This is a genomic window from Megasphaera sp. SC8-1 (genome assembly GCF_024436295.1).
GTDB classification, from domain to species: domain Bacteria; phylum Bacillota; class Negativicutes; order Veillonellales; family Megasphaeraceae; genus Megasphaera; species Megasphaera elsdenii.
Genome location: NZ_JANFQH010000023.1, coordinates 1 through 57,443, shown reverse-complemented (window position 1 = coordinate 57,443; position 57,443 = coordinate 1). Strand labels below are relative to the sequence as shown.

Here is a 57,443-nt window from a genome sequence, read left to right as displayed (position 1 = left end):
CTTTTTTGAAGAGACGGCTGCGGGTACCGCGGTAGCCTTTAGCCATTTTTAAGATTTTTTTATGACGAGCGTGTGCTGTAACGCCAACTTTGATTCTTGCCATTAGTCTATTCCTCCGAATCTATATCAAAAAAAGTATTTTCCCTATTAGATGAACGGGCACATCTTGCGGACGGCTTCGGTCATGGTCTTGGAAACGAGCGTAGCTTTTCTCAGGTTACGTTTACGTTTCGGGCTCTTGCTTTCCAGGATGTGGCTCTTATACGGTTTCATGCGTTTGATTTTACCTGTACCAGTTGTGTTAAAGCGTTTTGCCGCAGCACGGCGAGTTTTCAATTTCGGCATAATAATTGTCCTCCTGTTACTTCTTGTTGACAGCGATGACCATGGTCATGTTTCTGCCTTCGATTTTAGGTTCTTTTTCTACATGGGCGGTGTCTTTCAATTCATCAGCGAATCGAACCAGCAAATCACGGCCCAGTTCCGGATGGCTCATTTCGCGGCCGCGGAACATGATCGTAACTTTGACTTTGCTGCCTTCACCCAGGAAACGCTGCGCAGCTTTCATCTTAACGTAGAAGTCATGGTCTTCGATATTGGGACGAAGCTTTACTTCTTTCAATGTCAAGACTTTCTGTTTTTTCTTGGCTTCCTTTTCACGCTTCTGCTGTTCATAACGGTATTTCCCGTAGTTCATGATGCGGCAGACAGGCGGTTTGCCATTCGGTGCGACTTCTACCAGGTCCAAATGCCGTTCTTCCGCAATCTGGCGGGCCGAACGGAGAGACATGACACCGAGCTGTTCGTTAGAATCACTGACCACGCGCACTTCACGGGCTCTGATTTGATCGTTGATACGTAATTCCTTACTAATCGTCTTTCACCTCCGAAATAAAAAAAGAACGGATAGCATGACTATCCGCTCTACGTTTCCGTCATAGACCCTAGTGACACGACCGTCTTGTAAGGTGAGAAGCGGATAGCTTCTGCTTTATTTTCAACAGTACATATTATATCAGCCATGGCAGGCCTTGTCAAGGTTATTTAATCTTGACGAAACGATAATCCTGTTCAGCACGGGGATATTTTTCCTTATCGACTTCGCTCATGAAATCCTTCAACGGGCGGGCATAGGTCTTCATCGTATCGTGCAAGGCCTTGTAAATGACAAATTTTTCACCGGTTTCCGTATGTTCGGCAATGGTGATGATTTCATAAGTATTTTTTTTGAAATGGCGCCAAATTTCATGGGCTTTTGGTAATTCTCTCATCGATAACCCTCCTAATAATCTACATTACTAACCTGGTGTAATTATACCATAGTTTCCCTTTATTTCAATGGCTTCATGACAGGAGCCACCGGCCTTTCCTTCCGCAGATGGGCTAACGCCTCCTGGACAGCCGGTACATCGATGCAATCGCTTTCTTTATCAGCGACGTCGATGCCCAGGCGCTGCTTGGCTTCTTTTTTGATGGCTTTGTAGAGTCCTTTGGGGAAATCGGGCAGGTTCGTCGTCACTCCGCGGGGAAAGACAGCTTCCTTTTCCAGCGTATAGCCTTCCGGATAGCGGCGGGAACAGCGGGGATGGTACATGTCGACATACAGGCGGTCGACGAACTTGCCGCTGACGTTGGTCAGTTCAAAGACATCGATGCCGTCGACGCTGCCGGCTTTGTGGAAAAAGACCATCGATCCGGTCCGGCGCAGGCGCAGGCGCGATAAGTAGACAAATTCTCCACTCGGTCCATTGACGGGAATTGGATTGGTCCTATCGTGGCCAAAACGACCATATGAACCTGGAATGATGTCACAATCTTCGCCATGCGTCACCTTGTCGGCCAGTTTGCCTGACAGGGCCTGATTCTGTAATTCCGGCGAATTGAAAATCTGCAAGGCCTTGTCATAGATTTCCTCGCTCTTCGTTCTCTGGTGTTCTTTAAAAAAGGCATCAAAAAATCCCATGATACTCCTCCCACTATATAAAACATTTATATAATAATTTCACTTACTGATGACAGCCGTAACGACGTCACGGCATCAAAGGATATTGTATCCATTATAAGGCATTTCCCGCCCTGTCGCTAGTGCCTGTCAGTCACCATTTTTCTATTTTTAAGTTTATACTTTATTTTAACGTAAAATTTAATATTTTTCTGTTTTGAATAAATATCTATTTTATTCACTTTTACACTTCTTGTCCTTTGCTTTTGTTTATTCTATTTAAAAGGATTTTTCGGCCATTTTCCTGTTTTTATACTGTTCAAATACCTATATTTGCATTGTGGTAATACAGGTGTCAAGTCGTTGCATTTTCTGGCTATTGATTTTATTTACGCATATGATATTATATTTATAGATAAAGAGTTCCGATTTCCGGATTCAATATCTGATACATATTTAAAATTATTAAGTTTCGCAATATATTAAAGAAGAAAAGAGGTAAGAACTATGAATTTAAGTGCAGACGCAAAAATCATCATCTCCATGGGCGCTTTACTTTCGTACAGTTTCATCGCTCATCTTCTTTAAAAGGAATAGGAAAAGGGCTTGCCGCATCGCGGCAAGCCCTTTTTTAGTGGTTAGGGGCTAGTGGCTAGGGGTTCGTAGGGGCCGTCCCAAAGGGCGGCCCGCCTAGGAAATGTGCGATTTCCCACTCCGTTTGCCGAGAGAATCCCCCAAAGTCATAACGGGCGCCCCACGTGGCGTCCCTACAGCATCATCGCCGCCGCGGCCTGCAAACAGCGGACCTGCGTTTTTTATGGGATTCCTATAACGGGCCGCCTGGACCAGGACGGCTCTACGAGCGGCTAGCCGCCAACCATACGTATACCAAATTATTCGTTCTCTTTATTCTTTTCTCATCTGACCCTTTCTTTATCATGATTATCTAGCATAGGGAAAATTCATTTTCCTCTTGCATTTCCTTGTGAAAAAATGTACTATATAGGCATGGAGATTGTGAAATTTAGAACTCAAGTTCTTCATTTCAGCGTAACCCCCAAGGAGCTGCGTAAGCGGCGGCTCCGTCAACTAAGTCTTATATACTATATTATTCTATACTTTGTTTCACATCACGAAAGGATGGTTTTTCTAATGAGAGATGCTGTTATCGTAAGTGCTTGCCGTACGGCCATCGGCAGTTTCAATGGCCAGTTCGCAGACGTCACCGCGGTAGACCTCGGTGTAGCTGCTGTTACTGAAGCAATCAAACGCGCAGGTATTCCTGTCGACCAGATCGACGAAGTCATCATGGGCCACGTACTCCAGGCTGGCTGCGGTGAAAACACGGCCCGTCAGGTAGCCCTTCATTCGGGTATTCCTCAGGAAGTTCCTGCTTTCACATTAAATAAACTTTGCGGTTCCGGTATGCGTGCCATTTCCCTCGCTTCCCAGCAGATCAAACTCGGCGATGCTGACATCATCGTAGCCGGTGGTATGGAATCCATGTCCAACGCCCCCTACTCCATCGCTAAAGGCCGCCGCGGTTATCGTATGGGCAACGGCGTCCTCGAAGACTTGCTCATGCGCGATGGCCTGTTCTGCACGGAAAACAACTACCACATGGGCGTAACGGCTGAAAACGTTGCCGCTCGCTTCAATGTAACCCGTGAAGATCAGGATAAACTGGCTTGCCGTTCCGAACAGTTGGCTTACAAAGCTCAGCAGGAAGGCAAATTCGACAGCCAGATCGTCCCGGTAACGGTTCATAAGAGAAAAGGCGATGTCATCGTCGACAAAGACGAATTCATCCGTCCGAACTGCACCATGGAAACACTGGCTAAACTCCGTCCGGCCTTCATCAAAGACGGCACAGTTACCGCTGGTAACGCTTCCGGCATCAACGACGGCGCAGCTGCTGTTGTCGTAATGTCCGCTGAAAAAGCTAAAGAACTCGGCATCAAACCGCTGGCTCGCATCATCGACTGGGCTTCGGCTGGTGTTGAACCGGCAATCATGGGTACTGGCCCTGTTCCGGCAGTCCGCAAAGTCATGAAGAAGACCGGCATGAACGTCGACCAGATGGACCTCATCGAATTGAATGAAGCTTTCGCAGCTCAGTCCGTATACTGCGTCCGCGAACTCGGCCTCAACATGGACAAAGTCAACATCCACGGCGGCGCTATCGCCCTCGGCCATCCGATTGGCTGCTCCGGCGCTCGTATCGTCGTCACCTTGCTCTACGCATTGGCTGAACCGGAAATCAACGGTAAATATGGTCTGGCTTCCCTCTGCATCGGCGGCGGCCAGGGCACGGCTATCATCGTAGAACGTCTGTAATTCAAAAATTCCCTATTCCCTAGCCATAAGTAAGGGAGATGTATGGAGTACGTAATTTTTTGAACGTGCTCTGTACATTTCCTTAAAAAAGGTGTATGATAGCAATATCAAAGTATCATTTTTATTATGATACTTTCGCCCGGTGTATCCTCTCATACTGATTCGCCGGCACCTATTTCATACGTAAAAAATTATCCAAGGAGTGATTCCAATGAAAGAAGTAGTTATCGTAAGCGCTTGCCGTACAGCAATTGGTAAATTCGGTGGCGGTTTCAAAAACACACCGGCTGTAGAACTCGGCGCTGTTGTCATTAAAGAAGCTCTCAAACGTGCTGGCATCGAAGGTAAAGACGTCGATGAAGTCGTAATGGGCAACGTCCTTCAGGCTGCTCAGGGCCAGAACCCGGCTCGTCAGGCTATGATCAAAGCTGGCATGCCTATCGAAGTACCGGCTCTTACGGTCAACAAAGTCTGCGGTTCCGGTCTCCGCTGCGTATCCTTGGCAGCTCAGATGATTAAAGCCGGCGACGCTGACGTCATCGTAGCAGGCGGCATGGAAAACATGTCCATGGCTCCTTTCGCTGTTCCTAAAGCTCGTTATGGCTATCGTATGGGCAACGGTGTCCTCGTCGATACCATGATCAAAGATGGCCTCTGGGATGCATTCAACGATTATCATATGGGCATCACGGCTGAAAACGTTGCTGAACGCTTCGGCATCACTCGTGAAGACCAGGATGCACTCGGTGTCCGTTCTCAGGTCAAAGCTTGCGAAGCTATCAAGAGCGGCGCATTCAAATCTCAGATCGTTCCGGTAACGGTTCATCAGAAAAAACAGGACGTCGTCATCGATACAGACGAATTCCCGCGTGAAGGCACGACCATGGAAGGCCTTGCTAAATTGAAACCGGCCTTCAAAAAAGGCGGCACAGTTACTGCTGGTAACGCTTCCGGCATCAACGACGGCGCAGCTGCATTCGTAGTTATGTCCGCTGATAAAGCGAAAGAACTCGGCCTCAAACCGATGGCTAAAGTCGTAAGCTATGCTTCCGCTGGCGTCGATCCGTCCATCATGGGTACCGGCCCTGTTCCTTCTTCCCGTAAAGCATTGGCTAAAGCTGGCCTCGAAGTCAAAGACCTCGACCTCGTCGAAGCTAACGAAGCTTTCGCAGCTCAGGCTGTATACTGCTGCCGTGAACTCGGCTTCGATATGGATAAAGTCAACATCCATGGCGGTGCTATCGCCCTCGGCCATCCGATTGGTGCATCGGGCGCTCGTATCCTCGTAACCTTGCTCTATGGCTTGAAAGAAGTCGGCGGCAAATACGGCTTGGCTACACTGTGCATCGGTGGCGGCCAGGGTACGGCTTGCGTCGTAGAAAACATCGACTAATTTCATCTCTCATGTAAAAAAGGTCTTGTCGCAGTGCGACAAGACCTTTTTTTAGTTGTTAGTAGCTAGTTGTTAGTAGCTAGCGGATGGTTTTAAATTTAGCCACGAAACACGAGCTACGAACCACTAAACTCTATTCCCATTTGGAATATAGAGCGTGAAAAGTGGCCCAAATACATATAACGTTTTTTCAAAAAGTATTTAATTTTCCCGGCAAAAATGATAGAATTAATTTGCTAAAAAACTCAAGTCATGCTTATACGCATCAACACGAAAGAAGGACTGATAATGAAAACTACATGTCGTAAAATGTCTGTGGTACAGTTGACCTTTGTCACTGCTGCCAACATGCTTGGCGCCGGTATCATCATGCTGCCGACCAAGCTCGCCGAAGTCGGTACGATCTCGATTATTTCCTGGATTATTACCTCACTAGGCTCTTTAGCCCTGGCCATGGCTTTTGCCCGATGTGGCATGTTCACGACGAAGCCAGGCGGTATGGGCGGTTACTCCGAATACGCTTTCGGGCGTGTAGGACATTTTATGGCTAATTACGCCTACTCTGTTTCCATCGTAATTGCAAACGTCGCCATTGCCATTACGGCTGTGGGTTACGGCGCCGGTTTCCTTGAGACAACCTTTACGCCGTTGCAGACGTGTTTATATACGATCGCTTTATTGTGGATCGCGGCAGCCCTCAATTTCAGCGGCTCCCGTTATTCCGGCAAGCTCAGCGCCATTACCATCTGGGGTGCCATCATCCCGGTCCTGGGCATTTCCATCATCGGCTGGCATTGGTTCAGCCCGGCTACGTGGCTGGCTTCGTGGAACCCCAATGATTTGGGACTCAGCGATGCCGTCGGCAATTCCATCGCCCTGACGTTGTGGTCCTTCTTGGGACTCGAATCGGCAGCGGTCAACATGGATGCCGTTGAAAACCCGAAGAAATCCGTTCCGATTGCCACCTTCGTCAGCACCCTCGGCGTCGCCATCATCTACGTCGCCTCGACGAATGTCATCGCCGGCATCGTCCCCAATGCGGAAATCCTGGCATCGAGCGCTCCCTTCGGCCTGGCCTTCTCGTACATGCTCGGCGATACGGCTGGCAAAGCCGTCATGGGCCTCATGGTATTCTCCTGTGCCGGTTCCCTCTTGTCCTGGCAGTTCACCTTGGCCCGCGTCTTCAAGACCAGCGCCCAGCGCGGCCTGTTCCCCAAGATTTTTGCCAAAGTCACCAGTGCTGACGTACCGGTCAAAGGCATGCTGTGCATCCTCTGCATGCAGAGCCTCCTGGCCCTCATGACCATCAGCCCGACCCTGGCTGCCCAGTTCGAACTCCTGGCCAACCTGGCCGTCGTCACCAACGTCATCCCCTACATGCTCTGTGCCGGGGCCCTGACGACGATCCTCACCAAGGAACATATCCCCAATGAAGTCTGTAACAGAAATACGTCGATATTCCTGGCAGGCGTATCCATTATCTACTGCGTATATGCATTGACTACTACCGATGCCACGACCTTCCTCAGCGGCTGCTTCGCCGCCTTCCTGGGATGGCTGGTATACGTCATCCGCTTCACCATCATGAAGCAGACCATTGTAGAAATAAAATGAATAGAAAAAACCTGTCGCGAAAGCGGCAGGTTTTTTTGTGGTCCGTTGGGCGTGGTTTGTTTGACGAAAATTCACACAGCCACCAGATACCTCGATGAACGACGAACGGCCTACGATGAACGATCAAGCCTTAAACGCCGCGATGACGACGTTGCGCAGGGCTACGCAGCCTATGATGGTCAATGCCGCTACGACGAAGGGTGTGATGAAGACCAGGGGATTGTTCTGGAGAATCGGCATGGCCTTGAAGATATACGTAAAGACGTGGATCTGGCTATCGAAGAGGATATGCTGGACCAGGGCCCACATGAGGACCATGACGACGATGGCCACGATATGGACCAGGCGCTCCTTGCGGCTATAACCATAGCGTTTGTACGGGAAGAAATAAAGCGCGAAGGTGGCGATGACGAAGATACTCATGCCGATGAAGCAGAAGCCCATGATGGCCATGACGCCGACGACCAGGCTCTGCGTCACCGAAGAGTCGCTGACAGTCGGAAAGAGGAACATACCCAGGATAGCACACGGCAGAGGCAGGCTGTAGATGATAGGGTCCAGGAATTGGGAATACCAGTATTTCCGGCGGCGCTGCAGCCAGAAATCGACGGCCCTGGCAGCCAGGTACTGGGCACCGATGGTCAAAAGCATCCACAAGGCGAATAAGCCGACGCGGACAGGATAATCATGCCAGCAGTCCCAGCCGGTCAAACCGTTGAGCAAGCCGACGGCAATGAGCAGGACGACAGCCCCGCCATAGAGGGTCGCCCCAGCCGAAGCATAATCATCGTCTCTGCCCGCACGACGGCGGCGATGACCCAGCCACAAGGGAACAGCAAAGGACAAGATAAAAAAGGCCAGAATCGACGCTGAGGCGATATATGGCTTATCTGAAGCAAAGGCCCCGAAAGGCAATGGCAGGATACCGCAGGCCGCCCAGACGATGGCCAGCAGCCGGTCATGCCACTTCTGTTTTTGTAAATGATCCATTATTTTACTTCCTTTCGGCCTGGCAAGAGCTGGGAGACGACAAAGGCAAGGAGCATGGTCAGACTGATTTCCCCATACATGCCGGCGATGAAGACGACGTCGCGGCCAATGGTCGGCCATTCCCAGAAAGGAGCTGCCTTCCAATAGACGCCCATGAAAGCCGTAAAAGCCCCGATAGCCGCAAAGACGATGAACCACATGAGGGCCATGACCCAGCGGCGGATCCGCCCGCCCTGAGGGCCAAAAGACGCATCCTGGCAGCCCACGTAGGCGACGGGGATGACCAGGGACAAAAAGACATAACTGACCATGGCCACGACGGCACTGGACCCGCTGTGGATGGTATAGGCTCCGATCGGGATGGGAATGATAAAGAAACACATGAAGACACTTTGCCGCAAAATATCGCGCCACCAACTCATTTTCTGCAAGACCTCCTAAAACAACGCAAACGAAATCACTTTAGTATACCATATCCCAAAAGGAAAGAAAAGTTTGCGCAAGCCCTGGCTTTTGTGTAAAATAGAAATAATAAGAAGTAATTTTAGTTCGCATAGAAAGGGACATACATGACAAAGAATTTTGAATCACTCGGCATTACGCCGAAGATTTGTGAACTCCTGCACAAGCAGGGCATCAATGAACCCACGGCCGTCCAGGCACAGGCCATCCCCCCCTTGTTCAAAGGCCGGGACATCCTGGCCCAGGCCCAGACCGGTACGGGCAAGACCTTTGCCTTTCTCCTGCCGTCACTGCAGCAGGTCAAGACAGATATCCACGCCGAACAAGTCCTGGTCATGGCGCCGACGCGGGAACTGGCCCGCCAGATTGCCGACGTCGCCGATACCCTGGCACCGGAACTGGGCGTCGACGTCCTCAGCCTCATCGGCGGCAAGACCATTGAGAACCAGCTCCAGAAACTGCACCGCCATCCTCACGTCATCATCGGTACGCCGGGCCGCCTGCTCGACCACTGCCGCCGCAATTCCCTCGACCTGAGCGGCGTCCGCCGGGTCATCGTCGACGAAGCGGACCAGATGCTGCAGGCCGGTTTCTTAGAAGATGTCGATACCCTCATCGGCCTGACGCCGAAACGGCGGCAGCTCCTCTTCTTCTCGGCTACGGTCCCGGACAAGATCAAAGGCCTGGCCAAAAAGCACATGCAGAGCCCGCTGGTCCTCAATATCCTCGAAGGCCAGACGATTGCCCTGGAAAATATCGAACAGCGCATCTACATGATGACAGAAGAACAGAAACTGCCGAAACTCTGCCAGATGCTGACAGAAATGAATCCCTATCTGGCCATCGTCTTCTGCAACACTAAGGAACGGACCTCCCTCCTGGCAGGCAAACTCATCGCCAAGGGCTTCAACATCGGTGAACTCCACGGCGATATGTCTCAGGGCCGCCGCAATCAGGTCCTGCGTGACTTTGCCAAAGCCAAGACGCAGATCCTGGTCGCCACGGATATCGCAGCCCGCGGCATCGACATCGAAGGGATCACGCATGTCTTCAACTTCGATGTCCCCCATGACGTCGACTACTACATCCACCGCATCGGCCGCACCGGCCGTGCCGGCAATGAAGGCCTGTCCATCATGTTTGCCACGGCAGCCGATGAAAATTGGGTCCGCCGCATCGAACACAACATCCATGCGACGATCACGAAATATACCCTGACGGGACAAGTCAAAGTCAAGGCCAGCAGCAAACCGCCGAAGCGGAAAAAGACGTATCGGGACAAACTGCCGGCCAGCACTTACCAGACAACGAAAGAAAAACGCCATAAACAGCGCCATAAGGGCGGGGACAACCGCCGGCGCCGCTAAGGAGGTCTACTTATGAAACGTTATCTTACCCTTGTCCTTCTGCTCTTCACCCTGGTGGCTGCCGGATGTACGCCGGCATCGCCGACCAATTCGCAGCCGCAGAAACAGCAGACCCAGACCCAGCAGCAACAGCCGGGAGAAACCAAGCAGGGCCAAGACACGAAGAGCCAGACCGATACCAAAGAAACACCGGTCGCCAACCTGCCCACCATCGGCGATACCCAGGCCGATTGGGAAAACGAATGGGGCCACCCCTATTCTCAGGGCGACACGATCCGCGTCTTCCACAATGGCCGCTACCAAGTCGTCTTCCAGAACGGCCGGGCCGTGACGGTAACCATCAAAGTCAAAGATGGTGAAAACGTCAACATCAGTGACCTTCTGCCGGAAGATGCTCAGAAACAGTCGGCTTCGTCGAAAGAGGTCGGCGGTTCCCAGATGGGCGTCGAAAAATGGCACAGCAAGACTTTGGAAAAAGCCCTGTCTTCGACAAAGGGAAATTTCACAGTTATGAAACAACCGGGCAGCATCATCATCGATTGCACGCCGAATTTGAAGAAATAGTATAAAAAGAGGCTGTCGCATGAAGACAGCCTCTTTTTGAGTTTGAAGTTGAAAGTTTGATGTTTGATGTGGATGGTTTTAAATTTAAAGCAATCACCTCAAACATCATACATCAAACCTCAAACATTAAAGAGAAAGGGACTTCGCATGATGGCAGAAACCTTCGTGCGACAGTCCCTTTTAAGTGGCTAGAGGCTAGGGGGCTGGTAAAAATCAACCTCTCAGACCGCCTTCGGCGGCCAGCTCCCCTATAAAGGGAGCCTTTCATCACACATCAAACACAACAAAAAAGCTCACGCAAAATGCGTGAGCTTTTTTCTATGGTGACCCGGTAGGGATTCGAACCCTAGACCTACTGATTCGTAGTCAGTCACTCTATCCAGCTGAGCTACCGAGTCATGTCTTGTCGTTCCTGACGACTCATATATCATAACAAGAAATCGGAAATATGTCAAGGCTTTTTTTAATATAAAACCAAATTTATAGGAACCTCTCCGGCCCGTTGGGCCACCTCCCCTATAAAGGGAGGCTTGAGTACAGGTCGGAGCGGTTTCTATTTATCAGCGCTTATAGCCGACCGATATCTTTCAGGTATTGTTCACATTTGGCCTTGATTTCCGGCGTAGCGTCTACCAAGGGCAGGCGGAAGGGTCCAGCCGGGAAGCCGAGCAGGTTGAGCATGGTCTTGACCGGAACCGGGCTGACCGTGCAGAAACAGCCTTTCATGAAGGGCAGGTATTTCTGATGGAGGGCAGCGGCTTTCTTGACGTCGCCGTCTTTATGGGCCTGGATCATTTCGTTCATTTCCTTGCCGATGACGTGGGCAGCTACGGAAATGACGCCTTCGCCGCCGACAGCGACGATGGGCAGGGTCAGGTTGTCGTCACCGCTGTAGAGGTGGAAACCTTCCGGTGCATTGGCTGCGACGTAGCCGGCATAATCGAGGTCGCCGCTGGCGTCTTTGAGGCCGATGATGTTCGGGAAGTCATGAGCCAGCTGGCAGACCGTCTGCGGTTCGATTTTGCCGCCTGTACGGCCCGGTACGTTATAAATGAAGATAGGCAGGTCCGTCGACTTGGCGATGGCAGCAAAGTGAGCGTAACAGCCTTCCTGGTTCGGTTTATTATAATACGGGACGATGCACAGCAGGACGTCGACGCCCGTATCTTTGGCCTTCTTGGCCATTTCGATAGTCTGGAGCGTATTGTTGGTGCCGACATTGCCCATGACCAGGGTCTTGTCTTTCAAGGCATCTGCCGTGACTTGGAAGAGCTTGAGCTTTTCTTCTTCCGTCATGACAGCCCCTTCGCCCGTCGTAGCCCCGACGAGGATGGCCGAGCCTTCATCAGCATATTTCTTAGCCAGTTCAACAGCCGCTTCATAATTGACAGAACCGTCTTCGTGGAACGGCGTGACCATGGCAACAATCACATTTGGAAAAGTTAACATAAAAGGTTCATCTCCCATCCTTCGTACTTAGTGGATCATGTCGTGAGCCAGCATGTATTCGGCAATCTGCAGGGCATTGAGGGCAGCGCCTTTGCGGATCTGGTCGCCCGATACCCAGAGATTGATGGCCTTCGGATTATACAGGTCCTTGCGGATACGGCCGACGTAGCAGTCGTATTTTTCCGACGTGAACAAGGGCATAGGATATTCCATTTCAGCCGGGTTGTCCTGGACCTGGGCACCGGGGAACGCATCGATGGCTTTGCGGACGGCATCGACAGTCAGTTCATCGGCCGTTTCGACATAGACCGATTCAGCATGGCTGCGGAAGACCGGTACGCGGACGGTCGTAGCCGTAATGGCGATGGAGTCGTCGTGGAGCATCTTGTGCGTTTCGTTGACCATCTTCATTTCTTCTTTGGTGTAGTCTTTTTCTACGAATTTATCGATCTGCGGGATGAGGTTGAACGCGATGGGATAATGCTTGGGAAGGCTCTTGCTGGGCAGGATCTTCGGCTGCATTTCTTCCCCTTTGAGGTAGGCTTCCGTTTCATCGCGCAGTTCGTCGATACCTTCTTTGCCGGCACCGGAAACGGCCTGGTACGTGCTGACGATAATGCGTTTGATCGGCGACAAGTCATGAATCGGCTTGAGGGCCATGAGCATGATGATCGTCGAGCAGTTCGGGTTGGCAATGATGCCCTTGTGCCAGGCGATATCTTCGGGATTGACTTCCGGTACGACGAGCGGTACGTTGGGGTCCATGCGGAACGTGCTGGAGTTGTCGATGACGATGCAGCCCCGTTTAGCAGCTTCAGGTCCCAATTCTTTACTGATCGAGCCGCCGGCGAACAAGCCGATGTCGACACCGTCGAAAGATTCCGGTTTGGCTTCTTCAACGGTATATTCTTCCCCGTTGACAGTCATTTTCTTGCCAGCCGAACGGTACGATGCTAATAACTTCAACTTGCTGTACGGGAATTTTCGTTCTTCGATCAAGCGGATAAATTCCTGGCCTACGGCACCTGTGGCACCTAAAATCGCTACTACCGGTTCTTTTGTCATAACAAACTTCCTCCCCTAATGGTTCTTTTTATAAATAGTTTTCCAGTCCAAAGGTCAAGCCCGGACGAGAGCTTACTTTCTTGACGGCTAAGACGACGCCAGGCATGAAGGACTTGCGGTCCATCGAATCGTGGCGGATCGTCAGCAGTTCGCCATATCCCCCGAATAAGACTTGCTGATGAGCGATATAGCCCGGAAGGCGGACACTGTGGATGGGGATGCCATCTACGGAAGCACCGCGGGCGCCATCGAGGCTTTCATGGGTCTTATCCGGAGCCGGCTGTACACCAGCTTCTTTGCGGGCCGCATCGATCTTATCGGCCGTCATGATGGCCGTGCCGGACGGAGCGTCCAGTTTATTGTTGTGATGGAGTTCGATGATTTCGACATCCGGCAGATACGGAGCGACTTCTGTCGAGAGCTTCATCATCAGGACAGCGCCGATGGAAAAGTTCGGGGCAATGAAGATGCTCGTCTTCTTTTCCAGAGCCAGGGCATGGAGTTCATGACGCTGTTCAGCGGTCAGGCCCGTCGTGCCGACGACCATATTGACACCGTGTTCGATGCAGGTCTTAGCGTTGTTGAAGATGACTTTCGGCGTGGTGAAATCGACGACGACATCCGGTTTGATGTCATCGAGGGCAGCGCCCAGGTCATCGCGGATGGTCAGTCCTAAGTGGCCGACACCGGCGATGTCACCGACATCTTCGCCGACATGAGTAATGCTGATGCCACCGGCTACTTCCAGTTCCGGGTCTTCAAAGACGGCTTTGACGACCTGGCTGCCCATGCGGCCATCGGCACCGTTAACTAATACACGAAGCATATCTATCCCTCCTGTGAGTCCCTTTTGATGGGACTTCTGATTTTTGAAATTATATTTAACTATATACCTATCGCGGACATTCGTCAACCCGCAAAGCAATGTCGAATCGCAAGTCAAGGGCATTACCTGCCCTTGACTTGCTTTACAATCTGGCGGGCCGCTTCGATGCTGGCCTTGGTCGTATCGTTGCCGGCGAACATGCGGGCGATTTCCAGGACGTGTTCCCCCTCCGAGAGGCCCCGGACCTGGGTAACCGTGCGGCCGTCCATTTCTTTCTTATAAATGAAGTAATGGTGGTCGGCAATGGCCGCCGTCTGTGGCAGGTGGGTAATGCAGAAGACCTGGCCCTGCCCGGAGAGCTGGCGGATATGGTCGGCGACCTGCAGGCCTGTCTGGCCACTGATGCCGACGTCGATTTCATCGAAAATCATGGTCTTGCCCGTCGTCCGTTCGGGGCCGGCCGTCTTCAAGGCCAGGGCAATACGCGATACTTCGCCGCCCGAGGCGATTTTCGCCAAGGGCTGCATGGCTTCGCCCGTATTGGCCGAGAAATAAAGTTCGATGCCGGCGGAACCATCCGGTGTGATGTCCTTCATCGGTTCGATATGGAAGGCGATGCGGCTGTTCAGCATGCCCAACTTATTGAGCGTCGCCGTCATGGCCTTGCTGAACTGGCTGTCGGCCTCACGGCGGGCAGCGGCCAGGACTTGGGCCTGCTGGCGCACGGCTTCGGCTTCACGGGCCAGTTTCTCTTCCAGCTTGGCCAGATGGCTTTCGGACTGGTCGAGCCGTTCATAATCGGCCTTGGCCTTGGCCAGGAACTGCAGGATATCGGCGACAGTGAAACCGTACTTGCGCTTGAGCTTTTCAATCGACGCCAAGCGGGACTGCATGGCATCCAGAGCCCGTTCATCGAAATCAAAAGAATCGGCATAGCGCAAAAGGCCGTCGTGGACGTCTTCGATTTCATACGACAAGGTCTCGACTTTCCCAGCCAGGGCACTGAAAGCTTCATCGTAAGCCGAGGCCCTTTCCAGACTGCGGTGGATGGTCTCAATCTGCTCGATGACGCCGGGCTGGCGTTCACTCCCTTCCAGGGCGAACATGGCCTCCTTCAGATTATCCTTGATATGTTCGGCATGGGACGCCTTGTTGATTTTCTGCTCCAGTTCGTCGTCTTCCCCTTCTTTCAGAGCGGCTCCCTCGATTTCCTTGATCTGGAACGCCAGGATACTGAGCATCCGCGCCTTTTCACTTTCGTCATGGCGCAAAGCCTTGATTTCCCCTTCCGTCTCATGCCACTGGCGGTATAATCCATCGTAGTCCTGACGGGCCTGACGGACGTCTGCCGTAAGGCCGTCGAGGATAGCCACGTGATAAGACGGGTTGAAAATCAGGCTGTTGTCGAACTGGCCGTGGATATCCAGCAGGTACTCGCCCAGCCGCCGCAAAGTTGCCGTCGGTACCAGCGTCCCGTTGACCAGGATGGTCCCGCGGCCGCTGCGCGGGAACTGGCGGGAAATGATGAGCTGCCCTTCATCGACTTCGATGTGGTTGGCCTCCAGGAGCTGTTCCAGGCCTTCAGGCAACGCAGAAAAAAAGAACGCGCCTTCGACGAGGAACGAGTCCGTCCCGTGGCGGACGAACGATGCCGATGCGCGTTTGCCTGCCAGCATACCGATGGCGTCGAGGAGAATCGATTTGCCGGCGCCTGTTTCGCCGGTAAAAATCGTCACCCCGTCGCCAAAAGTAAGGTGCAGGTCTTCAATCAGAGCAAAATTGTGGATGTGCAGGGACTGCAGCATAAGGGCCTCATTCCTTCATCAGCGATACGATAAGCTTGACCAGTTTCGGAACCGTTTCCGTGTCCTTGACGATGAGGAGGACCGTATCATCGCCGGCCAGGGTGCCGATGACATTTTCCCAGCGGGCGTGGTCGATCGCGGCGGCAATGGGATTGGCCGAACCGGGCAGGGTGTGGACGATGATCTGGTTATACGCCGAATCGACGCGGACGATGGAGTCCTGGAACAGGCGGGCCATGCGGTTCTTGGACATGAGCATATTCTGTTCCGGCGACAAGGCATAGCGGTAATGGCCGTCACTGGTCGGAACCTTGATGAGCATGAGTTCTTTAATGTCGCGGGAAACCGTAGCCTGTGTGACTTCGATGCCTTCTTCCTGCAAGGCCTTGGCTAATTCTTCCTGCGTTTCGATGGGACGGGACTGGACAATTTCTTTAATCTTAGTGTAACGGAATCTCTTCATGATGACGTTTCCCTCTTTTCTGTACAATATATAATACGGGTGGACAATGCACCTCATTGACGGGCTGCCAGGACGAAATATGGAAGTCCTGCTGGGGTATGGTCTGTAAATACGACCGCAGCGCTTGTTCTTCGCGAGCCCCGGCTTCGGTACCGGGATAAGCTGCTATCATAATTATCCCATTTATCGCAATTTTATTCAAGCCTATTTTCATAGCTTTTAGTGTTATTTCACAATTTGTATGGATTTTATGGTCGCCTGACGGCAAATAGCCCAGATTGAATACCATTAAATCCACGTTTTCCTGTATCCGGGCCAGGAGTTCGTCGTGAGAACCGCAGGTGCAGACGACGTGCTTCCCGTCCAGCCCTTCCTGCTGCAGGCGCTGCTGCGTATGGTCAATGGCACAGGGCTGGATATCAAAGGCGTAGAGGACGGCATCGTCCGGCATGAGACGGGCCAGGAAAGCCGTATCATGGCCATTGCCGCAGGTCATGTCGACGAGGACATGAGCCTGGCGGGCATAGGGTTCCATCATCATATGAGAGACGGTAACGGCATTGCGGAATGGATACATATTAATCATTTCCCATCATTTTCGTGAATAAATTGCTGTAGAAATAGTTCTTGTTGAAGCGGATGATCTTGAGGACGTGGTCGGACTTGCGGACCTGAAGGGTCATATTGCGCATCAGTTCCTGGTCCATCATGCCGTCGACGGAGACGCGGACGCTGTTGCGGCTGTTGGCCACCGTCACCGATACCTGGTCGTCATCGCGCAGGACCAGGGGTACTTTGAGCAGCAAGTGCGGGCAAATGGGCGTGACCATGATGCAGGGCACGCTGGGCGCGACGATAGGGCCGCCGCTGGAGAAGGTATAGCCCGTGCTCCCCGTCGCCGTCGCTACGATGAGGCCGTCGCCGGGATACTGCTGGATGAAATGGCCGTTGATGCTGAGGTCGATGCGGATGAGCTTACCTACATTGCCGTGGCCGATGACGATGTCGTTGAGGGCATCGGGCAGGGATTGGACCAGTCCGTCTTCATAGCACAATTCCGAATGGAGCATCATCCGTTCTTCCAGGAAATAGCGGCCGGCCAGGATATCTTCCATGCGCTTTTCCAGGTTCTTGGTCTCGACTTCGTAAAGGAAGCCCAGCGAGCCGAGATTGATGCCGCAGACCGGGATGTCGGCTTCGGCAAACTGTTTGGCCATCTTGAGAATGGTCCCGTCGCCGCCGAGGACCATGGCTACGTCGATGGTGCTGTAAATCGTCATGCGTGGGCGCAGGTGTTCAGCGCCGATGCGCTGATAGGCCGGCTGGCGGCTCTCGCTGACATAAGCCGGCAGATAGTATTCAATGCCATATTTTTCGCAAATTTTGATCATCTGCTGGACGATGGCAGCACTTTCGCGTTTGACGAGGTTCGGGAAAATACCGATACGCATGGGGATCACCTACATTTCATGGGATTTACCGACGATGTCATCGACAACGGCGTCAGTGATATCGTTATGGCAGGGATTGTCTTTACGGCTGTACAAGAGATATTCTATATTGCCATCAGCCCCTTTGATGGGCGAGAAGGTCAGGCCCAGCGGCGACAAACCGCAGGCGGCGATGCCGTCCGTGACGTGGCGGATGACGTCGCGGTGGACCTGGATATCGCGGACGATGCCGCCTTTACCGACGTGTTCCCGGCCCGCTTCGAACTGAGGCTTGATGAGAGTGACCATGGTACCGCCTTCTTTGAGCAGCGGTTCCACAGCCGGCATGATTTTCAGCAGGGAAATGAAGGATACGTCAATGGAAATGAAATCGACAGGTTCGCCGATATCTGCGACGGTGACGTTGCGGATATTGGTCCGTTCCATATTGACGACGCGGTCATCGGTCCGCAGCTTCCAGGCCAGCTGGCCATAGCCGACATCGACGGCAAAGACCTTGGCCGCCCCGCGCTGGAGGGCGCAGTCCGTAAAACCGCCTGTCGAGGCGCCGATATCCATCATAGTCTTGCCCGTCAAATCGATGGGAAACGTTTCCATGGCTTTTTCTAATTTCAGGCCGCCCCGGCCGACATAAGGGATCGGATTCCCTTTGACCGTGATTTCTACATCGACGGGCAGCTTCGTACCCGCCTTATCGACGCGCTGGTTGTCAACGAAGACCAAGCCGGCCATGATGGTCGCCTTGGCCTTTTCCCGGCTCTCAGACAAGCCGCGGCTGACGAGAAGCACGTCTAATCGTTCTTTATGCTGCATAAATGTAATACCCCTCTCACACTAATGAACGCGAACCAGCAGATGCTCGACCAATTCCTTGAGGAACCAGGCTTTCGGCCCTAACGGTTCCAGGGCCTGGACGGCTTTATCTGCCGCTTCACAGGCCATGCGCCGGGCTTCGTCCAGGGAAAAGATAGTCACATACGTGGCCTTGTCGTTGCGGGCATCGCTGCCGACGGGTTTGCCCAGCAGGGCTTCGTCGCCGACGACATCGAGGATATCGTCGGTAATCTGGAAGGTCAGGCCCATGTACGATGCATAGGCATCCAAAGCCTGCCTTTGCTGCGGCGAAGCCTCGGCGACGATAGCGGCCATATCGATAGCGGCCTTGAAGATGACGCCTGTCTTGGAATGATGCAGGAGTTCCATACCCTCCCGACCGATGGCCATGTCTCCGTCAGATGCCAAATCGAAAGCCTGGCCGCCGACCATGCCGGCCGGGCCAGCTGCTCTGGCGATGACGGCGATACAGCGGTTCAATTTATCCGGTGCAATGCCTTTCTGGCTGGCCATGAGCTCGAAGGCAAAGGTCAGCAGGCCGTCACCGGCCAGGGTCGCCAGACCCGCCCCGTAGACGACATGATTCGTCGGCTTGCCCCGGCGCAGATCGTCATCATCCATGCAGGGCAGGTCGTCGTGGATCAGCGAATACGTATGGATACATTCCAGGGCACAGGCCAGCCCCGTATAAGGTGCGGCATCCTGCCCCAGGGCTTCTACTGTCGCCAGCAGGAGGACCGGACGGATGCGCTTGCCGCCGGCCAGGAGGCTGTAGTTCATGGCTTCGTAGAGCTTGGAAAAACGCGGCTGTTCTGTCGTCAATACCTGGGCCAGGTAATCATCGACGCGTTTCCGCTGCGCTGCCAGATAATCTTGGAAAGTCATAAGTCCAGCACCCCTTCGATCGGTTCTTCGCCGCTATCATCCTTATCGTCCCGGACGTCGGCCAGGGCCTGCGCTTTCTGGCGGGCATATTCCAGGGCTCCTTCGCAGGACTGGGATAATTTGATGGCCTTTTCATATAAATCGAGGGACTGCTTCAGCGTCAAGTCTGGAGCATCCAGTTCCTGTACGAGCTGTTCCAATTTTTCATAATTGCTTTCAAAACTCTTCAATTTATCAGTCGTTCTTGCCATATATGTCCACCTCTTTAACAGCCGTCGTAATCGTCCCGTCGACGACTTGTATCGTCAGCGGCGAATCTTGCGACACGCTGTGGATATCTGTAAGGATCTTGCCCTGCTGCATGAGCTGGCCGTATCCGCGGCGCACGAGGGCTGCCGGATTCAGGGCCTGCAAAGACGCCGTCAGGGTATTCAGCTTTCCCTGTTTCTGTTCTAACTGGAGCTGCAGCTGCCGGTCAGCCTGTTGCATCAGGCCCGACAGATGGGTTTCTTTCATCGCCAGGAAAGCATCATATCGCTTCAAGTTGAGCCGGCCTGCCGCCTGTTCGACCAGTCGCTGGCGGTCTTCGATGCAGGCCATGACCCGTTCATAAGCCCGGTCTGCCAGGGCAGCCAGGTCCAGTTCCGCTTCACGGACATCGAAGAAAGCCATTTCCGCCGCATGGGTCGGCGTCGCCGCCCGCACATCGGCTGCGTAGTCAGCCAGGGTCGTGTCCGTTTCATGACCGATAGCCGTAATGACCGGCACCTTAGCGCCATAAATGGCCTTGACCACGGCCGGGCTGTTGAAGCACCACAAATCCTCCATGGAGCCGCCACCGCGGCCGACGATGAGGACGTCCAGGTCCTTGCGCCGGCCCATCGCTTCGATAGCAGCGGCAATGGCCGTATCGACGCCGTCGCCCTGGACGGGGATGGGATGGAGGACGATGTCGGCATAGGGATTGCGTTCGCCGGCAATCTTATAGATGTCGTGGAGTACGGCCCCCGTCTTCGACGTCAGGACGCCGACGCGCCAGGGGAACCGCGGCAGCTCCTTCTTGTGGCTGCTGTCGAAATAGCCCTGGGCGGCCAGTTCATTCTTGATGCGTTCGTACTGGGCCTGCAAGGACCCGGTACCCTGAGAAAAGAGCTGTTCAATGATAAAGGAAAGGGCGCCGCCTTTTTCATAGACATTGACGGCGCCGATGACGACGACATGGTCCCCTTCGCGGACCGCCCGGACCGCTGCCGTCACGCGGCTGCGGAACACAATGGCCCGGATGGAACACTGATCGTCGCGGATATTCATATAATAATGGCCGTTCGACGCCCGCTTGAGGCCGATGATATTCCCTTCCATGGCAAGGCTCTGCAGGCGGTAATCACCGTGGATATCCTCTTTGATGCGGCGGACGACGTCCGTAACCGATGCATATTTCATGATTTCTTCCCTTCCTGTACGGCAGCCCAGAAGGCTGCGCCCGAGGCATTATCGGCGCTGAAGCCATCGGCAGCCAGATCCAGGCGTATGCCATGGCAGCGGCAATAATCGCTCATCTGATGGCGCAAATAGGCGTTGGACATGACGCCGCCGGCAGCGACGAGATGTTTCATGCCATCGGCTGCCGCGTAATCGAGGAGGCTCTCCAGGCCGCGCCAGACCGTCGACAGTGTCCAGCTGCAAAGGCGGGCCGGGTCTTCCCCGCCGGAAGCCACGAGCCGCTGTCCCTGCGATTCCGGCCCGGAAAAGCTGACCTGGCCATCGCGGCAGAAGACATGGGCTCCTTTGACAGGCGGATTTACCGTCTGAGCCAGCTTATCGACATGGATGCCCGCCGGAAACGGCAGGTCCAGGGCCACGCCCATGCGGTCGATGAACTGGCCGGCACTGATATCGCTGGTACCGCCGATGCGGGTGATGTCGAGGCCCCGTTCATCCGGGACGGCCCGCAGCAGGTCCGTCGTCCCGCCGGACAAGTGGATGCCGTAAAAAGGATCCGTACCGATATGGCCCAGGCTGCGCAGGACGGCGAGAAGATGATTTTCCTGATGGCTCAGGCGGTATAAAGGGACGCCTAAGACGGCTGCCAGGGCCCGGGCATAACCGAGACCGGCCAAAAAAGCCGGCATATAGGAATCGTCACGGCGCCGTGGCTGGTCAGTCACGGCAATGGCCCGGATATGAGCACGAGACAGGATGCCTGCCAGCCGTTCAAAGAGAACCGGCAGATTCCGCGTATGCTGATAGACCATGTTGGACTGGGACAGGCCACGGCCGCCCTTTGCGACGCTCAGGATGATGCGTTCGTCGGCGACGACTTCATAAGCGTCATCGACGAGGCACAGGGACGTCGTGTAACAACTCGTATCGATGCCGAGAAAGACGTCCATCAGGCCTTCGACCTTACATAGGCACCCAAGATGCCATTGACGAACCGTGCCGATTTATCGCCGCTAAATTCCTTGGCCAGGATGACGGCTTCGTTGAGGACGATGGACGGTGCCAGCGTTTCTTTCGGGTACACGAGTTCGCACAAGGCCAGGCGCAGGATGTTGCGGTCCGTGCGGTTCATCCGTTCGATGTCCCAGCCCTTGGCAAAGGAGCGGATGATGTCATCCAGTTCATCGCGGTGTTCCGTCGTCGTTTCGACGAGATACGTGCAATAGGCATCGCGTTCCTGGTCACTCAGTTCCGGACCGTCTTCGGTCAAGGTATCGGTCGTGACGTAATCGTTTTCCAGGATTTCCTGTTCGCTGTACTGGATATCGTTTTCTCCGTGAAATTCACGGGAATATAAAAGTTCGAGCGCCTGCTGGCGCGCTTTATGTCTGCTCACGAGTTTCCTCCTGTGTTCATAACTTATTCAGCTGGCGGAAAGGCCAGGTCTTCAATGGTGACGGAAATATCGAGTCCCTCCGGTTCAGCCATCTCTTCAATCACAGCGGCTGCCCGCTGCTGGACAGCTAAGGCCAGATGGTGCAAATCTCCGCCATAACGGGCACGGACAGCCAGATGGACACGGACGATACCGCCTGCGACCGATACGCTGCGGCTGCGGATGGCGACGACGCCCGGTACCTCGCGGCCGGCCGTCTCGGCGATATGGCGCAGGGCCTTTTCACTGACGGCATAGGCAAAATCCTGTTCTTCATCCATCGTGACGATCCTCCTCGAAAACCAACTGCTGTACAATGATGTGGACCGCCGTAACCGTGCAGGCCGTCGCCTTTTCGACGGCATCCTTGACGGACTTCTGCACTTCCAGGGCTACGTCGGGAATACGGCAGCCATAGCGGATGACCAGGCGGACCGTCAGCTCGATGCGCTGGCCCTCGATGGTGACATCGACGCCGCGCCCCGGCAAGGTACGTCCTAATTTCTCGGCCGCCGCTTCGGCAATATTCATTCCCAAGTCGGCGACATAAGCCGCTTTGGCCGCGGTCAGGGCCGCAATGGATGCAATGACGCGCTGGGAAATATGGATACTTCCCCATTCATTCACTTCAGTTGTTTCCATGGGAATCACCCCTTTAGTCCACAAAAGGGGCTGTCGCACGTGCGAAGCCCCTTGGATACCTTATGCTCTGCCGATATACTGGCCGGTTCTCGTGTCGATCTGGAGAACTTCGCCTTCATTGATAAAGAGCGGTACTTTGACGACATAGCCCGTTTCCAGTTTGGCCGGTTTGCTGCCGCCTGTCGCTGTATCACCGCGGACACCCGGATCGGTTTCAACGACTTTCAGTTCAACAGCAGCCGGGAGATCGATGCCGATGACTTTGCCTTTGAACATCATGACGGAAACGTTCATTTCTTCTTTCAGGAAATGGACAGCGTCGCCGAGGTTGTCTTTGTTCAATTCGATCTGTTCGTATGTTTCGTTATCCATGAAACAGTACATGCCTTCATTTTCATAGAGGTACTGCATCTGGCGGCGGTCAACGTGGCCGTCCTGTACTTTTTCGCCAGCATTCCAGGTACGTTCGACAACAGCGCCCGTTTCGAGGTTCTTAATCTTAGCGCGGACGAAAGCAGCGCCCTTGCCCGGTTTTACGTGCTGGAATTCAACGACCTGCCATACCTGGCCGTCGATTTCGATAGTTACGCCTGGTCTGAAATCATTACTTGTAATCATGTGTAAACTCCTCCTATAACAGCTCCATCAATTCTTTGGGTGTTTTGGTTAAAATTTCACAGCCGTTGGCTGTAACGGCAACGGAATCCTCAATGCGGACGCCGAACTTGCCTTCTATGTACAGTCCCGGTTCTACCGTGACTATCATATTCTCTTCGAGTACGCCTGTCGATTTCGGCGACAGGACCGGTTGTTCATGGATTTCCAGGCCCGTACCGTGGCCCAGGGAATGAGTGAAATACTGGCTGACGTGATAGCGGGCGAAGTAATTGCGCACGGCAAAATCGACTTCGCGGCGGGAAACGCCGGCCTTGACGAGGGATACGCCCAGCTTCTGCCCTTCCAGGATGAGATTATAGAAATCCTTCTGGGCCTGCGACGCCTTGCCGACGACGACAGTCCGGGTGATGTCCGAATGGTAGCCTTCCCAGACAGCACCGAAATCGAAGGTAACAAAATCACCGGCTTCGATGACTTTCGGGCTGGCCGTACCGTGAGGCATGGCCGAACGCCTGCCTGAGGCGACGATAGTCGTAAAGGACTTTTCTTCCGACCCGAGAAGCAGCATATTGCTTTCCAGGCGGGCAGCCAGTTCCTTTTCCGTGACGCCAGGCTTGATGTACGGCAATAAATCGGCAAAGGCCCGGTCGGCAATATTGCTGGCCTTGCGCGTCGCCTTCAGCTCATACGGTTCCTTCACAGCCCGCAGACTGGTCAAATCACAGGGCAGGAAGCCGCATAAAGCTCCATCGGAAATATTTTCGTACATGAAATGAGTCAGGAAATTTTCTTCATAACCTGCCACGCCGATTTCCATGTCGTTCAAGGACGAGCGGATGGATGACGATAAGGCATTGTGGTGGTTTTTGATATCGTACCAGGTTCCGGACTGGTTGGCAGCCTGTTCCGTATAACGGGAATCAGTCCACAATACAGCCTGATCCAGGCCAATGACCAGTGCGCCTTCACCGCCTGTAAAGGCACTGAAATAACGCAGATTTTCCGGCTGGACGATAATGACGCCGTCTGCATCGTGTTCTTGCAGGAAAGCGCGCAGGCGGGCAATTCGTTGTTCTATCATAGTATCACCCTATATTAATTCAATCATATTTTATAATACCATATTTTCCGCCTGCTGAAAAGGTGGAATTGCAAATCACCGCCCCCGTCCTTTCAAGGCTTCCCGCTCCTCATCGGTCAGCGGGCGGAACTGGCCCGGCTCCAAACCTTCATCGAGGACGACGCTGCCGACGGAGCGGCGGTGCAGCTGGACGACCTTCAGGCCGACGGCAGCACACATGCGCTTGACCTGATGGAACTTTCCTTCCTGGACAACGACCGTAAGGGACCGGGGGCCGGTCTGGACGGCCTTGGCCGGCAGGCAGTGCAGGCCATCGTCAAGGACGATGCCATCGGCAAAGCGCTGGCCCATATCAGGTGGGATATCGCCTTCGACGACGGCATCGTATATCTTGTCCATGTGCTTCTTGGGCGACGTAATGCCATGGGCCCAGGTCCCGTCGTTGGTGATGAGCAGGAGGCCTGTCGTATCCTTATCGAGGCGGCCGACCGGGAACAGGCCGGCGCCCTGATACTGGCGCGGCAAGAGGCCGATGACCGTCGGCGACACGTTGTCTTCCGTCGCCGATACGACGCCGGCCGGCTTATAGAGCATGAGATAGATATGTTCTTCGTAGCCCACGATTTGACCGTCGACGGCAATCACATCAGCTGCCGGGTCGACTTTCTGGCTGCTGTCGAGGCAGACGGTACCATTCATAGTCACATGGCCGCCTTTGCACAATTCCTTCAGTTCCCGCCGCGTCCCCCAGCCCGTATGGCCCAGAAGCTTATCGAGGCGCATAGTCTTTGCCATAATACCTCCTTAGAGCGACGGCATCTTGTCCCACTGGGGCTGATACCCCGTCAGGCCTTCCAGATGCTGCGTGCAGTTCATGAGGGTCATGACATTGCGGTCGCCATAATATTCGATGATGTTAAAAGCCGTGTTGAACTGCTGGAAGCACCAGATACGCTTCATATCGAGGCCCAGCAGGCCAAAGAGCAGGCAGCGGATCGCCGCCCCGTGGGATACCATGAAGACGCTGTCGCCATCTTTGTGATGCGACAAGATTTCCCGTGTCTTCTTCAGTGTCCGGTCGCGGACCTGGCAGAACGATTCACCGCCCCGGGCCGGCAAGGTCCCGTCCGAAGCATAGACCGCTTCCAGTTCACCCGGCCACTGGGTCGTGATTTCCTGGTATGTATGGCCTTCCCAGACGCCGAAATCAGCTTCCTTCAGTTCGTCATAAGCGATGACGTCCAAATGGTGCGGCGCGGCTACACATTCGGCCGTCGTCTTGGCGCGCTGGAGCGTGCTGCTGTAGACGGCGTCGAGATGGACATGGCGGAAAAATTCTCCCAGGCATTTCGCCTGTTCCAGTCCATGTTCATTGAGGGGTACATCAGTCGACCCCTGGTACCACTGCTGGACATTACCTGCTGTTTCGCCATGACGTGCTAAATATAATTTTATCATCGTGTTCCTCCGTGTATTTTCCTATAAGTGGTTCAACCTTCGTGCCCTTTCATTATAGCAAGAAATCGGCCAGCCTGCTACCGACAGCCGTCACCAGTAGCAGGGCCATTTCGCTGCCTTCGAGGACGGCACCATACGTATCGCCCGTCACGCCACCCAGTTTGCGGCTGATATGGAAATTAGCCCACAAGGACAACAGCATGGCCGCCCCTAACAGGCCCAGGTAAAAAGGCCCGCAAAGGAAAGCCGGCACCAGGGCCAGTACGAAAGCTTTCGCTACGGTATGGGCTGGCGCATAGGTGACGAAAGCCTTCCCCAGCCCTTGCTGTCGGGCATAGGGAAACTGGAAGATGCTGATCAGCGTCCCGAAGCGGGCTGCTGCCGGGATCCCGATGAGGGCCGGCAGGGCTGCGTCTGGCGTCAGCTGGCTGAGGAAAGCCACTTTCAGGAGGACCAGGAAGACGAAGGCCGTTACGCCGCCGGCACCGACGCGGCTGTCCTTGAGGATTTCCAGCATCCGTTCGCGGCTGCGGCCGGAAAAGAGGCCGTCCGCCGTATCCATATAGCCATCGGCGTGGAGTCCGCCGGTCAGGTAGAACCAGAAGGCGACGACCAGGGCCGACCGGCCAAAAGCGTCGAAAAGGAAAGACGACGCTCCGTAGAGCGCCGCCAGGAGTAAGCCGATGATCAAGCCGACGACGGGAAAGAACAAGACAGACCGGCCAAAGTCCTCATCGCGCCAGACGCTCTGCGAGGCCAGGTGGATACGCGATAAGAACTGCAAGGCAATGAGAAAAGCTTTCATCGTTTCACCTCCGGCAGACGGACAGCCCGCTGTTTCAGCTCCGTCGTAATCCCGCAGACAGACAAATAGACTTCATCGGCTTCGGCTGCCGCAGCCTGATTGATCTTGCCGATGAGGTCGCGGTACAAACGGCTCACATGCTCCATGGGAACGATGCCGCAGCCCAGCTCGTTGGTGACGAAGATAGCCGTCACGCCAGCCTGGCGAAAGGCGGCCATGACAGTTTTCAGTTCAGCCAGGGCCCCGTCGATGAGGACTTCATCGGCTTCACCGTCGTGAGCAAAGAGATAATTAGAAAAATAAAGAGTCAGGCAGTCGACGAGGACCACATCTGACGACCGGCACAACCGTTCCATCGTCCCCGGCAGGTCTTCCGGGATTTCCCAGGTCTGCCACGATGACGGCCGGCGCCGGCGGTGGGCGGCGATGCGCCGGGCCATTTCTTCATCGAAGATGCGGGCTGTCGCCACATAAGCATGCCGCCCGGGAAGGGCGGCAGCATAGCGTTCGGCAAAGGCGCTTTTACCACTCCGCGCCCCGCCGGTGACAAGGATGATGTTAGATGTTTCCATTTACTTCTTGATTTCCGAATACAAATGAAAGACTTCCGGCAAAATGACTTTTTCCATACCGATCTTGATGAGGCTCGGCAGTCCCGGCAGGCAGTAGACCTGGCACTGGTGGATGATGCCAGCCGTCGTCCGGTAGGCCATGGCCTGGACACCGCAGGCCCGGCGATAGGCAAAATACGTCATCATCGACTGGAAGGCCGGAATTTTCTTATCGAACAGGGGTTCCACCGTTTCGATGGTCACGTCGCGCTTGGCCAGGCCCGTACCGCCGCTGGTGATGACCAGGTCGACGCTGCAGACCCATTCATGGAGATGGCGTTCGATTTCGGCCTTGTCATCTTTGACAATCTGATAGTCGACGACCTGATGGCCGTAGTTGGCCAAAGCCGACTGAATGAGCAGGCCGTTCGTATCGTCGGAAAAGCTGCGGCTGTTGCTGATCGTGAGAATCGCCGCCCGCAAGGGATGTTCTTCCATTTTTTTACTATTCAAGATGAATAACCTCCTAACTTAAGACACATAAGATTCTATGATAGAAAAGGGATCGCGCCCTTCCAGTAATCCTTGTAAGAACGCAGGGATGAAACATTCACTGACGACCTGAGCCTCATAGGACCGTTCCCCGTCCTGACTGGCAACGGTGATGCCGTCCCCCAGGGCCAGGCGCACGGCACAGGCCGGGCCGCCTGATGGCAGGATTTCGCTGCGGGACCAGAGGACCGTCGCCTTATCCCGCCAGGGGTATGGGTCATCTTCATCGAAATCGCAGTCCACGACTTCGGCTGCGACGACGAGGCCGCTCTCTTTAGCCTGTTCTGCCGTATGGCAGACGAACTGCGTGTACTCATCGTCGGAAGTAGCCGCCGCTGCCGAAATGTACAGCAGGCGGAAGTCGTCCCACAAGACGTGCTCTGAAATAAATTCTTCTGACGGGGCCATATCGGCCTCTTCATCGACAAAAGACGTATGCCAATTATAGGCGGAACAGATTTCCTCCGCATCGTCGCCGGCATTGAGGGGATACACGTGGAAATCCAGTTTCTGAAAACCTTCCGTCACGTGAACATCGAGGCCGTGCTCCGACTCGTCTTCCTGCCAAAAGAAAAATGGCAAACCAATATATATCACATCCAATATGATCACCTCTTATAATTATACTATTCGACCTGAAAGGGCAAAAGTCCTACTTGAAAAATATATGTTCTTGTAATGTCTGGCAATTCTTATATAATATAAATATAAACTACGGCTGCCCCTCTTGTAAACAAGGCAGCCAGAAAGGAAGTAATCTTATGTTAAAAAAAATCGCAACCCTGGCCGTTACCTTCGCCTGCCTGTTCAGCTTTATGGCATCGGCTACCTTTCTCGACGATAATCCCCGCTTCGTCCAAGTCGGTCACAACGACACGACCGAATCGTATATCGACATGAACACCATTCAGTCCGTCCGCTACGATCCGCCGTACTATATCATCCGGGCTACTGTCGTGACCTATGATTATGCCAACAATACGGTCCAAGGTTATGATAACAATTTCTTCTACAATTTTAAAGCCCAGACCGTAAAGACCCAGACCCTCGGCGACGTCAGTTATGACTTGCAGGGCAATGTCCTGTCCACTTCAGCCCTGCCCAATCCGGAAGTCAAGACGACAGACCGCCTGTCAGTCAACGGCCATGCCGCTAACCGCGCCTTCCGTACCTGTTATGACATGAACTTTTTCCAAGAATAGGCTCTCAAAATTATTGAAAAGGATTTGATATTTCATGGATTCCCTGATCCACATCATCACGACGATCGTCACCCTCGTCTTCATCGCCGCCGTCCTCTACTCCCTCACGTCGGCCCTGCGCAAACGGCGGCGCAAAGCCAAAGTTCAAGAAGAACTGGCCAAGAAGGAACATGTCAAGGTCGAAAACCTGCACCAGTACGACATCAAGCCCGACGATGGCTATTATAAATACCCTATCGAAGAAAAGGGGAAACTGCGCCGCTTCCCGCAGCACTTCACAGCCGTCGCCCTGGAACTGGCCAATGAGCAGCCTTATTCCATCTGTCTCCTGGCCCTGGCTGAATTTGACCACGGCGAACTGAAGGATACCCGCTATTTCTACGTCCGTCCGCCAGAAAATAACTTGTCCGCCGTGAAAGACCGCTACCACTGGGATGAACTCTCGAAGGCCGATGAGTTCGGCGAATATTGGCAGGCCGGCCTGAAAAACCTCATCGAAGGACAGACCCTGGTCGCCCACAACGCGCCGTTCGTCATGGGCTGCCTGACCCACGCCCTGCACATCTACGGCATCGATGCCCCGGCGTTCCGCTATGCCGATACGCTGGAAGTCGCCAAGAAGCTCTATCACTTCCCGTCGAACCAGCTCGACGTCATCTGCGATGAAATGGACATCGAAACGGAAGAAGGCAACCTCTTGAGCCAGGCCATCGCCATCGGCCGCTTCTTCCTCACAGCCCATAAAGAATACCCCATGTTCCTGCCAGATTTGGCCTATATAAAAGAAGCGCCGACGACAGACGACAAAGAAGCCGCCCTCATCGCAGCTGTCGAACGCGAAGAAGGGACACCGGAAGAAATGTTTGCCCCAGAAAAGCCGGACCTGACCCTCATCGACGACTTAGTGCAAAAAGGCTACGTAGAAGCCGGTGAAAAACCAGGCACGTACTATGCCACCGACAAAGGCCTGGACTTCTCCGAAAGCCGGTAGTTTTGTGGCTCGTGGCTAGTGGTTCGTGACTCGTGGCATGAATATTTGACGAAAGGCTCCCATTATAGGGGAGCTGGCCGCCGAAGGCGGTCCGAGAGGTTGCCTTTAACATCAAAAAAGGACTATCGCATGAAGGTTTGTATCATCATGCGATAGTCCCTTTTACTTTATAGTTTGTAGTACGGAGTTTGTAGTTTGTAGAAGCTGGTTTTAATTTTTTTACCATTTGCTGCAAACTAAAAACTACAAACTTGATACTCAAAAAGAGGCTGTCTTAATGCGACAGCCTCTTTTGTTATCATCAAACATCTCTTATTTGGAGTACAATTCGACGATCAGTGTTTCGTTGATTTCTACCGGAATTTCGTCGCGTTCGGGCATACGGGTCAGTGTGCCTTCGAAGCCGTCGAAGTTCTTTTCAATGTACGGTACATCGAAAGTCTTCAATTCCTGGAAAGATTTTTTGTACATTTCGTTGGAGCGGGAAGCTTCTTTCAAAGCGATAACGGAACCAACTTTAACGTGTGCCGACGGGATGTCGCAGCGTTTGCCATTGACCAGGATGTGGCCGTGGTTGACCATCTGACGTGCCTGGCGGATGGAGTTTGCAAAACCGATACGATATACCAGGTTATCCAAACGGCATTCCAGCAATTTCAGCATGTTCTGGCCAGTAACGCCTTCCATCTTCTTGGCTTTATCATAATAACGGACAAACTGACGTTCGAGCAAATTGTAGTATGCGCGAAGTTTCTGTTTTTCCAATAACTGTGTGCCATATTCAGACATTTTTTTCTGACGCTGATCTTTACGTACGCGTTTTAATGCCTTAGGGTGTCCGTACACATTAACTCCGAACCGGCGACATTCCTTAAAACGCGGGTCTCTCCTCGTTGCCATTTTCTACATCACCTCATATTAGTAATTCAAGAAATTAAATTTTGCTTACGCAATGTATAAATGATATCATAAAAAAAGCCTCATTGTCAAGGGAAATATGATTCTTGACTTGTTTTCTTCACTATGCTATACTTTAAACAATAAATAATAATTAATATCAATTAATAATATGCAGATAAATTCAGGAGGTGCTCTCATGACCCATTTCACCACAGCCGTCACCAACCGGCGCACGAACTACACCCTCAGCAAAGACGTCACGATTCCTCAGGAAACTATCATCCAGACCATACAGGATGTCATCCGCGAAGTGCCATCGGCCTTCAACATGCAGTCCGGCAAAGCCGTCATCGCCTTTGGCGAAACGCACGATGCCATCTGGAAAATCACCATGGATACACTCCGCAAGATTGTCCCGCCAGCCAATTTCGCTACAACGGAAGCCAAAATCAACTCCTTCGCCGCAGCCTATGGCACGGTCCTCTACTTCGACGATACGCCCATCGTCGACAACATGGCCGCTCAGTTCCCGCTCTACGCCAAGAACTTCCCCATCTGGGCCCAGCAGGCCAACGGCATGATGCAGTTCGCCGTTTGGACCGCCCTGACCGATTTGGGACTCGGCGTCAACCTCCAGCACTACAACCCCCTCATCGACGACGAAGTCAAGAAACTGACTGGCGTCCCCAAAGAATGGCAGCTCATCGCTCAGATGCCCTTCGGCCATCCCACAGAACCACCAAAACCTATCGTAAAAATCCCCATCGAAGAACGGGTGAAAGTTCTTCAGTAAGAAAAAAAGCGCTGTCGCATGAAGACAGCGCCTTTTAGCGCCTTTTTGAGTATTAAGTTTGCAGTTTGTAGTTTTTAGTGAAAGTTTTTTAATTTAAAGCCCTCTTCTACAAACTACAACCCAGTATAACTATATCGTTAGTCATAAGCCGACATTTAAATCCGCTGTAAGATCATCCCCTTGAAGCCTGATAGTGAATCTGATACGCTGAAATTTATGAGAAGGAGTTTACTCCAAGGTAGTTGTTACTCGTTCATATCGAGGATGGGTGTCCCCAGAAATCCACATAGTCCCGAGAAGCTGGATATTCATAGCTCCAATACGGTCGTCGTTGGATTTGTATCCGCACTGACAACTATACAGGTGCTTATTGGTCGCGGTTCGCCTTGCGGATAATACCGCATTTCGGGCAACGCTGGGAGGTGTACTTCGCAGACACTTTCAGGACTTCCGAACGGTTCTCGTGAGCCTTGTATGTCAAGAACTGCTCCAACTGGTAAAAACTCCAGCTCCGCAAATCGTAGTTCTGTTTCGCGGTTCTGGAAAGATTGCTTTCCTCGAAGCTGACGCCAGCAAGTTCCTCAAGCACGAAAAGCGTATCCTTGCCGTATTTCTGTACGAGTGTCTTAGAAATCTGATGATTCACATCAGACATCCAACGGTTCTCTCGCCCAGAAATGGCTTTGAGTTTGCGCTTCGCTGATTTTGTCCCTTTGGCCTGAAGCTGTTTCCGTACTTCTTGGAATTTATGGCGTTTGGTGGCAATCTTTTTACCAGAGACGAACTTCGTCTTGCCTTGTTCGTCATAGCTGACTGCAAGGAAACGAAGTCCACGGTCGATGCCGACAACATGGCGGACGCACTCCTTCTGGAAAGCTTCGACCGCTTTGGTAACAGGGATATGCAGATACCATCTCCCTTTCAGTTCGACCAGTTTGGCAGTACCGAGTTGATAGGAAACATTAAGGTATCCAGCGAAATGTTCGCCTTCGAAGGTACATTTGGTTCTTTTTCCGAGTGTATTGATGGACAGGACTTGCCCGTCATCAACGAAGCTGTAGTCCCGGTTGCGGACTAAGTCAGCCTGCGGCCGGCGAAAGAATACGGGGTTCCAGAGCCATTCCAAAGTCTTAGGGATGCGTTGCCAGCGGCCATCCTCATCCTTATATCTATAAGGATTTTGGAAGAGCTGTTGTTTTACTGTCTTGTATCTGGCAATCGTCGTCTTGATAGAAGACTGGGCTAATTGAAACTTCAAGCCGAACAAGCCACGAAGGTCACTATACAGTTTCTTGTTGAGGCTTTGGTAAGTCAAGTCGAACTGATTGTCGAAGATGTATTGAGACACGAAGTTGCAAGCCTGACGGTATTGTTCCATCATTTGACGGAGCAATACTTCCTGTTCAGGAGTAACATGTATGCGAAGTTTTATCGTTTTGGTTAGGTCGGATATATTCTCACCTGCCTTTCTAAAGTGTATATTACTTCATCAAAAATATTGTAACATAGTTTTTGCTGAAATCCTAGTTAATAAGAAAGTGAGATGAGGCGGGCATTCCTCTTCGACCTAAGAGGTCGGAGTATCCTGCCCGCATTTAGATAAATCAAGTGGATTTTCGTCCTGATTAGCCAAGTAAATCCTGTTCGTCTTTATGGCGGCGGAACCAGGCGTCAGCATAGGAACAACTGGTAGCCGTTTTTTTATGGCGCCGCCGGATTTCATCGGCTGCAGCCTTGACGAGTTTGGCTGCAGCACCTTGGCCTCGCAGGCTGTCGTCGACGAAGGTATGGACGATGTCGTAATTGCCGTCGTTTCGTTCGACGAAATCCACTTCAGCCACGACCGTCCCTGCTTCATTTTCCATCCAGATTTTATTCGGTCCGTATTGTAATTCCATAATAAATCCCCTTCCTTTACATCGTAATTTCCACAATCTGCCCGTTATGGACCGGGCGGCTGCGGCGAAAAGCAGCCATGTATTCTTCTACCGGCCTGCCAGGATTTTCGTAGACCAAGAGCAGGTTGCGGATAAACTGGGCGTGCGTAAAGACCAGGATGAATTGCTCTGGCCGCCGCTGCAGCAACGACAAAGTCCGTTCGATGCGCCCGATGAGCTGGCGATAGCTTTCGGCACCTTCGCCGTCGATGTAATCCGGGTCGAGTTTGCGCCAATAATTGATGACCCGCGGCCGCCGCTGCTGCGACGTCGTCCCGACACACGTGGCCGGTGCTAAATATACAAATTCATGGACGCAATCCCAAATTCCCGTCACCGTATCGGGAAACCGCCCGATCGTACACATCGCCGTCTGCTGCGCCCGAAGATAAGGCGACGTGACAATCAGGTCCGGCCGCCGGGGAATCTGTAAGGCCAGCGACTGGGCCTGCTTGAGGCCTAGTTCCGACAAGGGAATATTGCGATGATCCTGCGTCGCTTCGCCGGCATTGGCAATACTTTCGCCATGACGGATGAGCCATATTCTCTTCACACTATCACCTGCTTTTTTCTTTTATTGTATCATAAAAAATGGAGGATTTGAAAGACAACCTCTCCGGCCTGGCGGCCACCTCCCCTATAAGGGGAGGCTTGCCCCATGGCTCTCCTCATAGGAGAGCTGTCAGCGCAGGCTGACTGCGAGGTTGCTTTTTATCATCGATAGATATTGGTAAACTGCAACCTCTCCGGCCTGGCGGCCACCTCCCCTATAAGGGGAGGCTTTTCCATGGCTCTCCTCATAGGAGAGCTGTCAGCGCAGGCTGACTGAAAGGTTGCTTTTTATCATCGATAGATATTAGTGAACTGCAACCTCTCCGGCCTGGCGGCCACCTCCCCTATAAGGGGAGACTTGTCCCATGGCTCTCCTCATAGGAGAGCTGTCAGTGCAGGCTGACTGCGAGGTTGCTTTTTATCATCGATAGATATTGGTAAACCGCAACCTCTCCGGCCTGACGGCCACCTCCCCTATGAGGGGAGGCTTTCCCCACGGCTCTCCTCATAGGAGAGCTGTCAGCGCCAGCTGACTGAGAGGTTGCTTTTTTATCACCAGGAACATCCTTTATGCTCATTGACGTATTGATGAATAGTTTGGCAAACTCCTCTAAAATTTTTATGGATATCTAAATTGGTAAAACGGATGACCGTCAATCCATAGGATTCTAATACGGCTGTCCGTTCTTGATCTGACTCCATACCGGCTTCATCGTAGTGTTGCCCACCATCTAATTCAATGATGAGCCCTGCTTCTTTGCAATAGAAATCGGCAATATAATTACCAATTCGTCGTTGTTTATAAAATTTCACTGGATACGTCCGTAAAAAATCATACCATAAGTGACGTTCTTCTTTGGTCATATTTTTCCTTAATGAACGGGCAAATGATATATTTTCTTTAGAATAGGGAAGCGTTTTCATAGAACCTCCTTGTAAAATATATTGAACTGCAACCTCTCCGGCCTGGCGGCCACCTCCCCTATAAGGGGAGGCTTTCCCCACGGCTCTCCTCATAGGAGAGCTGTCAGCGCCAGCTGACTGAGAGGTTGCTTTTTATCATCGATAGATATTAGTGAACTGCAGCCTCTCCGGCCTGACGGCCACCTCCCCTATGAGGGGAGGCTTTCCCCACGGCTCTCCTCATAGGAGAGCTGTCAGCGCCAGCTGACTGAGAGGTTGCTTTTTATTATCGATAGATATTGGTAAACCGCAACCTCTCCGGCCTGACGGCCACCTCCCCTATAAGGGGAGGCTTGCCCCATGGCTCTCCTCATAGGAGAGCTGTCAGCGCCAGCTGACTGAGAGGTTGCTTTTTAATCATCGATAGATATTAGTGAACTGCAACCTCTCCGGCCTGACGGCCACCTCCCCTATGAGGGGAGGCTTGGTTCACGAGACGATGTCCTTCTTTTGAGTCTGTCGCGGCTTTGCCGCATCTGAGTCCGAGTATACGAAAACAGGGCCGCCTTTTCGGCAGCCCTGTTTCCGGGTGTGTATATGGCATTAGCGTGTTTTACTTATTTATCAGCCAATTCCTTATAGGTTTCATATTTCTTCTTAGCAAATTCTTCAGCCTTAGCAAAGAGTTCTTCGGCGATGTCCGGGAAGGTTCTCGTCAAGGCGGCGTATCTTGTTTCGCCCATGAGGTATTCGCGGAACGACTGCTGCGGTTCTTTGGAGTCGAGGATGAAGGGGTTCTTGCCTTCTTCTTTGAGCAGCGGGTTATAGCGATAGAGGTGCCAGTAACCGCAGTCTACGGCGCGTTTCATTTCGTGCTGAGCATTGCCCATGCCGCCTTTGATACCGTGGTTGATGCACGGTGCATAGGCGATGATGATAGACGGGCCATTGTAGGCTTCTGCTTCTTTGATGGCTTTGATGAGCTGGTTCGGGTCCGCACCAAGGGCGACCTGGGCGATGTAGATATGGCCATAGGTCATGAGCAGACGGCCCAAGTCTTTCTTATTGAACTTGCGGCCCGATGCAGCGAACTGAGCGACAGCCCCGATTGGCGTAGCTTTCGACGACTGACCGCCTGTGTTGGAGTAAACTTCCGTGTCGACGAGCATGATGTTGACGTTGGCATTCATAGCCAGGACGTGGTCCAGGCCGCCGTAGCCGATATCGTAAGCCCAGCCGTCACCGCCATACATCCAGATGGTCTTCTTGATGATGTGTTCTTTATGAGCCAGGATTTCTTTCTGCAAATCCGCAGCTCGGCCTGTGAGGTGAGCGGCCATCAATTCTTTGATGTACGTCCGGCTGATGCCTTCTGTGACTTCGCCTTCGTTGGCGACGCCGATGGAATCGATCCAGGCTTTGATGGCGTCGTGGAGGGCACCGTCTGTCAAGTCCATGAGTTCTTCCGATTTGATGCGGATGGCATCGCGTTGCTGTTCCATGGACAGGGACATGCCGAGGGCGAATTCAGCGTTATCTTCGAAGACCGAGTTCGACCAAGCCGGCCCGAAGCCTTCGCAGTTCGTCGTATACGGGATACTGGGCATTGCCGAGCCCCAAGCCTGGGTACAGCCCGTAGCGTTGGCGACGATCATACGCGGCCCGAAGAGCTGAGTCAGGATCTTCATGTATGCCGTTTCCGTACAACCTGCACATGCGCCGTTGAATTCGAGGAGCGGCTGATGGAACTGGCTGCCTTTGACGGAGAATTTATCGAGGGTCGTATGTTTTTCAGGGAGTGTCTGGGCATAATCCCAGTCGGCGCTTTCATGACGCTGCGTTTCCAGCGGTTTCATCGTCAGGGCCTTAGCCGGGCAGGCATTGACGCAGGCACTGCAGCTGTAGCAATCGAGCGGCGAAACCTGGATGCGGAATTCATAATCTTCCAAGCCCTTGCCAATGGCTTTCTTGGTCTTGAAGTCAGCCGGAGCTTTTGCTTTTTCATCAGCCGTTACCAAGTACGGACGGATGGCAGCGTGCGGGCAGACCAAGGAGCAGCGGTTACACTGGACGCATTTTTCCAGGTCCCATTCAGGAACGGTCGATGCGATGCCGCGTTTTTCATATTTCGTCGTGCCCAAGGGGTAAGACCCGTCGGCATAGGGCACAAATTCACTGACTGGAATGGTATCACCGAGCTGCAGGTTAGCCGGTTCGACGACTTTCTTGATGAAGTCCGGAATATCGCGGGTATCTTCGACGACCGGGTCGGACGGTAAATCTTTCCATTCTTCCGGTACGGTGACTTCGACGATATCCGAAATGCCGCGGTCGACAGCAGCCTGGTTCATGGCGATGACTTGTTCACCTTTGGCCAGATAGGTCTTGGCAATGGCGTCTTTCATGTATTTCACAGCATCGTCGATGGGCAGGATGTTAGCCAATTTGAAGAAAGCTGCCTGCAATACTGTATTAGTGCGATTGCTTCCCAGACCGATTTCTTCAGCGATCTTAGTCGCATTGATGATATAGAAGCGGACGTGCTTGGAGGCGAGCTGGCGTTTCACTTTATTGCTGAGGTGGTTGGCGACGTCGTCTTTATCCCAGCTGCAGTTGAGCAGGAAGATGCCGCCATCCTTGATTTCACTGACAATATCGTAAGTGCCCATGTAGGCCTGTTTATGGCAGGCCAGGAAGTCCGCCGATTTGATATAATAGGTGGCCCGGATCGGCTTCTTGCCAAAGCGCAGGTGCGACTTGGTGACGCCGCCGGATTTCTTGGTATCGTATTCAAAGTAAGCCTGGACATACATATCCGTGTTGTCGCCGATAATCTTGATGGAGTTCTTGTTGGCGCCAACCGTACCGTCCGAACCAAAGCCCCAGAACTTGCAGCTGATGGTCCCTTCCGTGTCGACCGTGATAGGTACGTCGGCCAGGGAATGGTGAGTAACGTCGTCGATGATGCCCAGCGTGAAATGGTTCTTCGGCTGGAGCGAGTCCATATTGGTGAAGACGGCGTTAATCGATGCCGGCGGCACGTCTTTCGACGACAAGCCATAACGGCAGGCCAGGACAGTGACGTCCTGTTTGACGTGGGATATAGCCGCGCAGACATCTTCGTAAAGCGGTTCGCCTAAAGCGCCCGGTTCCTTCGTGCGGTCCATGACGGTAATCGTGCGGACCGTGTCAGGCATAGCCTTCATGAAGTGTTCCAGCGAGAACGGACGATAGAGATGAACTTGGATGAAGCCGACTTTCTTACCTTCTTTGCAGAGCTTGTCAATCGTTTCCTGAATGGCACCGGTGACAGAGCCCATGGCGATGACGACGTGTTCTGCGTCAGGAGCGCCGTAGTAATCGAAAAGGTGGTACGGACGACCCGTCAGTTCGCTGATCTGGTCCATGTAGTTCTGGACAATGTAGGGCAGGCGCTGATACCAGGGGTTATTGGCTTCACGGGACTGGAAGAACATGTCCGGGTTGGTAACGGTACTGCGCATGACCGGATGTTCCGGGTTCAGGCCGGTGTGTTTGAAATGATAAAGGGCATCGCGGTCGATGAGCTTGCCCAGTTCTTCAGCCGGCAGCATCTTGATTTTCTGGATTTCGTGAGACGTACGGAAACCATCAAAGAAGTGCATGAACGGCACGCGACCTTTGATGGTCGACAGATGGGCAACGGCTGCCAGGTCGGCACATTCCTGGACGCTGGCACTGCAGAGCATCGCCCAGCCCGTGTTACGACAGCCCATGACGTCGGAATGGTCACCGAAGATGGACATGGTGTGAGTCCCGACGGTACGGGCGGCGATGTGCAGGACGACCGGTTTCAATTCGCCCGACAGGCGGTGCATGACCGGAATCATCAGCATCAGGCCCTGTGAAGCCGTAAAGGATGAACAGAGGCTGCCTGTTTCCGATGCGCCATGGACGGCACCGATAGCACCGGCTTCGGACTGCATTTCAACTAATTTAACAGGCTGGCCGAAGAGGTTCTTGCGGCCGTTCGCCGACCAGACGTCGACGTGTTCTGCCATCGGAGACGACGGCGTAATCGGATAAATCGTAGCGACTTCTGTAAAGTTATAAGCAACATCAGCCGTAGCTTCGTTGCCGTCTAAGGTTTTCACGATTTGTTTAATCATAAGAGACACTCCCCTTTTCTGCGATTCAAGTAAATTCATCCGGACTCGTATAACGTTTAACGCTTTTTGTACTTTTAGTATAGCCGTTATAGCTATAAAAGTCAAGCATAGTGCTCATGCTATTTTATCATTGACATAGCTTTGGTTATACGTTTTACGCGTATATAGAAGAAAGAGTGGCTCGTGGCTCGTGGTTCGTAGGGGCCGTCCCAAGCCTTTTTGGCCCGTCAGGTGCCGACCAACGGGAGGCACAGGACGGCTGCCAAAACGGACAGCCGTGGCTGGGAGGCCCGCCTATGGGTACGTGGTCAGTTTACAAAAAAGAGGCTGTCGCATGTGCGACAGCCTCTTTTTGAGTATTAAGTTTGTAGTGGATGAGCAACCTCTCAGACCGCCTTCGGCGGCCAGCTCCCCTATCAGGGGAGCCGCGGGACGCCCCTGCGAACTGCGGGACGCGAACTGCGGGACGCCCTCTGGGCGTCCCCTACATGACTTCCCTACATTAGTACCAACGAGTCATGGGCAGGTCGTTCTTGGTGCCTTTGGTCATGAGGATCTGATGGATGTCGATGTTGCCGATGTAGAAGGATACGGCGCAGCCGCAGAGATAGAGGTCCCACATGCGGGCAAATTCTTCCCCGCGGGCAGCGATGACTTCATCGCGGACGTTCTGGAAGTTATTGAACCAGCACATGAGGGTCTTATAGTAGTGGCGGCGCAGGCTTTCGACGTCGATGACCTGGAATTCATCATCATAAGCGAGGCTGACGATTTCACGGAGCGACGGCAAAGTTCCGCCCGGGAAGATGTATTTACGCATCCACGGGTTGCCAATGCTTTCATCGTGGCCGCTGATGTAATGGAGGAGGAACATGCCGCCGTCTTTCAGGAGATGGCTGGCCGTTTCCATATACAGCGGATAATTGGAGCGGCCGACGTGTTCCAGCATGCCGACGCTGACGATGCGGTCGTACTGACGGCCTTCGGCGACGAGATCGCGATAGTCGACGAGGTCGATCTGGACCAGATCCTGGAGTCCCAGTTTTTCAATGCGTTCCTGGCCTTTTTTCCACTGTTCTTTACTGAGCGTGCAGCCATAACCTTTGACGCCATATTTCTTGGCGGCTTCGATGAGCAGATAGCCCCAGCCGCAGCCGATATCGAGGAGGGTCATGCCTTCTTTGAGATAGAGTTTTTCCAGGATATAGTGGACTTTATTATGCTGAGCCTGTTCGAGGCTGTCATCTTCGTTCTTGAAATAAGCGCAGGAATAGCTCATGGACGGATCGAGCCATTTAGCATAGAAATCATTGCCCAAGTCATAGTGGGACGAAACCTGTTTCTTCTGGGCCGATTTCGATTCCGACGGATAGAGAATCCGTTTGAACAAGGATTTATCCAGCGAGAACTGGCTCGTCTGGGATAAGAAGCAGCGAAGGGCTGTGAACAAATCACCTTGGATTTCCACATCTTTGCGCATGTAAGCTTCGCCCAGTGCCAGCGAAGTCGACGCCAGCAAATCTTTTTTCGGAATGTCTTTGTGGATGATAACGTTGAATAACGGCTGGCCTTCGCCAATGGTGTAGGTCTTGTCGTGAAGTTGTACGGTAAAGCAATGTTTATCGAAGCGACGTAAATAATGGATCATGAAATTATCTAAGATATGCATAGATTATACTCCCTCACTTTTATAAAATGGTTTCTGTCCGGGCGATGCCGCAGACGACGTTTTCCAGTACCATCATCGTCGTCACGGCGCCAACACCGCCCGGCACAGGCGTCACGGCCCCGGCCTGAGCAGCGACTTCGTCAAAGACGACATCGCCGACGGTCTTGCCGTCGACGCGGTTGATGCCGACATCGATGACTACAGCGCCTGGTTTTATCATATCGCCTGTCACTAAACCGGCTTTCCCGGCAGCGGCGATGACCAGATCAGCCCGGCGGCAGACGGCCTTCAAATCTTTCGTGCGCGTATGGCAATGGGTAACCGTAGCGTTGCGGTTCAGACAGAGCTGAGCCAACGGTTTGCCGACGACATTGCTGCGGCCGATGATGGCCACATCCTTCCCACTCAGGGAAATATGGTAATAGTCGAGGATGGCAATGACAGCCCGCGGCGTACAGGGCACGAACCCAGGCCGTCCCGTATACAGATGAGCGATGTTGACATCAGTCAGGCCGTCGACATCTTTCTTCGGATCGATGCAGTCGATGATGCGCTGGCTATTCAAATGACGCGGCAGCGGCATCATCGGCAGGATACCGAAGACGGACTCCTGCTCATTGAGCCTGTCTATGAGCGATAAAAGTTCCACCTCGCTGATAGAAGCCGGTTCCTGATAGATTTCTGCCTTTAAACCGACAGAACGGGCCGTCTTCTGCATGGACTTGGCATACATCGCCGACGGTGCATCCTCACCGACGAGGATGATAGCCAATTCCGGCTGTATATGGAGTTCTTCCTGGATATCGGCCAGGCGGCGTTCCACCCGTTCGCGATGGAAGGCCGCCACTTCTTTGCCGTTGAGTAATTGCATAACTAGTTCCCCCTGTTGTTCTATGGATTCCGTTTGAAAATAACGGTGACGTCGCTGCCCTGCGGCGCATAACTGCCCGCTTTCGGCGACTGCTGGATAGCCTTCCCCATCCCCTTGGGGATAAAGCCTAATCCCGCTTCATTGAGCCAGTCATTGACTTCCCTCGTACTCCAGCCGATAAAGGACGGCATGAGGACGCCGTCGCTGGAAATATGGACGGGCGGAATGGTGCGGGCCGGTGTCGTGACGACAGGGCCGACTGGCTTCTGGTTCATCTCTTCTGTCGGCCGTATCCCCTTCATGCGGACGATTTCCGTCATCATTTCCTTAAAGACCGGCGCTGCGACCTGAGCTCCATAATAGACGCCCTTAGGGTCGTCGACGACGATGAGGACCAGGAACCGAGGGTCTTCCAAAGGACCGAAACCGATAAAGGAGCCGACATACTGGCCGTCGGCGTACCCCGTACTGTCTTCGGTCTTCTTCTGAGCCGTCCCGGTCTTGCCGCCAAAGCGATAGCCTTCGATTTTGGCACTCTGGCCTCCGCCAATGGAAACTTCTTCGCCCATGAACTTACTGATGGCTTCAGCCGTCCCGGCGTTAATCGGCTGTCCGACTTCTTTCGGTTCTGTCTTTTTATAAATGGATCCGTCAGGATTGTCGATTTCTTTGACCAGGAACGGCTTCATCATGTGGCCTCCGTTGGCGATGGCACTGAAAGCCTGTACCATCTGGAGGGGCGTGACGGCGATGCTCTGGCCGATCCCCATAGTAGCCGTATCGACGATGGACATCTTATCCGGGTCGAACAAGATGCCTTCCTGTTCACCTGACAGTTCGATGCCCGTAATCGTACCAAAGCCAAAACGGCGGGCATAATTCGTCAGTGTCTTGCCGCCGGTCGTCACGGCGACATGGACCATGCCGGTATTGATGGAATACATGATGATTTCCCGCAAGGTCACGTCGCCCATCCCCTTGTGGTCCCAGTTGTAAATCGTCCGGTCGGCGACGTGGATAGACCCTTTATCATGATAAATATCCCCTAAGTGCCATTTCCCGGAATCCAGGGCCGCTGCGGCCATGAGCGGTTTAAAAGTCGACCCCGGTTCGTAGACATTGACGACGGCCCGGTTCTTATAAGCTTCCTTATTGCCCTTGCTGTAATCATTCGGATCATACGTAGGCCGGCTGGCCATGGCCAGGATTTCACCGGTCTTAGGATCCATAACGATGATCGAAGCGCCAAAAGGATGGCTCCGGGACATGATGCCATCCAGGCCCTTTTCAGCGACATACTGAATGGTACTGTCCAAGGTCAGGCAGACGGACCGTTCCTTATCAGGCAGGATCCGTTTCAAGGCCGACGAAAAGACAGGGATGTTGTGGTTATCGGTCTGCAGGCGGAAGGTCTGCTTGCTGCCGCGGATCTCATCATCCAGCATCATTTCGATGCCTTCCAGGCCATGGTCATTTTCGCCGACAAAGCCGATGACCTGGGCGGCCATCGAGCCGTTCGGATAAAAGCGTCGGTTTTCATCGCGGAAAGCCAGGCCGTGCAATTTTTCTTCTTTAATAATCGATTCAACGGCTTCATATTTTTCATGGTCCATCTGGCGGTCGAGCCAGACAAAGGCCGTATCCTCTTTCAACCGGTGTTCGATAACATCTTTGGGAATCCGCAGATACGGTGCCAATAAATCAGCCACCACTGCCGGATCCTCGTTGAGCATGGTCGGGTCGGCATAAAGGGACTTGGACATCTCGCTGATGGCCAGGACCTTGCCGTTGCGGTCGAGGATCATACCCCGCGGAGATTGCAGGTTCCGTTCGACCTGCGTCTGCTCCTGGGCTTCTGCTACACGTAGTTCATGATTGATGACTTGTTCCCTGAATAGATTTCTGACAATGCCCGCTCCGATGAGTGCAAAAATACCCATACAAATAATCATGCGGATACAAATGCGATGCTTCAAGGTCTTTTCATTCTTATCCATGATGCCCTGCCCCTTCATGACGCTTCAGCCAGCGCCGGGCTGCTTCGGCCAATACATCGGCATCATTTACCAGTTCCTGGTTCTGGACCCGTTTCAAGAGGACCCGCAGGCAGTCGCCGGTCTGACGGCCGCAAGCCTCGGGAATCCGTCGGTCGTAATGCAGGTCTTTGGTACTGACTGGCATGGCTTGGGCCAGTACGGCCATATAGGCCCCGAAAGATTCCGTCCCTTCTGTGCTGGCGTCGGCATGACCACAGCCTAAAATATCACCACAGGCAACGGCCGTAGCCTGCCCGACAGCTTCGACGAGCTCCTCAGTCCGGCGGAAAGGCCCGTCGAGGGCTTCATGGCGCAGCCACTTCTGTACATCGCCTTCGGCCGTATTGGCAAAGAAATGGAATTTCATATGCGTCTTGACCAGCCAGGCCACGCGCTGGGCAAAGGCTGGTTTCTTATGCCAGCGCAGTAAAATGGCTTCCGCCAGTTCCGCTCCTTTGGCATCGTGGCCATAATCGGTGTAACGGCCCTTATGGACCCCACGGATTCCCGGCAGACCCTTGGCGATATCGTGAAATAACGCCGCATATCGGATAGTCAGGTCCGGCGGCGTATGAGCGACGGTCGCCAAGGTATGCACCCAGGCATCGAAGAGATGGAAAGGCTTCGACTGCGGCGTTTCCGGCAGATGGCTCAATTCCGGCAGGATCGGGACGGCTTCATAGCAGCCTTTCACCTTCTGTCGGCACGAACAGCTACCGAGACCGGTGCGGACCAGGATATCCAGCCCCCGGTAAGCCGCCGGCGTAACCATGAGGCGGTCCATTTCATTGACGACTCGTTCTAAAGACAAGCCGGAAACGCGGCCAAAGGCCTTTGGCATGGCCTGGATCAATTCTTTTGAAGCCATGAAGTCGAGCTGGCCAGCAAAGCGGCAGGCCCGGAACAACCGCAGGGCATCTTCCTGGAAGCGGCGGACCGGATCGCCGACAGTGACCAGCCGCTTCTTGCGTAAATCTTTCTGGCCACCGACGTAGTCGTAAATATCGCCGCGGCAATCCATGGCCATGGCATTGACCGTGAAGTCGCGGCGCAGGACGTCTTCACGCAGGGTATCGGCATACCAGACCTTATCGGGACGGTGGCTGTCTTCTCCATAGGCTTCGCCGCGGAAGGTGGCGACTTCAAAAGTCTGTCCGGCGATGACGACGACGACGATGCCGAAGGCTTCGCCATGGATTTCAACCGTATGCCAGCCTTCTTTTTCGGCAACAGCCCGTATATCTTCTGGCCGGGCAGACGTGGTAATGTCGTAATCATGCGGCTCTTTCCCCATGAGCAGGTCGCGCACAGCACCGCCGACGACATAGGCTTCAAAGCCTGCATCTTCTAAAGCTGTCAATAGCTGACAGGCTCGTTCTTCCATTTTCCCGGCCTTCCTTTCACAAAAAATTAACTGATGTTATATTATATCACGAATGGATGCGCCTGGCCACTACCTGCCCCCTTTTGATTATGGTATAATAATGACATTATAATAGTGCGAGGTGATAGGATGGATACCGGTTTAATACATATATATTGTGGTGACGGCAAGGGCAAGACGACGGCTTCATTGGGGCTGGTCCTTCGTTGTGCCGGCCGGGGCGGCAAGGTCCTCTTCGCGCAATTTCTCAAGGGCCGGCCGACGGGCGAACTGGAAGCCCTCAAAGCCCTGACGCAGGTCACGGTCCTGAGGGGAAAAGCCATGACCAAGTTCACGTTCCAGATGACAGCAGACGAAAAAAAAGAGACCTGCCAAGCCCAGACAACACTGTTGCAAAAAATCCAGGACTTCTGCGAAAAGCATCACCCCGACCTGGCCGTCTGCGATGAGCTCGTCGGCGCCTGTGCCCTGGGACTCGTCCCGGAAGAACAGGTCATCCATTTCTTAAAAGGAAAACCGGCTCATACAGAAGTCGTCCTGACCGGCCGCAATCCCAGTCCGGCATTGCTGGACTTAGCCGATTACGTCTCTGAAATCAAGAAAATCAAACATCCCTTTGACCGGGGCATTGCCGCCCGCATCGGGATTGAAGAATAACCTGGAGGGGGAAGCAAAGATGATCGATATTCTCGAAACAGTACGCAAAGACCAGGGCGAACTCGTCGCCTTGCGCCGCCATTTTCATGAACATCCGGAACTGTCCAAACAGGAAGACCAGACCTTGGCCTACATTGCGGAAACATTGAAAGGCTATGGCATTTCCTATCGCATAATCGATAAAGGCGGACTCATCGCCTGGATCGATGGCAAAGGCCCAGGCAAGACCCTGCTCCTGCGGGCCGACGTCGATGCCCTGCCCATTGAGGAAGGCGAGAAGAACTTATCCCGTCCCCGCGTCTGCCGCTCCCAGAACCACGGCGTCATGCATGCCTGTGGGCACGACGGCCACATGGCCATGCAGCTCATGGCCGCGAAATGGCTCAACCGCTGGAAGGACCAGTGGGACGGCACAGTCGTCTTGATGTTTGAACGAGGCGAAGAGGAATCAGGGCCTTTGGAATATCTCCTGCGCTACTTGGAAACCGATAGTCCCTGGCATATCGACGCCTGCTACGCGACCCACGTCCGCTGGGATATTCCGGCAGGCAAAGTTGCTATCTGCCACGAAGCTCCCATGGCCGGCGGCTTCGGCTTTGAAATCCGCATCGACGGCCACGGCGGCCACGGCTCCCGGCCGGACCTGGCCGAAAGCCCCATCGACTGCTTCCACGACTTCTACGGCAATATGCAGGCCCTGCGGATGCGGGCTGTACCACCGAAAGAATGTCTGACCTTCTCCATCGGCAGCCTGCACAGCGGTGACGTCCTAAACGTCATCCCCAACAGCCTGACCTTTGCCGGCACCTGCCGCTTCTTCAGCTACGACCACGCTGGCAAGCGCTTCTATGAAGAATTTAAGCGCATCCTCGCCAACGCCTGCCAGACCTATGACTGCCGCTATGACATCCTGCACATGCCGGAACCGCTCTTTGAAGTCCAGAACAATCCGGTCTGCGTCGGAATCGCCGAAAAAGCCGTCGAAAAATATATCGGCACCGATGCCCTCACGGACTGCACGCCCTGGATGGCATCGGAAACCTTCGCCATCACCTCCCGCCTTTACCCGGGCGTCCTGACTTTTACAGGCATCGAAAACAAAGAAAAAGGCTGCGGTGCCAATCACCACACGCCCGAATTTGACCTCGACGAAGACGGCCTGACCTACGGCGCCGCCACCTGCCTGGGCTTCGCCTTAGAGTACCTGTCGCAAAAACCGGATATCTCCTTCCAGCGACCAGATGAACCACTCGATAAACTCGTCGCACGGAATATATGAAAAAATGGCTTGCCGCATATGCGGCAAGCCATTTTAAGTGGTTAGTGGCTAGCAGTTAGTGGTTAGCGGATAGTTTTAAATTTAAACCCTCTTCTACAACCCCCATGCTACAAACTATCCTTATGTCTCGGATAGATCAAGGCATAGAAGGTCAGGAGGGCACCGATTTCGCCGATGACCATGACGATGCCCATGGGAATGGCCGTATGGTCGCCAGCGATGCCGACGACAGGGGCCATGACGGCGCCGCTGATCATGGAAAAGAATCCGATGAGAGCCGATGCACTGCCGGCACTGCGTCCCTGGTCCTGCATAGCCATGGAAAAACTGCTGGTGCTCATCATGGACAGCGTCGATACGGTCAGGAACAGGAGGACCATGATGACCGGCAGCGGCATGCCGGTACTGAAGGCTGCCAGCAGGGCCACGCTGCCGACAGCGGCCAGGAACAAGGAAAACCGCAGGAGTTTCCAGTCAGCAATGCGGCCTGTCAACCGGCCCGTAACGGCACCGTTGATCATGAGGCCGACACCATTGATGCCAAAGATGAGGCTGAAAGCCTGAGCCGATACGCTGTAGACGTTCTGGAAAACAAAGGACGATCCGGAAATATAGGCAAAAAAGGCGGCAAAAGCAAAGCACTGCATGATACAATGACCCATGAAATAAGGCTGACGGAACAAGGCCGTAAAGCCGTTCAGACTGGCCGCCATGCCACCGGAAACGCGTCGCCGCTGAGGCAGGGTTTCACGCATCAAACCGGCCGATACGGTCAGGAGCAGCCCGACAATGGCAATGAAAAGGAAGACGCCTTCCCACGGGGCAAAGCGCAGGATCTGGCCGCCGATGACGGGAGCCAGGATAGGAGCAATCCCATTGACCAGCATGAGCATGGCAAAGAGACGCGTCAAGGCACTGCCCTTGCAGATATCGCGGGCAATGGCCCGGGACAGGACGATACCGGCACCGCCGGCGCATCCCTGAATGAGGCGGAAGATGAGGAAAATCTGAATAGACGGCGACCAAATACAGCCCACCGTCGACAAGGTGAAAATAGCCATGCCGACCATCAGGGGTAGGCGCCGACCCTTATCGTCGCTGATAGGACCGACGGCAATTTGCCCCAGGGCCATGCCGGCCATGGAAGCCGTCAAGGTCAGCTGGATAACCGACGGCGTAACGCCAAATGCCGTCATCATCGACGGCAGGGCCGGCAGGTACATATCCGTCGACAACGGGGCAATCGCCGCCAGCATCCCTAACAATACGGTCATGAGCAAAAGCCAGCGGCTCCGCTTATTCTGTGTCATCATGATAATCTCCTTTCGCCAACAGCTCTGGTACTTCATCCAGGCTGTGACAACATTTCCAGGCCAGGGCCTGTACGTCTTTGGGAATGGTAATTAAATCGGGAATCCAGATAGACGTGATTCCCGCCGCATGGGCGGCAAGGATACCATTTTCGGAGTCTTCCAACACCAAAGCCCGGGACGGTTCAACGAGGGCCTTGTCGCAAACCATGAGGAACACATCGGGAGCCGGCTTGCCATGGGCTGCCTCTTCCCCGCTCTGGACAACGGAAAATAAGGAGGCCACGCCTGTTTTATCTAATAAATATTCAATCAATGCCCGCGGTGACGACGAGGCGACGGCGCAGGCCATCCCTGCTTCCCTGGCATAGTGCAGGACCTGGAGCAGCCCCGGTTTGACAGGGATATCATGAGTACGGTAATAGTCCAGCTGCAAGGCCACTTTTTCCCGACAAATGACATCATAGGGATAGGACGGCCCAAAAGCATCGTCACAGATAGCCCGGATGCGCCGATTATCACGGCCAAGCATGTGGTCGAACACCTGTCGGTCCAGATTGAATCCATATCGGGCTGACACGTCCCGCCAACAACGATAAGAAATAGGCTCCGTGTCAAACATGGTCCCATCCATATCAAAAATAAGTAATTCTCGTATATTCATACATCCTCCTCAACATATAATTTACAAACTTATTATTTTCTAAGTTTCCTTTCTATTATATAGAAAAATCACGGAATTGCAATTCTTCAAGGCAAAATACTCAATAACTATTCCCATTTTCGATAGTATCATGACTTTTTAGCAATCCAGTTATTCTCATTTTCTTTCTCGTTATATCTTGTATCTCTTGATATCTCTGCTATAATGGAGGGAATCAGAAAGCTGGGTGACTTTATATGATTGAATTTATTATCCGCCGCTTCATCAAGAACTATGAAGACACAGACGATAAACACGTCCGTGAACAATACAGCATCCTCGGCGGTATCTTAGGTATTCTCTGCAACTTATTCCTCTTTGTCAGCAAATTTCTCGTCGGCATGATGAGCAACAGCATCGGTATCTTATCCGATGCCTTCAACAACCTGACCGATATGGGCTCGTCATTCATCTCCATCATCAGCGCCAAGCTGAGCAACCGGCCGCCAGACAAAGAACATCCCTTCGGCCATGGCCGCTTCGAATATCTGGCATCGCTTACCATTTCCATCATCATCCTCGTCGTCGGCTACAAGCTCTGTGAAACGTCGATTGAAAAATTCTTTGAACCGGAAGATATGGAATTTTCCTATTGGAGCATCGGTGTCCTCGTCATCTCTATCGCCGTCAAAGTCTGGATGTGCCTTTATAACCGCTATATCGGCAAGAAAATCAATTCCGGCGTCAATGACGCAACAGCTGCTGACAGCATTACCGATGCCATCGCCACGACGGGCGTCCTGGTTGCTACCATTGCCCAACAATTCACGACCCTGCCCATCGATGCCGCTGCCGGCACGGCTATCGGCTTGATGATCATGTACGCCGGCTACGGCATTGCCAAAGACGTCATCAACATCCTCCTGGGAAAGGCGCCGGATCCGGAACTCGTCCGGGGCATCGTAGCCATGGCTTTGAAATGTCCCCACGTCGTCGGCGTCCACGACATCCGCATCCACGACTACGGCCCGGGCCGCATGTTCGGCTCGATTCACGCCGAAGTCCCGGATAAAGCCGACCTGGTCGAAGTCCACGCCGCCTTGGACGTCCTGGAAGACGAATTGCAGGACAAGTACCACATGGAAGTCAACATCCATATGGACCCGCTCTGCACGGACATCCACCAAATCAACGCCGTCCGACGCGTTTTGGACCAGATCGTCCACGAAAAATATCCCCGCTATCATACGGACCACCTGCGCATCACGTCAGGCCACGCCCGGCTCAATGTCATCTGTGACATCCACATCCCGCCGGCAGAATATAACGTCGAAAGCATCGCCCGCATCCGCCGGGACATCAACGATTCTATGAGAAAATACAACGATAGATACCGCGTCGTCCTGGCTAAGATCATGGCTGACCCGGGGAAATGACAAAAAGAGGCTGTCGCGTTAAGACAGCCTCTTTTTGAGTATTAAGTTTGCAGTTTGTAGTTTGTAGTAAACTCCATACTACAAACTGTGAAGCAAAGGGACCTTGCATGATGACAGAAGCCTTCATACGTCTCACTGCACGACGAGGGACCGCGGTTCCAGCATGGCCTGCAGCGTTTGCCGCAAATCTTCTGTCGTTTCTACCCAATATTTTTCATTGGTCAAAATCGTCTTGCGGCTTCCCATGAGGTGAAAATAGACCTTGACCGGTCCCGGATGCTGTTCCAGGACCTGGCCGATGCGGCCGGCCAAGTCGGTCCGTTCCAGGTGAGCCGGAATCTTGATGAACAGTTTCGCACCCATGCCGGGATGCCAGTAGTCACCGGCCTGACGGGCTGCCGAAGAGGAAACGGCTGCCGGCTGCACGGGTTCTCCCTTTTCCTGGTCCAGCGGCTTCACTTCTTCTGCCAGGATCTGGATACTGTCGTCGTTGATGTCGGCCCGGCCGCGGATGGCGACGGCCATATCGACGGCAACAGCCTGCTGATAACGGGCATAGGTCTTGGGAAAGACGACGACCGACACGGTATGAGTGAAGTCTTCCACGGTAATGATGGCCATTTGTTCATTGCGCTTGGTCATGACCTGTTTCTTAGCCGTAATCAAGCCGCCGACATTCATCAGCTTGCCATCATATTGGCGTCCGTCGTCCCCATAGAGGACGGACAAAGGCGTCAATTTCTTCATGATATCCTTATATTTATTGAGGGGATGGCCGCTAAAATAGAAGCCATCGTATTCTTTTTCCATAGCCAGGCGCATTTCAATGGGATATTCGTCGATATCAGGATATTCCAGTTCCGTCATGACCGTTTCTTCATCATCGAAAAGCCCCATTTGTCCCGACGCATAATCTTTCTGGCTCAAAGAACCCATGGCGATAGCCTGGTCGATGACGGCCATGAGCTGGGACCGCTTTTTGCCAAAAGAATCCATAGCGCCGCATTTGATCAAGCTTTCCAGCGCCCGCTTGTTGACGATATGGTAATCGACGCGGCTGCAAAAATCGCCGAGCGACGTAAATGGGCCGCCTGCTTCGCGGGCCTTGACGATGGCGTCGATGGCATTGCCGCCGACGCTCTTGACGCCAGACAGGCCGAAGCGGATGGCCCCGTCCTGAACGGAGAACATAGATACGCTGGCATTGACATCCGGCGACAGGACCTGGACGCCGTGACGGCGACATTCGGCGACGTAGTAACTGATTTTACTGACATCGTTGATCATGCTGGTCATGGTCGCCGCCATGAATTCCGGCCGGTAATGGGCCTTGAGGTACGCCGTCTGCCAGGCTACGTAAGCATAGGCGGCAGAGTGGGATTTATTGAACCCATAGCCGGCAAAATAGACCATGAGGTCGAAGACCTTGTTGGCAATGTCGTCGGGAATCTCATTCTTCCGCGTCCCTGCCAGGAAATTCGCCCGCTGGGCGACCAGGATGGATTCTTTCTTCTTGCCCATGGCGCGGCGCAGCAAATCAGCCTGGCCCAGGGAAAAGCCCCCCATGACCGAGGCGATCTGCATGACCTGTTCCTGATAGAGGATGACACCATACGTATCTTTCAAGATTGGCTCCAGCAGCGGGTGCAGGTAGGTGACCTTCTTTTCCCCGTGACTGCCTTTGATGAAGTCATCGACCATGCCGCTGCCCAAAGGCCCCGGACGATACAAGGCGACGAGGGGGATCATGTCTTCGAAATGCTTCGGTGCCAGTTCCTTGACCAGGTTGGTAATGCCCGATGATTCCATCTGGAAGACGCCGGCCGTGTCGCCTTCGGTCAGGAGCTGGCACGTTGCCGGGTCATCCAGGGGGATGGCATTGATATCCAGGTCGATGCCGTGGTCTTTTTTAATCATCTTGACGGCATCACCGATAACGGTCAGCGTCCGCAGCCCCAGGAAGTCCATCTTGAGCAGGCCCAGTTCTTCGACGAGGTCCTTTTCATACTGTGTCGTCAAGTCGCCTTCCTTGGAATGTTGGACCGGCACGTAGTCATCGACAGGCGCCGCCGAGATGACGACACCTGCGGCGTGAGTCGACGAATGGCGGACCAGGCCTTCCAGGGATTTGCCAAAATCGACGAGGCGGTGGACCGTAGCGTTATGTTCATATTCCTCGCGAAATTCCTTGCTCATCTTCAAGGCCTTGTCGAGGGTCATGCCCAATTCATTGGGGACCAGCTTGACGATGCGGTTCACTTCACTCAAGGGGATATCGAGGACGCGGCCGACATCGCGCAAGACAGCCTTTGCCGCCAGTGTCCCGAAGGTGATGATCTGCGATACGTGGTCGACGCCATACTTCCGGGTAACGTAGTCGATGACGCGGCCCCGGTTTTCATAGCAGAAATCCATGTCGATATCCGGCATGGTGACGCGTTCCGGATTGAGGAAGCGTTCGAAGAGGAGGTCGTACTTGAGCGGGTCCAGTCCGGTAATGCCCAGCAAATAGGCGACGACGGACCCGGCAGCCGAACCACGGCCAGGGCCGACGGGGATTTCATGGTCGCGGGCATATTTGACGTAATCCCAGACGATGAGGAAGTATGACGGGAACCCCATGGTGTCGATGACGCCTAATTCATAGTCCAGGCGCTGGCGGACTTCCGCTGTAATGGGGTCGTATTTTTCCGGCAGGGCCTGCTCGCAGAGCTTGCGCAAATACGACGAATCCGTTTCCCCTTCCGGTACCGGGAACTGCGGCAGATGGCGTTCATCAAAGGAGATTTCGACGTTGCATTTATCGGCGATTTCCAGCGTCGTATCCAGGGCTTCGGGCATATCGGCAAAGAGGTCCGCCATTTCGTCGCCGCTCTTCATATAAAACTCATTATTATAGAAACGGAAATGCGACGGGTCATCGAGGGTACTGCCCGTAGAAATACAGAGCTTGACTTCCTGTGCCGCTGCGTCACTGGGGTCGATGTAATGGTAATCATTGGTCGCCACCAGCTTCAGACCGTACTCCTGGGACCAGCGCTTGAATACCGTGCGGACGACTTTTTCCTCGGGAATCCCGTGATTCTGGACTTCCAAATAAAAGTCATTCTTGCCGAAAATAGAGACCAGGCGATCCAGCGTCCGCTTGGCCCCTTCTTCATTATGATTGAGGATATCCTGCTGGATGTGGCCTTCGATGCAGGCACTCATAGCGATAATCCCTTCATGATACTGTTCGAGCAGATCATAGTCGACGCGGGGCTTGTGATAATTATTTTCCCCATCGACGAAGCCTTTGGACACGATTTTGATGAGATTATGATAGCCCTTATTGTCCTTGGCCAGCAAAATCAGATGGCAAAGCCGTTCCTTGGTCTTCTTTTCAAACCGGCTGCCCCGGGTCATATACACTTCACACCCCAGAATCGGCTTGATGCCTTGGGCTACGGCTTCTTTATACAGATAAATGACGCCGTACATATTGCCATGATCCGTAATCGCCACAGCCGGCATGTTCAACTCCTTAGCCCGCTTCACCATGTCGGGAATCTTGCACAAGCCGTCGAATAAACTGTACTGAGTATGAACATGCAAATGAACAAAAGGCCGCATCCAAAAAATCCTCCTTCAAAAAAATCGCTAATGAGATACTATTATCCGTAATGGTTAATTATATCACATTAGCGATAAGATTGTTAGGGGGCGTTTAGGAAGTTCGCAGGCTGCCTCGGATTCAAATTAACGACATCGCCTCGAGTGACCCGCGGCTCGTGGAAAATAATCCTACTGGTGCATCAGCTTAAATCGAAAATAGCTTTTCTAAAGTACCATTTTCCATATCCGCAATATTGTATAGCGTATCCATAACCTGAAAAGTTTCTTCTAAATTACGAGCTGCGCTTTTCCATCCTCCACCATCAGTAATCCAAACAAATTTTACATCCGTTATATCTTTAGATTCTTCTGCAATCATCTTATAACTCCGGCTCGTTTCATTTAATTTAGAGCCTCCTGATGTATAGAAATTAGTTTCAATAACATATATCATATTTTGCGTTTTCACAACAAAATCCCAACGTTTTGTCGTCGTTCCCTGCGCTGAAATTGCCGATAAATCAACACTCCATTTTTCTTCCACATCTGACAAATACATTTCTTTATAATACTCTACGCCTGTATGCTGAATATAGCGTTCAACAAGATCTTCCATTTGATCGCCACCGCGATTTTTTCTTCCATTCGTATCCAATCCCGTTTCAACACCAAGACAATAATCATACAAATTATTAATAATATGATTGGCAATCAAATCAAACAGCCCTGTCTTTTCCATAAAATAGACATATTGCTCAATAGACTGATTCATTTTATGAAAATTATAGGTAAAAGCACCGTTCTCATCTTGCGCATAAATTTCATTAGCTCGTACTGCTAAAATGATAGGAATACATTCCAGTACTTCAGGATAACGATGCAAGATATCAACAAATTCTTCTTTTATATTCTTGCTGCCTACTAGGGCATTGAGAATATGAAGCTCAACTTTCTTTTCCTCAACGTTTTTATATATTTTAGGAAAATCTATATAGTAATTATACTGATTTATTGATTTTCTCATGGTCTTCAGCCAATCTTTAAAGTTTCGTTTGCACATTTTTTTAATCTCCTTATAGATAAGTCAATATATCCGTCATTACTATCAATGCCAATATATTTTCTTCCTAATTTTTGTGCTGCCACGCCCGTCGTCGAAGATCCGCAAAATGGGTCCAACACAATATCGCCAGCATTAGAAGAAGCTTTAATAATTCTTTCCAAGATAAATAATGGTTTTTGCGTCGGATGCCTGCCTTCCGTTTTTTCGGATGGTGGAGTGAGCGAAGTAGTCCAAACATCCTTCATTTGCTTTCCACCATTTTCCGCTTTCATCAAGTCATAATGAAAGGTTTGTTTTGCCTTCTTATCATTTAATTTAGCCCAAATAATCGTTTCTGTCGAATGAGTAAAACAACGACAAGCCAGGTTCGGCGGCGGGTTAGTCTTTTGCCAAGTAATATTATTGATAATTTTAAACCCTTCTTGCTCCAAAGCCATGCCAATAGAAAAAATATTATGCAGCGTACCACTAATCCAAATACTGCCATTTGGTTTTAAAATACGATGACAGCGATGAAGCCACCGCCGATTGAATCGGTGCTTTGCAGACCAGCCGTCAGCAGCATCCCAATCTCCTTTATTGACAGAAACTTGTTTTCCTCCGGAACAAGTAAACCCACCATTTGATAAAAAGTAGGGCGGATCGGCAAAAATTAAATCAATAGATTGAGATTTCATTTTATCTAAAACTTGAAAAGTATCCCCAAAAACCAGCATAGCATCTTCCGTTTCATAAGACGGTATAATATGTTGTCCTTTAAATAGCTTATCCATTTTTCCTCCGTCAGTAATTTGTAATAATGACCTCTTTTCCCGTCCGCTTCTTTGCATTACGGTTAATCAGTCTTTTGACATCAACAGACTGTATTCTATACCCTTTATGCCCATATAATTCATAAACTAATGGGGTATCATTATTGGATAACATAATAAAAGCACCTCGGTCATTCAATACATCAAATAAATTCGCCAATCGCTGATGGTCGGCCAAGGTAAATCCATCAGCTGTATAATCAGTAAAATTAGCCGTCTCTGTAACGGGTACATAAGGACTGTCAAAATAGACAAAATCACCCGTCTGAACTTGGGTGCAGAAAGCTTCAAAATCTTCATTACAAATGAGTACATCATTTTCCCGGAGATACTGTCCTATAGCCTGCAAATTGTTTTCATCAAATGAATTTCCTTTTTCCCTTCGATTCCAAGGTACATTAAACAGCCCTTTTTTGTTAACCCGATACAATCCATTAAAACAATGCTTATTCAGCCAAATCATGAGTGCAGCTACTTCTGTATCCAAAGTACAGCCTTGCGCAATTTTTTCATTATATTTCGCTCGTAATTGGTAATACCGCTCTTTATCACAAAGGACAGAATCTAAATCTTTCAGCAGTTCAATCACTTCATTTTCGTTTTTTTTCAACTGCCGGTAAATATTGATTAAAACACTATTGGTATCGTTAATAGCCGCCTGTTTAGGAGATAAACCTAATAAAAAAGCACCTCCCCCTACAAAAGGCTCATAATATCGCCCATAATGTGCCGGAAGTTTTGCAATCAAAGTATCCAACAGCTGTCCTTTACCACCTGCCCATTTTACAAAAGGGCTCATTTTAAATTCTGTCATTATTTTACCTCAATCTTAAAATTATTACTCATATTATTGTACCAACAGCCCTCCTATCTTTCAACTAATTTTGTGAAATACGAATAAATGTTCATGTGCTAATAGCAAAAAATTATACTTTACACTATTCGTCTTCCAAAAACCAGTTGCTTTACAATTATGCTGTTCTTTTATAATCATTTCTTTTAAAGAAAATCCTTGCTGTAAAAATAAATCCATAACAAAAAAACTCAATGGAATAACGTGTCCCTTTTTCCGAATATCCCCCATTAAGATCGCACAAAATTTCCCTTTTTTCAGAACACGATAACATTCGCAAACTACTTTCTTCATTTCCTCTAAAAATAGGTCCACATCCAATCGAGACAAATCTTGTTCTATAGCCTGACTATACTGAATAATATTTGCATACGGAGG

General features: G+C 52.4%; 58 protein-coding genes, 1 tRNA gene and 1 other annotated feature (1 of these 60 running past the window's edge). Of the genes, 11 read left to right on the top strand and 48 right to left on the bottom strand.

Going from position 1 to position 57,443, the window contains the following annotated elements:
- The 5 genes from rplT to NOS26_RS06760 all read right to left on the bottom strand — a co-directional run.
- A protein-coding gene (gene rplT, locus NOS26_RS06780; protein WP_014015987.1) for a 50S ribosomal protein L20 crosses the window boundary here: on the bottom strand, window positions 1-103 show its beginning. 248 nt of this gene lie to the left of the window's left edge; 103 of the gene's 351 nt are visible here — the first part of the coding sequence; the start codon lies at window positions 101-103; its stop codon lies beyond the left edge, outside the window.
- Window positions 104-147: 44 nt separating this feature from the next.
- Window positions 148-345 (bottom strand): 50S ribosomal protein L35, encoded by a 198-nt coding sequence (rpmI, locus tag NOS26_RS06775; protein ID WP_014015986.1) that lies wholly within the window; start codon window positions 343-345, stop codon window positions 148-150.
- A 16-nt stretch (window positions 346-361) separates the two neighbouring features.
- Window positions 362-874 carry a translation initiation factor IF-3 gene (infC, locus tag NOS26_RS06770; RefSeq protein WP_071601828.1) on the bottom strand — a complete coding sequence of 171 codons (513 nt, stop codon included), beginning with the start codon at window positions 872-874 and terminating at the stop codon, window positions 362-364.
- A gap of 14 nt (window positions 875-888) precedes the next feature.
- Window positions 889-998, bottom strand: a sequence feature (ribosomal protein L20 leader region).
- Window positions 999-1,040: 42 nt separating this feature from the next.
- Entirely contained in the window at window positions 1,041-1,271 is a 231-nt protein-coding gene (locus NOS26_RS06765; protein WP_014015984.1) for a DUF1653 domain-containing protein, read from the bottom strand.
- 59 nt (window positions 1,272-1,330) lie between these two features.
- The gene (locus tag NOS26_RS06760) at window positions 1,331-1,963 is read right to left on the bottom strand and encodes a hypothetical protein (RefSeq protein ID WP_014015983.1); all 633 of its coding nucleotides are present in this window, start codon (window positions 1,961-1,963) and stop codon (window positions 1,331-1,333) included.
- A 1,131-nt stretch (window positions 1,964-3,094) separates the two neighbouring features.
- Here NOS26_RS06760 and NOS26_RS06755 point away from each other — a divergent pair.
- From NOS26_RS06755 to potE, 3 genes are all read left to right on the top strand, one after another.
- Window positions 3,095-4,279, top strand: coding sequence for an acetyl-CoA C-acetyltransferase (locus NOS26_RS06755; RefSeq protein ID WP_255917401.1), 1,185 nt, complete (start codon window positions 3,095-3,097; stop codon window positions 4,277-4,279).
- Between the two features lie 211 nt (window positions 4,280-4,490).
- A complete protein-coding gene (locus NOS26_RS06750; protein WP_014015981.1) occupies window positions 4,491-5,672 on the top strand; it encodes an acetyl-CoA C-acetyltransferase in 1,182 nt (393 codons plus the stop codon).
- Between the two features lie 288 nt (window positions 5,673-5,960).
- Window positions 5,961-7,286 carry a putrescine-ornithine antiporter gene (potE, locus tag NOS26_RS06745; protein ID WP_022498336.1) on the top strand — a complete coding sequence of 442 codons (1,326 nt, stop codon included), beginning with the start codon at window positions 5,961-5,963 and terminating at the stop codon, window positions 7,284-7,286.
- A 123-nt stretch (window positions 7,287-7,409) separates the two neighbouring features.
- Here potE and NOS26_RS06740 read toward each other — a convergent pair whose 3' ends face one another.
- Both NOS26_RS06740 and NOS26_RS06735 read right to left on the bottom strand, forming a co-directional pair.
- A complete protein-coding gene (locus tag NOS26_RS06740) occupies window positions 7,410-8,276 on the bottom strand; it encodes a hypothetical protein (protein WP_255917400.1) in 867 nt (288 codons plus the stop codon).
- Entirely contained in the window at window positions 8,276-8,698 is a 423-nt protein-coding gene (locus NOS26_RS06735) for a hypothetical protein (protein WP_014015978.1), read from the bottom strand. The genes NOS26_RS06740 and NOS26_RS06735 overlap by 1 nt, the downstream gene beginning before the upstream one ends.
- A gap of 147 nt (window positions 8,699-8,845) precedes the next feature.
- Here NOS26_RS06735 and NOS26_RS06730 point away from each other — a divergent pair, with 147 nt between their 5' ends.
- Both NOS26_RS06730 and NOS26_RS06725 read left to right on the top strand, forming a co-directional pair.
- Window positions 8,846-10,105, top strand: coding sequence for a DEAD/DEAH box helicase (locus NOS26_RS06730; protein ID WP_014015977.1), 1,260 nt, complete (start codon window positions 8,846-8,848; stop codon window positions 10,103-10,105).
- Between the two features lie 12 nt (window positions 10,106-10,117).
- Entirely contained in the window at window positions 10,118-10,669 is a 552-nt protein-coding gene (locus NOS26_RS06725) for a hypothetical protein (RefSeq protein WP_014015976.1), read from the top strand.
- 321 nt (window positions 10,670-10,990) lie between these two features.
- Here NOS26_RS06725 and NOS26_RS06720 read toward each other — a convergent pair.
- The 24 genes from NOS26_RS06720 to NOS26_RS06605 all read right to left on the bottom strand — a co-directional run bounded on the left by NOS26_RS06720 (window position 10,991) and on the right by NOS26_RS06605 (window position 28,614).
- Window positions 10,991-11,067, bottom strand: a tRNA-Arg gene (locus NOS26_RS06720).
- 169 nt (window positions 11,068-11,236) lie between these two features.
- Window positions 11,237-12,118: a 4-hydroxy-tetrahydrodipicolinate synthase gene (gene dapA, locus NOS26_RS06715; RefSeq protein WP_022498334.1), complete on the bottom strand. Its 882-nt coding sequence runs from the start codon at window positions 12,116-12,118 to the stop codon at window positions 11,237-11,239.
- A gap of 27 nt (window positions 12,119-12,145) precedes the next feature.
- Window positions 12,146-13,183, bottom strand: a complete 1,038-nt coding sequence (locus tag NOS26_RS06710) for an aspartate-semialdehyde dehydrogenase (RefSeq protein WP_014015974.1) — start codon at window positions 13,181-13,183, stop codon at window positions 12,146-12,148.
- 28 nt (window positions 13,184-13,211) lie between these two features.
- A complete protein-coding gene (dapB, locus tag NOS26_RS06705; protein WP_014015973.1) occupies window positions 13,212-14,009 on the bottom strand; it encodes a 4-hydroxy-tetrahydrodipicolinate reductase in 798 nt (265 codons plus the stop codon).
- A gap of 122 nt (window positions 14,010-14,131) precedes the next feature.
- Entirely contained in the window at window positions 14,132-15,814 is a 1,683-nt protein-coding gene (gene recN, locus NOS26_RS06700) for a DNA repair protein RecN (RefSeq protein WP_036203608.1), read from the bottom strand.
- A 7-nt stretch (window positions 15,815-15,821) separates the two neighbouring features.
- A complete protein-coding gene (gene argR / locus NOS26_RS06695; protein WP_014015971.1) occupies window positions 15,822-16,277 on the bottom strand; it encodes an arginine repressor in 456 nt (151 codons plus the stop codon).
- Window positions 16,255-16,863, bottom strand: coding sequence for a class I SAM-dependent methyltransferase (locus tag NOS26_RS06690; protein WP_027894892.1), 609 nt, complete (start codon window positions 16,861-16,863; stop codon window positions 16,255-16,257). Before NOS26_RS06690 ends, argR begins: the two co-directional genes overlap by 23 nt.
- Window positions 16,856-17,728, bottom strand: a complete 873-nt coding sequence (locus NOS26_RS06685) for an NAD(+)/NADH kinase (protein ID WP_014015969.1) — start codon at window positions 17,726-17,728, stop codon at window positions 16,856-16,858. The genes NOS26_RS06690 and NOS26_RS06685 overlap by 8 nt, the downstream gene beginning before the upstream one ends.
- 9 nt (window positions 17,729-17,737) lie before the next feature.
- The gene (locus NOS26_RS06680) at window positions 17,738-18,541 is read right to left on the bottom strand and encodes a TlyA family RNA methyltransferase (RefSeq protein ID WP_014015968.1); all 804 of its coding nucleotides are present in this window, start codon (window positions 18,539-18,541) and stop codon (window positions 17,738-17,740) included.
- 21 nt (window positions 18,542-18,562) lie between these two features.
- The gene (locus NOS26_RS06675) at window positions 18,563-19,447 is read right to left on the bottom strand and encodes a polyprenyl synthetase family protein (protein WP_255917453.1); all 885 of its coding nucleotides are present in this window, start codon (window positions 19,445-19,447) and stop codon (window positions 18,563-18,565) included.
- A complete protein-coding gene (gene xseB, locus NOS26_RS06670; RefSeq protein ID WP_014015966.1) occupies window positions 19,444-19,698 on the bottom strand; it encodes an exodeoxyribonuclease VII small subunit in 255 nt (84 codons plus the stop codon). The genes NOS26_RS06675 and xseB overlap by 4 nt, the downstream gene beginning before the upstream one ends.
- Entirely contained in the window at window positions 19,682-20,890 is a 1,209-nt protein-coding gene (xseA, locus tag NOS26_RS06665; protein WP_036203597.1) for an exodeoxyribonuclease VII large subunit, read from the bottom strand. The genes xseB and xseA overlap by 17 nt, the downstream gene beginning before the upstream one ends.
- Window positions 20,887-21,840 carry a peptidase gene (locus NOS26_RS06660; RefSeq protein WP_014015964.1) on the bottom strand — a complete coding sequence of 318 codons (954 nt, stop codon included), beginning with the start codon at window positions 21,838-21,840 and terminating at the stop codon, window positions 20,887-20,889. The genes xseA and NOS26_RS06660 overlap by 4 nt, the downstream gene beginning before the upstream one ends.
- Window positions 21,840-22,286, bottom strand: a complete 447-nt coding sequence (nusB, locus tag NOS26_RS06655) for a transcription antitermination factor NusB (RefSeq protein WP_014015963.1) — start codon at window positions 22,284-22,286, stop codon at window positions 21,840-21,842. Before nusB ends, NOS26_RS06660 begins: the two co-directional genes overlap by 1 nt.
- A gap of 23 nt (window positions 22,287-22,309) precedes the next feature.
- Window positions 22,310-22,606, bottom strand: coding sequence for a hypothetical protein (locus tag NOS26_RS06650; protein WP_014015962.1), 297 nt, complete (start codon window positions 22,604-22,606; stop codon window positions 22,310-22,312).
- On the bottom strand, window positions 22,599-22,967 hold the full coding sequence (locus tag NOS26_RS06645) for an Asp23/Gls24 family envelope stress response protein (RefSeq protein WP_014015961.1): 369 nt from the start codon (window positions 22,965-22,967) through the stop codon (window positions 22,599-22,601). The genes NOS26_RS06650 and NOS26_RS06645 overlap by 8 nt, the downstream gene beginning before the upstream one ends.
- Before the next feature lie 60 nt (window positions 22,968-23,027).
- Window positions 23,028-23,585, bottom strand: a complete 558-nt coding sequence (gene efp / locus NOS26_RS06640) for an elongation factor P (protein WP_014015960.1) — start codon at window positions 23,583-23,585, stop codon at window positions 23,028-23,030.
- A 13-nt stretch (window positions 23,586-23,598) separates the two neighbouring features.
- Window positions 23,599-24,666 (bottom strand): Xaa-Pro peptidase family protein, encoded by a 1,068-nt coding sequence (locus NOS26_RS06635; RefSeq protein WP_022498322.1) that lies wholly within the window; start codon window positions 24,664-24,666, stop codon window positions 23,599-23,601.
- A gap of 75 nt (window positions 24,667-24,741) precedes the next feature.
- A complete protein-coding gene (locus tag NOS26_RS06630; protein WP_255917452.1) occupies window positions 24,742-25,461 on the bottom strand; it encodes a pseudouridine synthase in 720 nt (239 codons plus the stop codon).
- Window positions 25,462-25,470: 9 nt separating this feature from the next.
- On the bottom strand, window positions 25,471-26,124 hold the full coding sequence (locus NOS26_RS06625) for a histidine phosphatase family protein (RefSeq protein WP_074786848.1): 654 nt from the start codon (window positions 26,122-26,124) through the stop codon (window positions 25,471-25,473).
- 52 nt (window positions 26,125-26,176) lie between these two features.
- Window positions 26,177-26,929: an adenosylcobinamide-GDP ribazoletransferase gene (gene cobS, locus NOS26_RS06620; RefSeq protein ID WP_014015956.1), complete on the bottom strand. Its 753-nt coding sequence runs from the start codon at window positions 26,927-26,929 to the stop codon at window positions 26,177-26,179.
- Window positions 26,926-27,501 carry a bifunctional adenosylcobinamide kinase/adenosylcobinamide-phosphate guanylyltransferase gene (gene cobU, locus NOS26_RS06615; protein WP_014015955.1) on the bottom strand — a complete coding sequence of 192 codons (576 nt, stop codon included), beginning with the start codon at window positions 27,499-27,501 and terminating at the stop codon, window positions 26,926-26,928. Before cobU ends, cobS begins: the two co-directional genes overlap by 4 nt.
- On the bottom strand, window positions 27,502-27,993 hold the full coding sequence (locus NOS26_RS06610) for a molybdenum cofactor biosynthesis protein B (protein WP_014015954.1): 492 nt from the start codon (window positions 27,991-27,993) through the stop codon (window positions 27,502-27,504).
- Between the two features lie 18 nt (window positions 27,994-28,011).
- Complete coding sequence (locus NOS26_RS06605) at window positions 28,012-28,614, bottom strand: hypothetical protein (protein ID WP_255917451.1); 603 nt, start codon at window positions 28,612-28,614, stop codon at window positions 28,012-28,014.
- Between the two features lie 179 nt (window positions 28,615-28,793).
- On the opposite strand from NOS26_RS06605, the gene NOS26_RS06600 reads away from it, so the two are divergent.
- Together NOS26_RS06600 and NOS26_RS06595 are read left to right on the top strand one after the other, a co-directional pair.
- On the top strand, window positions 28,794-29,234 hold the full coding sequence (locus NOS26_RS06600; protein WP_022498319.1) for a hypothetical protein: 441 nt from the start codon (window positions 28,794-28,796) through the stop codon (window positions 29,232-29,234).
- A 34-nt stretch (window positions 29,235-29,268) separates the two neighbouring features.
- Window positions 29,269-30,225 carry an exonuclease domain-containing protein gene (locus NOS26_RS06595; RefSeq protein ID WP_255917450.1) on the top strand — a complete coding sequence of 319 codons (957 nt, stop codon included), beginning with the start codon at window positions 29,269-29,271 and terminating at the stop codon, window positions 30,223-30,225.
- A 312-nt stretch (window positions 30,226-30,537) separates the two neighbouring features.
- Here NOS26_RS06595 and rpsD read toward each other — a convergent pair whose 3' ends face one another.
- Window positions 30,538-31,125 carry a 30S ribosomal protein S4 gene (rpsD, locus tag NOS26_RS06590; RefSeq protein WP_014015950.1) on the bottom strand — a complete coding sequence of 196 codons (588 nt, stop codon included), beginning with the start codon at window positions 31,123-31,125 and terminating at the stop codon, window positions 30,538-30,540.
- A gap of 196 nt (window positions 31,126-31,321) precedes the next feature.
- Here rpsD and NOS26_RS06585 point away from each other — a divergent pair, with 196 nt between their 5' ends.
- Window positions 31,322-31,918, top strand: a complete 597-nt coding sequence (locus tag NOS26_RS06585) for a nitroreductase family protein (protein WP_255917449.1) — start codon at window positions 31,322-31,324, stop codon at window positions 31,916-31,918.
- 367 nt (window positions 31,919-32,285) lie between these two features.
- Here the strand turns inward: NOS26_RS06585 and NOS26_RS06580 are convergent, their stop codons facing one another.
- The 9 genes from NOS26_RS06580 to NOS26_RS06540 form a co-directional block, all read right to left on the bottom strand.
- Window positions 32,286-33,311 carry a transposase gene (locus tag NOS26_RS06580; RefSeq protein WP_255917448.1) on the bottom strand — a complete coding sequence of 342 codons (1,026 nt, stop codon included), beginning with the start codon at window positions 33,309-33,311 and terminating at the stop codon, window positions 32,286-32,288.
- 232 nt (window positions 33,312-33,543) lie between these two features.
- The gene (locus tag NOS26_RS06575) at window positions 33,544-33,816 is read right to left on the bottom strand and encodes a GNAT family N-acetyltransferase (protein WP_014015946.1); all 273 of its coding nucleotides are present in this window, start codon (window positions 33,814-33,816) and stop codon (window positions 33,544-33,546) included.
- A 16-nt stretch (window positions 33,817-33,832) separates the two neighbouring features.
- Window positions 33,833-34,408: a histidine phosphatase family protein gene (locus NOS26_RS06570; protein WP_014015945.1), complete on the bottom strand. Its 576-nt coding sequence runs from the start codon at window positions 34,406-34,408 to the stop codon at window positions 33,833-33,835.
- 551 nt (window positions 34,409-34,959) lie between these two features.
- Window positions 34,960-35,331, bottom strand: coding sequence for an endonuclease domain-containing protein (locus NOS26_RS06565; protein WP_022498314.1), 372 nt, complete (start codon window positions 35,329-35,331; stop codon window positions 34,960-34,962).
- A gap of 596 nt (window positions 35,332-35,927) precedes the next feature.
- The gene (nifJ, locus tag NOS26_RS06560; protein WP_255917446.1) at window positions 35,928-39,458 is read right to left on the bottom strand and encodes a pyruvate:ferredoxin (flavodoxin) oxidoreductase; all 3,531 of its coding nucleotides are present in this window, start codon (window positions 39,456-39,458) and stop codon (window positions 35,928-35,930) included.
- Window positions 39,459-39,960: 502 nt separating this feature from the next.
- Window positions 39,961-41,127: a class I SAM-dependent methyltransferase gene (locus tag NOS26_RS06555; protein ID WP_014015942.1), complete on the bottom strand. Its 1,167-nt coding sequence runs from the start codon at window positions 41,125-41,127 to the stop codon at window positions 39,961-39,963.
- A gap of 19 nt (window positions 41,128-41,146) precedes the next feature.
- On the bottom strand, window positions 41,147-41,998 hold the full coding sequence (locus tag NOS26_RS06550) for a bifunctional 5,10-methylenetetrahydrofolate dehydrogenase/5,10-methenyltetrahydrofolate cyclohydrolase (RefSeq protein WP_255917444.1): 852 nt from the start codon (window positions 41,996-41,998) through the stop codon (window positions 41,147-41,149).
- A 20-nt stretch (window positions 41,999-42,018) separates the two neighbouring features.
- Window positions 42,019-43,995: a penicillin-binding protein gene (locus NOS26_RS06545; RefSeq protein WP_014015940.1), complete on the bottom strand. Its 1,977-nt coding sequence runs from the start codon at window positions 43,993-43,995 to the stop codon at window positions 42,019-42,021.
- Window positions 43,988-45,418, bottom strand: a complete 1,431-nt coding sequence (locus NOS26_RS06540) for a CCA tRNA nucleotidyltransferase (protein ID WP_255917443.1) — start codon at window positions 45,416-45,418, stop codon at window positions 43,988-43,990. Before NOS26_RS06540 ends, NOS26_RS06545 begins: the two co-directional genes overlap by 8 nt.
- Before the next feature lie 129 nt (window positions 45,419-45,547).
- Between NOS26_RS06540 and NOS26_RS06535 the strand changes: the two genes are divergently transcribed.
- The gene (locus NOS26_RS06535; protein ID WP_014015938.1) at window positions 45,548-46,075 is read left to right on the top strand and encodes a cob(I)yrinic acid a,c-diamide adenosyltransferase; all 528 of its coding nucleotides are present in this window, start codon (window positions 45,548-45,550) and stop codon (window positions 46,073-46,075) included.
- Between the two features lie 19 nt (window positions 46,076-46,094).
- Entirely contained in the window at window positions 46,095-47,354 is a 1,260-nt protein-coding gene (locus NOS26_RS06530; RefSeq protein WP_255917442.1) for a M20 family metallopeptidase, read from the top strand.
- A gap of 107 nt (window positions 47,355-47,461) precedes the next feature.
- On the opposite strand, the gene NOS26_RS06525 is transcribed toward NOS26_RS06530, so the two are convergent.
- Both NOS26_RS06525 and NOS26_RS06520 read right to left on the bottom strand, forming a co-directional pair.
- Window positions 47,462-48,667: a multidrug effflux MFS transporter gene (locus NOS26_RS06525; RefSeq protein WP_230579036.1), complete on the bottom strand. Its 1,206-nt coding sequence runs from the start codon at window positions 48,665-48,667 to the stop codon at window positions 47,462-47,464.
- Entirely contained in the window at window positions 48,651-49,328 is a 678-nt protein-coding gene (locus NOS26_RS06520; protein WP_255917441.1) for an HAD family phosphatase, read from the bottom strand. The genes NOS26_RS06525 and NOS26_RS06520 overlap by 17 nt, the downstream gene beginning before the upstream one ends.
- Window positions 49,329-49,564: 236 nt before the next feature.
- Here NOS26_RS06520 and NOS26_RS06515 point away from each other — a divergent pair, with 236 nt between their 5' ends.
- Window positions 49,565-50,743 (top strand): cation diffusion facilitator family transporter, encoded by a 1,179-nt coding sequence (locus NOS26_RS06515; protein ID WP_014015934.1) that lies wholly within the window; start codon window positions 49,565-49,567, stop codon window positions 50,741-50,743.
- Between the two features lie 132 nt (window positions 50,744-50,875).
- Here the strand turns inward: NOS26_RS06515 and NOS26_RS06510 are convergent, their stop codons facing one another.
- From NOS26_RS06510 to NOS26_RS06490, 5 genes are all read right to left on the bottom strand, one after another.
- Window positions 50,876-54,355 (bottom strand): DNA polymerase III subunit alpha, encoded by a 3,480-nt coding sequence (locus NOS26_RS06510; protein ID WP_255917440.1) that lies wholly within the window; start codon window positions 54,353-54,355, stop codon window positions 50,876-50,878.
- 187 nt (window positions 54,356-54,542) lie between these two features.
- Window positions 54,543-55,397 (bottom strand): type II restriction endonuclease, encoded by an 855-nt coding sequence (locus tag NOS26_RS06505; protein WP_014015932.1) that lies wholly within the window; start codon window positions 55,395-55,397, stop codon window positions 54,543-54,545.
- Entirely contained in the window at window positions 55,367-56,173 is an 807-nt protein-coding gene (locus NOS26_RS06500) for a site-specific DNA-methyltransferase (RefSeq protein WP_255917439.1), read from the bottom strand. Before NOS26_RS06500 ends, NOS26_RS06505 begins: the two co-directional genes overlap by 31 nt.
- Before the next feature lie 10 nt (window positions 56,174-56,183).
- Entirely contained in the window at window positions 56,184-57,026 is an 843-nt protein-coding gene (locus NOS26_RS06495) for a DNA adenine methylase (protein ID WP_255917438.1), read from the bottom strand.
- Window positions 57,027-57,086: 60 nt separating this feature from the next.
- Window positions 57,087-57,443, bottom strand: a 357-nt coding sequence (locus tag NOS26_RS06490) for a DNA methyltransferase (RefSeq protein WP_255917436.1), incomplete at its 5' end; no start/stop codon positions are given.

Bases quoted from the DNA above. Each gene is read 5' to 3' on its own strand.
- dapA (WP_022498334.1), bottom strand. From the start codon at position 12,118: ATGTTAACTTTTCCAAATGTGATTGTTGCCATGGTCACGCCGTTCCAC.
- NOS26_RS06760 (WP_014015983.1), bottom strand. From the start codon at position 1,963: ATGGGATTTTTTGATGCCTTTTTTAAAGAACACCAGAGAACGAAGAGC.
- NOS26_RS06575 (WP_014015946.1), bottom strand. From the start codon at position 33,816: ATGGAATTACAATACGGACCGAATAAAATCTGGATGGAAAATGAAGCA.
- NOS26_RS06750 (WP_014015981.1), top strand. From the start codon at position 4,491: ATGAAAGAAGTAGTTATCGTAAGCGCTTGCCGTACAGCAATTGGTAAA.
- NOS26_RS06650 (WP_014015962.1), bottom strand. From the start codon at position 22,606: ATGGATGAAGAACAGGATTTTGCCTATGCCGTCAGTGAAAAGGCCCTG.
- nifJ (WP_255917446.1), bottom strand. From the start codon at position 39,458: ATGATTAAACAAATCGTGAAAACCTTAGACGGCAACGAAGCTACGGCT.
- recN (WP_036203608.1), bottom strand. From the start codon at position 15,814: ATGCTGCAGTCCCTGCACATCCACAATTTTGCTCTGATTGAAGACCTG.
- NOS26_RS06550 (WP_255917444.1), bottom strand. From the start codon at position 41,998: ATGCAATTACTCAACGGCAAAGAAGTGGCGGCCTTCCATCGCGAACGG.
- xseB (WP_014015966.1), bottom strand. From the start codon at position 19,698: ATGGCAAGAACGACTGATAAATTGAAGAGTTTTGAAAGCAATTATGAA.
- NOS26_RS06530 (WP_255917442.1), top strand. From the start codon at position 46,095: ATGATCGATATTCTCGAAACAGTACGCAAAGACCAGGGCGAACTCGTC.
- NOS26_RS06500 (WP_255917439.1), bottom strand. From the start codon at position 56,173: ATGGATAAGCTATTTAAAGGACAACATATTATACCGTCTTATGAAACG.
- NOS26_RS06520 (WP_255917441.1), bottom strand. From the start codon at position 49,328: ATGAATATACGAGAATTACTTATTTTTGATATGGATGGGACCATGTTT.
- NOS26_RS06675 (WP_255917453.1), bottom strand. From the start codon at position 19,447: ATGACTTTCCAAGATTATCTGGCAGCGCAGCGGAAACGCGTCGATGAT.
- dapB (WP_014015973.1), bottom strand. From the start codon at position 14,009: ATGCTTCGTGTATTAGTTAACGGTGCCGATGGCCGCATGGGCAGCCAG.
- cobU (WP_014015955.1), bottom strand. From the start codon at position 27,501: ATGGAAACATCTAACATCATCCTTGTCACCGGCGGGGCGCGGAGTGGT.
- cobS (WP_014015956.1), bottom strand. From the start codon at position 26,929: ATGAAAGCTTTTCTCATTGCCTTGCAGTTCTTATCGCGTATCCACCTG.
- NOS26_RS06645 (WP_014015961.1), bottom strand. From the start codon at position 22,967: ATGGAAACAACTGAAGTGAATGAATGGGGAAGTATCCATATTTCCCAG.
- NOS26_RS06735 (WP_014015978.1), bottom strand. From the start codon at position 8,698: ATGAGTTGGTGGCGCGATATTTTGCGGCAAAGTGTCTTCATGTGTTTC.
- NOS26_RS06625 (WP_074786848.1), bottom strand. From the start codon at position 26,124: ATGATAAAATTATATTTAGCACGTCATGGCGAAACAGCAGGTAATGTC.
- NOS26_RS06525 (WP_230579036.1), bottom strand. From the start codon at position 48,667: ATGATGACACAGAATAAGCGGAGCCGCTGGCTTTTGCTCATGACCGTA.
- NOS26_RS06765 (WP_014015984.1), bottom strand. From the start codon at position 1,271: ATGAGAGAATTACCAAAAGCCCATGAAATTTGGCGCCATTTCAAAAAA.
- efp (WP_014015960.1), bottom strand. From the start codon at position 23,585: ATGATTACAAGTAATGATTTCAGACCAGGCGTAACTATCGAAATCGAC.
- NOS26_RS06505 (WP_014015932.1), bottom strand. From the start codon at position 55,397: ATGTGCAAACGAAACTTTAAAGATTGGCTGAAGACCATGAGAAAATCA.
- NOS26_RS06740 (WP_255917400.1), bottom strand. From the start codon at position 8,276: ATGGATCATTTACAAAAACAGAAGTGGCATGACCGGCTGCTGGCCATC.
- NOS26_RS06680 (WP_014015968.1), bottom strand. From the start codon at position 18,541: ATGCAGCATAAAGAACGATTAGACGTGCTTCTCGTCAGCCGCGGCTTG.
- argR (WP_014015971.1), bottom strand. From the start codon at position 16,277: ATGAAGAGATTCCGTTACACTAAGATTAAAGAAATTGTCCAGTCCCGT.
- NOS26_RS06635 (WP_022498322.1), bottom strand. From the start codon at position 24,666: ATGATAGAACAACGAATTGCCCGCCTGCGCGCTTTCCTGCAAGAACAC.
- NOS26_RS06730 (WP_014015977.1), top strand. From the start codon at position 8,846: ATGACAAAGAATTTTGAATCACTCGGCATTACGCCGAAGATTTGTGAA.
- NOS26_RS06545 (WP_014015940.1), bottom strand. From the start codon at position 43,995: ATGGATAAGAATGAAAAGACCTTGAAGCATCGCATTTGTATCCGCATG.
- NOS26_RS06725 (WP_014015976.1), top strand. From the start codon at position 10,118: ATGAAACGTTATCTTACCCTTGTCCTTCTGCTCTTCACCCTGGTGGCT.
- NOS26_RS06585 (WP_255917449.1), top strand. From the start codon at position 31,322: ATGACCCATTTCACCACAGCCGTCACCAACCGGCGCACGAACTACACC.
- NOS26_RS06515 (WP_014015934.1), top strand. From the start codon at position 49,565: ATGATTGAATTTATTATCCGCCGCTTCATCAAGAACTATGAAGACACA.
- rpmI (WP_014015986.1), bottom strand. From the start codon at position 345: ATGCCGAAATTGAAAACTCGCCGTGCTGCGGCAAAACGCTTTAACACA.
- NOS26_RS06690 (WP_027894892.1), bottom strand. From the start codon at position 16,863: ATGATTAATATGTATCCATTCCGCAATGCCGTTACCGTCTCTCATATG.
- NOS26_RS06565 (WP_022498314.1), bottom strand. From the start codon at position 35,331: ATGAAAACGCTTCCCTATTCTAAAGAAAATATATCATTTGCCCGTTCA.
- potE (WP_022498336.1), top strand. From the start codon at position 5,961: ATGAAAACTACATGTCGTAAAATGTCTGTGGTACAGTTGACCTTTGTC.
- NOS26_RS06600 (WP_022498319.1), top strand. From the start codon at position 28,794: ATGTTAAAAAAAATCGCAACCCTGGCCGTTACCTTCGCCTGCCTGTTC.
- NOS26_RS06685 (WP_014015969.1), bottom strand. From the start codon at position 17,728: ATGCGTATCGGTATTTTCCCGAACCTCGTCAAACGCGAAAGTGCTGCC.
- NOS26_RS06595 (WP_255917450.1), top strand. From the start codon at position 29,269: ATGGATTCCCTGATCCACATCATCACGACGATCGTCACCCTCGTCTTC.
- NOS26_RS06630 (WP_255917452.1), bottom strand. From the start codon at position 25,461: ATGGCAAAGACTATGCGCCTCGATAAGCTTCTGGGCCATACGGGCTGG.
- NOS26_RS06710 (WP_014015974.1), bottom strand. From the start codon at position 13,183: ATGACAAAAGAACCGGTAGTAGCGATTTTAGGTGCCACAGGTGCCGTA.
- NOS26_RS06755 (WP_255917401.1), top strand. From the start codon at position 3,095: ATGAGAGATGCTGTTATCGTAAGTGCTTGCCGTACGGCCATCGGCAGT.
- NOS26_RS06660 (WP_014015964.1), bottom strand. From the start codon at position 21,840: ATGGACGTCTTTCTCGGCATCGATACGAGTTGTTACACGACGTCCCTG.
- NOS26_RS06540 (WP_255917443.1), bottom strand. From the start codon at position 45,418: ATGGAAGAACGAGCCTGTCAGCTATTGACAGCTTTAGAAGATGCAGGC.
- NOS26_RS06555 (WP_014015942.1), bottom strand. From the start codon at position 41,127: ATGCATATCTTAGATAATTTCATGATCCATTATTTACGTCGCTTCGAT.
- NOS26_RS06495 (WP_255917438.1), bottom strand. From the start codon at position 57,026: ATGACAGAATTTAAAATGAGCCCTTTTGTAAAATGGGCAGGTGGTAAA.
- NOS26_RS06510 (WP_255917440.1), bottom strand. From the start codon at position 54,355: ATGCGGCCTTTTGTTCATTTGCATGTTCATACTCAGTACAGTTTATTC.
- rpsD (WP_014015950.1), bottom strand. From the start codon at position 31,125: ATGGCAACGAGGAGAGACCCGCGTTTTAAGGAATGTCGCCGGTTCGGA.
- NOS26_RS06535 (WP_014015938.1), top strand. From the start codon at position 45,548: ATGGATACCGGTTTAATACATATATATTGTGGTGACGGCAAGGGCAAG.
- xseA (WP_036203597.1), bottom strand. From the start codon at position 20,890: ATGAAATATGCATCGGTTACGGACGTCGTCCGCCGCATCAAAGAGGAT.